Raw genomic sequence first — 46829 nt, forward strand, 5'->3', positions numbered from 1 at the left:
TGTAACGGTGCACCCAATCGCGCAGGGTCTGCCGGTCCATGCCGCAGGTTGCGGCCGCGTCCGTGCGCGACTGCCCTTCCAGTACCAAGGCAAGAGCCAGCATGCGTCGCGCTGCGTTCGCGTCCCGACTGCGAGCTGCAGCCTGCCTCAGGGCATCCGCCGACAAGTCCTGCCGCGTGATCACCACCGCCATCGCAAGCCTCCCGAATCGAACCCCCGGGAGACAGCGAATCACGCCCGCCGCAAACCGCGGATCACATGCGAGTCAGTGACCATGGCGGTTGGTATTACACTGTACAAGGCGCTCGGCGGCGGCTGGACGGACCAAACCCTTCTCGCCGCCGCCCCTGGCTGAAGGAGTCCTCGGAGGATGACCACCGCCGCAACCCTGCCGCGCCGCCCGAACGAGGCCAAGCGGCGGTTCGCGCTGGTGGAGGCGGCCGAATCCATCTTCCTGGCCCAGGGCTATGGCGCCACCAGCATGGACGACGTCGCCCAGTCCGTCGGCATGTCGAAGAAGACCCTCTACCAACTCTTCCCTTCCAAGGAGGCGCTGTTCGAGGCGGTGGTCGAACATTTCTGCGCCCCGAAGCAGGCCGAGCCCGAGCCGGCTGTCCCCGGCGACCGCGCCGCCCTCGAGCGGCTGCTCGGCGACATCGCCCGGCACATCCTCTCCCTCCGCAGCGTCGCCCTCTTCCGCGTCATCGCCTCGGAGGTGAAGCGCGCCCCGGAACTCGCCGCCGCGGTGGAGCGCAGCCGCGGCCGCAAGACCGGCGCCCTGGAGCGCTGGCTGGCCGCGCAGGCCGCCACCGGCTGGCTCCGCATCGCCAGTCCGGAGGAGGCGGCCGGCATGCTGATCGGCATGGTGATCGGCGAGCCACATATCCTGATGCTGCTCGGCCAGCGCCCGCCTCCCGAGGAGGCGGAAATTGCGGCGCGGGTGCGCCTCGCCGTCTCCCTCTTCCTCGACGGCGCCGCCTGACGGCGCAGCCTGCCTGGCGACCGACATCCTGCCGCTTGTCATGGCGAATATCCGCATCGGCCAGCCGCTGTCGCTGGTATGATGCCGGCCCATGCCCGCGCCCCTCGTCATCTGCCTTGGCCACCTCGTTGCCGACCATAGCTTCTGGGTCGAGGACGTCCCCCAGCCCCCGGCGAAGCAGGTCGCCCGCCGCTACGGGCTCGGCGTCGGCGGCCTTGCCGCCAATGCCGCCATCGCCGTCGCCCGTCTCGGCGGCCGCGTCCGCTTCTGGGGCCGTGTCGGCGATGACCGCAACGGCGCCCCGCTCGCCGAGGAACTCGCCGGCTTCGGTGTCGATACCAGCGCCATCCGCATCGTCCCCGGCGCTCGCACCCCTGTCTCCGCCGTACTGCTCGACCCGGTGGGCGAGCGGGTGGTCATCGCCTTCCGCGGCGAGGGCCTAGACCTCGACCCCGACATCCTGCCGATGGAAACCCTCGGCGAAGCCCGGTCCCTGCTCTGCGACCCGCGCTGGCCCCGCGCGGCCGAGGCCGCCCTCCGCGCCGCCCGCCGCCTCGGCGTCCCGAGCGTGCTTGATGCCGAGAAGAGCGAGGCCCGCCTCCTCGCCACGCTGGTCCCGCTGGTGGACCATGCCATCTTCTCACAGCCCGGCCTGCAGATCTTCGCCCCGGGCGTGTCGCCCGCCGAGGGCCTGCACCGGGCGCTTGCCGCCGGCGCGAAGCTCGCCGCCGTCACCCGCGGCGAGCACGGCACCCTCTGGTTGACCGCGGGGATGGAGGCGCCGATCGAAACCCCAGCCTTTCCTGTCGAGGCGACCAACACCGCCGGGGCCGGCGATGTCTTCCACGGCGCCTATGCGCTCGCCATTGCCGAAGGCATGTCCCTGCTGGACGCCATGCGCTTCGCCTCCGCCGCCGGTGCGTTGCGCGCGCAGGACGGCGAGACCCCAGACCGCGTCCAGGTAGAAGAATTACTGGCGAGTTCGAAAAGCTAATTCTTGGACGAAAGCGCCCCGAACACCCGGCGAAATTGACTTGCACCCGGTGTCCACCGGCGCGACGCTATCGAAGCTCGGTCGAAAGCATGATCCGGAGATACATCCATGCGTCTCTCCTCATCCTTGGCGAAGTCAGCAAAGTCGCAGGCGGACAACTTCGTGTCCTTCAAATCCAAAGGACTGGAGCAGGAGTGGGAGACATTACGTCAAAAGAATCTCGGTCTATATGGCCTGATTGAGAACGTCGCCTATTTTACCAAAGAGAAAATGAAAAAGGGCGTGGTGATCACCATGATCTACCGCACCGAGCAGCAGCAAAAAGCTCTGTACTCGGCTCGGAAAACACCGCCGAAAACTTCCTACCATATGGATTGGAAGGCCGTCGATCTGAGATCCAAGACTTTCACCGCGGACGAAATCGAGGATATTTGCAATTACCTCAACAAGCACTACAACGGATTTAATAAATGCGTTTTAAAGAGCGGTAAGATATGTACTGCGCTCTATCACAAAATAGAAAACAACGGCTTCCATTTCCATGTTCAGTATAACGGTCCCGTCGTCGGCAGACCATTCCAGTACGATTCCCTTCCTTCCCCGCTCAAGTACAACCCTTCGGATGCTGACAAAGTGGCTTTCGAAGCGGTCGCTTAGGGCCGCCTCATCAACCGATCGCCACGGGCTTCCGAAGGCGATGCCGCCTGTCAGTCGAGGTTGGCGTTGAGCGGCACCACCACGTCGGCCCACCGCGCCGGATCCTGTCGCAGCATCGCCCCAAAGGCCACACCATCCGCCCCGACGACGGGGTGACGCCCGCCGCCCTGCCCGTCGAAGGACTCGTCACCCGGCCGCTCGACTTGGTCATCCCCTTCTGCTGGGGCGTCGTCACGCCGGAGACGCAGCCGGTCTCGGCGTTGCTGGAGCAGCTGATCAACCAACTCGAAGCGATACCGAGGGAGGCGCTGCCCCCCTCGAACTCCCTCCGCCAAGGGCCGAAAGGCCCCGGGACTCCTTGAGTCAGCCGTGGAGGGCCGTAGGGACTTCCTGGCCGAAATAGGCCAGCTCCAGGCGATGCGGCAGGTCGGGCTCCGCCGCCGAGGCTTCCAGCACCAAACGTCCCTGCGCCATCGCCACCACCCGGTCGGAGACGGCCAGCGCCTTCTCGATCAGCTGCTCCACGAGCAGCACCGCCGTGCCGCGCTCCTTCAGCGCCCGCACCACGCCGAGCACCCGGTCCACCAACACCGGCGACAGCCCGGCCGAAGGCTCGTCCAGCATCAGCAACCTTGGCCGCTGCACCAGCCCCTGCGCGACCGCCAGCATCTGCTGCTGCCCGCCGCTGAGCGCCCCGCCCTTGTCCTGCCGCTTCGCCGCGATCTCGGGGAAGTACTCCAGCGCCTCCTCCACCCGCCGCATTCGCTCGCTGCGCGGCACGTCGTACCCGGCCAGCAGCAGATTGTCGGTGACGGAGATCTGGGTGAAGACCCGGTGTCCCTCGATCACATGCACCAAGCCCTGCCGCACCGCCGCGCGCGGATCGGCCCCCGTCAGCTCCACGCCCCCGAACCGCACCCGCCCCGCACTCGGCGGCAGCAGCCCAGAGATGGCGCGCAGCAGCGTCGTCTTCCCCGCCCCGTTCGGCCCGAGCAGCGACACCACCTCGCCCGCGCCGATCCGCAGGTCGATGCCGTGCAGCACCGCGATCTTCCCATAGCCGGAGCAGAGGCCGCCCACCTCCAGCAGCGGCTCATGCCCCAAGGTATGCACTGACCACCTCCTTGTGGACGCGGATTTCCGCCGGCGTCCCCGCCGCCAGCACCCGCCCGAGATTGAGCACCGTCACCCGGTCGCAGATATCGAAGATCAGGTCCGCATGATGCTCGACGAGCAGCACCCCCACCCCCTGCCGACTGATGGCGCGGATCAGGCTGCCGAGCCGCTTGATCTCCTCGACAGACAGGCCTGCCGCCGGCTCGTCCAGCATCAGGAATTCCGGCCGCAGCATCAGCGCCCGGGCGATCTCCATGAAGCGCAGCTCGCTATGCTGCAACCGGTCCGCCCGCGCCTCGGCGAGCCCCCCGAGCCCGACCGCGTCCAGCGCCAGCCGCGCCCGGTCCGCCATCGCACGCTCCTCCGCCCGCTGCCGCGGCAGCGAGAGCAACGCCTCGACGAAGCCGGCCCGCCCCTCGACCGTCGCGCCGATCATGACATTCTCGAGGACGGTCGCCTCGCCGATCATGCGCGGCGTCTGGAAGGTCCGGGCGATGCCCCTGCCCGCCCGCCCTGCGGGTCTTCCCGCCGGCAGCTCCGCACCGGCCAGCGTCATCCCTCCCTCCTGCGGTCGGTAATAGCCGGAGATGACGTTGAGCGTCGTCGTCTTGCCGCTGCCATTCGGCCCGATCAGCCCGTGCACTTCGCCCTGTCGCAGATCGAGGTCGATGCCGTCGATCGCCCTGACCCCGCCGAAAGCCAGCACGATGCCCTTGAGCGAGAGCACCGCCCGCTCCCCCCGCTCCCCGATCAGCGTGCGCAGCCCCGCCTCCCTCGGCCGGATCGCCCGGTCCTCCGGCAAGGCACGCCGTCCGCTCCGATCCAGCAGCGCCGCGATCCCGCCCGGGATCGCCAGCACGATCACCAGCAGCAGCGCCGCATAGAGGAAGGTCGACCAGGCCGCGAGCGGCGCCGCCACCTCCGGCAGCAAGGTCAGCAATATGGTCCCGAGCAGCGGCCCGAGGATCGACCCACGCCCACCGATCAGGACGGCGATGAAGAACAGCAGCGACAGGTCGAAGGTGAAGGCATCCGGCGTGATATAGGTCTGCAGCGTGGCGAAGAGCCCGCCCGCAAACGCCGCCAAGGCGCCGGCCAGCAGGAAGACCATCGCCAGTAGCTTCGGCTTGGCGATGCCGCTCGCCTCCGCCGCCACCTCCGAATCCCGGATGGCAACCAGCGCCCGCCCGAACCGGCTCCGCGCCAGGTTCGCCGTCGCCCAGGTACACACCACCGCCACGCCCAGGCAGAAATAGTAGAACCCCCAGGCCGTATCCATCGGCGCCGGCAGGCTCGGGCCGGGGATGCCGATGCCACCCCCCGTCACATCCTGCCAGGCGAGGGTGATCTGCGTGACGATGGTGGCGAAGCCGAGTGTCGTCATGGCGAAGTAGAAAGTCCGGAGCCGCAGCGCCGGCAACCCGACGATGACGCCCGCCACCGCCCCCGCCGCCGCCGCGATGCCGAGCGCTGCGAAAGCCGGCAGCGGCTCCATCACCGTCCCCGCCGTGAGCACGCTGGCGGTGTAGGCCCCGATCGCCAGCAGCGCGACATAGCCGATCGCCAACTGCCCGGCGAAGCCGACGATCAGGTTGAGCCCCGCGACCAGCACCCAGTAGATGCAGGCCCGCGTTGCGATCAGCGCCCAGTACTCGTTTCCCGTCAGCGGCAGCAGCAGGGCGAGCGCCAGCAGCGCGAGGAAAGGCCAGAGCTTTGCCATCCTCACACCCTCCGCGCCGCCGGCGCCCCGAACATCCCCTGCGGCCGCGCCAGCAGCACGATGATGAAGAGGGTGAAGACCGCCACCGAGGAGAAGATGCCCCCCACCATGAAGTTCGCCGCCTGCTGGAACAGCCCGAGCAGCAACCCGCCGATGACCGCCCCCCGGTTGTTCCCGAGCCCCCCGAGCGCGACGGGGATGAACCCGTAGAAGTTCAGCAACGGCCCATTGGCGAAGAAGGCCAGCAGCAGCTGCCCGCCGGCGAAGCCCGCCAGCGCCCCCACCGCGCCGGCCAGCGCATAGCTCGCCATCCGCAGGTTCCGCTCCGGCAGCCCCAAGGCACGCGCCGCGAAATTATCCTCGGCGATGGCGACGAAGGCCCGCCCCACCAGCGTGTACCGGTAGAGATATTCGAGCCCGAGGATGGTCGCCGCGCAGGCCACCACCGGAAGCCAGTATTTCTCGTCCCAGACCCCCGTTCCGATCCCGGCTAGCCTGGGGAAGGGCTGCGGCTCCGTGCTCCATTCCAGCGCCGTCGCATGCTGGATCAGAAGTGCCACGGCGAGCGTCGAGAGCACGTAGAGATGCTGGTCGAGGCTCTTCAGCACCGGCCGCACCGCAACCACCTCCGTCACCACCCCGAGCAGCGCACAGCATGCGAGCGTCGCCAGCAGCCCGACCGGCATCGGCAGCCCCAGCCGCAGGATGAAGAGCGAGCCGAGCACGCCCCCCAGCATCCCGAGCTGCCCCGCGGTGAAGCTCATCACCCGCGAGGTCGAGAACATGGTGTTGTAGGTGATGCCGATCAGCGCATAGACCGCGCCGACCGCCAGGCCCGAGGCCAGGATCGAGGCGAGCATGCGGCTCAGCCGTAGCCCGGCGCGAGCGCGAAGGTACCGTTCTTCCCCGTCGAGGCCGCCGACATCACCACATCGGAGACGGGGTAGCCGTTATGGTCCTGCGCCGTGAAGCTATACTCGCCGAAATAGCCTGGATATTGCTTCAGCGAATTCCAATGCCCGATGATCGACTGGTTCGCCGTCGCCCCCGTCGCCTCCACCGCCTTCGCCACCAGCTCGACCGCATCGATGCCGCAGGCCACCCACCAGAGCAGCGTATCATGCAGGTTCACCTTGCCCTGCATCCGCTGCATCAGCTCCTCGTTGCGCGGCGGCAGCTTGCCGGAGGCGTCGTAGCTGCAGCTCTTGTAGCCGATGGCGTAGACCTTCTCCCAGTTGGCCGGCTTGTCGATCAGCGTCCCGATCTCGCCCGAAGCCAGCGACGGATGCCCGATGAAGGGCACGTCCCAGCCCATCGCCGCCCGCGTGTTCAGCAGCCGCGCGATCATCCCCGTGGAGACGCTCCAGATGACGATCGCCTGCGCCCCCGCATTCCGCGCCCGCAGCATGTCGGGTGTCATGTCCGGCTGAGTCGCGTCGATATTCGCCTTGGTGACGACCTCCGCGCCGTCCTTCTGGAAGGCCGCCGCCGAGGCATTCGCCGCCGTCACGCCATAGCCCGTCGTGTCGCCGATGACGGCGACCTTCTTCGCCTTGGCGATGTTCAGCGTGTAGCCGCGCACCGCATCGTCCCACTGCGTGTTGGAAGGTGCGATGCGGAAGGCATTCGGGTATTTCGCCGGGTCGATCAGGCTGTCCACCACGCAGGGATGGATGTTCGGCATCTTCGCCCGCGCCATGATCGCGGTGACGGCCAGCGACTCGCCGGAGTTCGTCGGCCCCCAGATCGCATGCACGCGGAGCTGGCTGATCATCTCCTGCGTCGCATTCACTGCCTTGGTCGGGTCGCCCTGGGTGTCGCGGGTAATGATCTCGACCTTGCGCCCCTTGACCCCGCCCGCGGCGTTGATCGCCTCCGCGGCATACATCACGCCGCGATTGAAGCCGATGGCCGGCGCCGAGCTCGGCCCCGTCATGGCGGCGAGCCAGCCAATCTTGATCGGCTCGTTCTGCGCGATGGCCGGCATCGCCAAGCCGGTCGCGGCGGCAGCCAGGCCTAGGCCTCGGCGAGTGATGGGCATGGATGTCTCTCCCTTATGCTTCTTCGTTCACAGCGCGATGCGCACCGGCGCCCCGCGCGTCACCCGTGCAAGCAAGGCCGGATCCGGCTCCACCCCCAGCCCCGGCCCGCGCGGCACCGCGACCGTCCCGTCCCGGCAACGCACCCAGGGGTCGAAGGGGTTCGGCTCCATCTCGAGCCACAGCACCTCAACCATCGGCCGCTCCATGAGCGCCGCCGCGACATGGATGGTGGCGACGAGCCCCGGTCCGAAATAGGGGCTGTGCGGCATGACGGTAACGCCATGCGCCTCGCAGAGCGCGATGACCTTCCGCATCTCGCCGATGCCTCCGACCTTCGTCACGCTCGGCTGCGCATAATCTATGGCCCCGGCCTCGATCAGCGCCTTGAAGCCGAACAGCCCCGCCGTGTTCTCACCGGCCGACAACGGAATCCCGTACTGCCTGAGGCTCGCCAGCCCCGCCGCATCCTCCGGCGGCCAGACCGGCTCCTCCAGCCAGAACAGCCCATCGCCAGCCAGCGACCGCGCCATCTCGCGCGCCACCGGCGGCGTCCAGGCGCAGTTCACATCGAGCATGATCGCGGCCCCCGGAGCCGCGCGCCTGGCCGCCACCACCGCCTCCCGCGTCACCTCATGCAGCTTGATGTGCCGGTAGCCCCGCGCCGCCGACTCCGCCGTGTTGCGCGCGACGAGATCGAGGTCGCCGCCATAGGAAAGCAGGCTCGCATAGGCCGGCAGCCGCTCGGGCGCCGCCCCGCCCAGCAGCCGCCACACCGGCTGCCCGCAGCGCTTGCCCATGATGTCCCAGAGCGCGATCTCGATGCCCGAGAAGGCATAGACGAAGGCGCCATTGCGCCCCAGCAGATGCGTCCCGTGCAGCACACGCCGCGAAAGACCGTTGATGTCGCCCGAGTCCTGCCCCAGCACCAGCGGTGCGACGATTGTCTCCAGCGCCGCCCTCGTGGTCGGAATGGCGGCATGGCCGAAGGCCTCGCCCCAGCCGACCAACCCGTCCTCCGTCTCGACGCGGACGAGCAGCACCTCCATCCGGTCCCAGAGTTGCCCGGCGAAGCGCCCATGCGGCCCGCCCATGGTGAAGGGCATGGACAGGACCGAGCATTCGACCGCCGTGATGCGCATGAGCCTGGATGTTCCCCCGGCCCTCTCGCCGGGGCCGCTCCCGCATCCTGCGGCGCCCCGCGGCGGAGTTCAACCGGGACCCCGGCGATTAGCGCCCCTTGAACACGGGCTTGCGCTTCTCGGCGAAGGCCAGCTGCGCCTCCCGCGTATCCTCCGTCCCGGCCAGCGCCACGGTCTGCGACTGCTCGAAGCGATAGCCGTCTTGCAGCGGCAATTCCTCCGTGACCTGGAAGGACCGCTTGGCCGCCCGCACGGCGAGCGGCACCTTCGCAGCGATCTCCCGCGCGATGCCCATTGCCGTCCCCATCAGCGCATCGTCAGGCACGCAGGCCGAGACGACGTTCATCCGCAGCAGTTCCGGCCCGGTGATGCGCCGCGCCGTCATGATCATCAGCCGCGCATCGCTCTCGCCGAAATGCCGCCGCACATGCCGCACCCCGCCGGCCAGCCCCACATCCACCTCGGTCATGGAGAGGAAGGCGCCCTCCCCCGCTACGAGGATATCCGCCGAGAGCGCCAGCACGCAGCCTGCCCCGATCGCCGCGCCGTTGATGGCCGCGATCACCGGCACGCCACATTCCATGACGCAGTCGAAGGCCGCGCGCACGTTGCGGTTGTGCCGCGGATAGGCCCCGGGCCTGCCGGAAAGCCCCGGCCGCTCCTTCAGATCCGCCCCGGCCGAGAACGCGCGCCCCTCGCCTGTCAGCACGATGGCCCGCACCTCCGCCATGTCGTGCAGCGCATCGAAGATGTCGGCGATCTCCTCGCGGAAGCGCGCATTCTGCGCATTCACCGGCGGCCGCCGCATGGTGACGGTGGCGACATGCTCCGCGATCTCTACGCTGAAGCACTCCAACCCATCGAAGCTCATCCCTGCACCTTTCCAGCAAATTCGATCAGCGCCCGCGCCACCGCCTCCGGCTGCTCCGGCAGCAGCGCATGCCCTGCCCCCTCGACGACGACCATCCCGACCCGCGGCCCCAACGCCTCGCGCAGCCTCGCCTCGCTCGGCACCGGCGCGATCGCATCCTCCGCCGCCGCGACGTAAAGCACCGGCACCCGCTCCGCGACACGCTTCCAGCCCGCATCCGTCGCCGCCGTCGCCGCCCGCTGCATCCGCGCGACCGGCGCATGCCAACCATCGAGCCACACTCGCGCGTCATGCCCCGGCGCGAAATAGCCCCGTTGCAGATGCCCCAGCCGCTCCGCCTCGCCCAGCCGCGGGTCGAAGCTGCCATCGATCGAAGCGCGCACCGCCGGATTGAGCACCGTGTCGATGGACGCGGCCAGCAACGCCACGCCTCGCACCGCCGGCGCCCGCACCACCGCCACCGCCCGCGCCACCCAATTGCCGAAGGCATGCCCCGCGACCACCGCCGGCCCATCCACGCCCGCCGCCGCCAGCGCCGCCGCCGCGTCCTCGGCGAGGTCGTAGAGCGTCAGCCCCTCCATCGGCCCCTCCGAGCCGCCGATGCCCCGCGGCTCCGCCCGCACCACCCGGAACCCGGCGGCGGCGACCGGCGGCGCCACGGCATCGAAATCCTCAGCCCCCCGCCCGAGCGAGGGCAGCAGCAGCACAGCCGGCCCCCTGCCCTCGGCCTGCCAGGCGATCCGCGCCGCGCCACGCGCCGCCAGCCCCCGCTCCATCGCGCCCTCCTCGCTTCCCCCGCAGCATCCGCTCGGGCATGCTCCCCGGCAAGCGAGGGAGGAACCACATGGCAGAGGACGCGCCGGCCCGCTTCGACCCGCTGCCTCCCGGCATTGCCCCCATCGTCCCGACGCCCGGCTACCCAAGCACCTTCACCCATACGCCGAGCCAGCCCCTCATCCGCCGTCCGCCCGGCCGCGGCGAGATCACCGGCCCGCTCGCCCTCCACCGCAAGCTGCCCTGCGGCGAGGCCAACCTCGCCGAGCCCATCCCCGGCCGCCCCGCCGTCGGCCAACTCATCCACATCGCCGGCCAGGTCCTTGACGAGGACGGCCGCCCCATCCCCGACGCCGTGGTTGAGCTCTGGCAGGCCAATGCCGCCGGCCGCTACGCCCATGCCAGCGACACGCGCTCCGCCCCGCTCGACCCGAACTTCATCGGTCAGGGCCGCGTCCGGACGGATGCGGAAGGACGCTACGGCTTCTTCACCATGCGCCCCGGCGCCTATCCCGTGCCCGGCGAGGCGGTGTGGTGGCGCCCGCCCCACCTCCATTTCTGCGTCCTCGGCCCCGCCAGCCTCTCCCGCCTAGTGACGCAGATGTTCTTCCCCGGCGACCCGCTGAACCCGCTCGACCACATCTTCATGGCCGTCCCTGACGCCGCCGCCCGCGAGCGCCTCATCGCCCGCCCGCTGCCGCCATCGGAAATCGGCTCCGGCTGGCTCGGCTACCGCCACGACATCCTGCTCCGCGGCCGCCGCGCGACGCCCGTGCTGGCATGACGCCGCTCTCCTCCCACACCGTCGGCCCCTTCTTCCCCGAAGCCTTCATCCGCGAGGGCGACAACGATCTCACCCGCACCACGACCGACGCGCCGCCCTCCCGACGCGGCACCCCCATCCGCCTGAATGGCCGCGTGCTGCGCGAGGGCGGGCTCCCCTGCATCAATGCCATCCTCGAAGCCTGGCAGGCCGATGCCGCCGGCCGCTTCCACCACCCCGCTGACCCGGAGGAAGCGCAGGCCGACCCCGAGTTCCTCGGCTGGGGCCGCGCCCGCACGGATGCCGAGGGCCGCTACGAGTTCCACACCCTCCTGCCCGGCGCCTTCCTCGACCGCGCCCCGCATGTGAACCTGCTGGTGATGGCCTCCGGCCTCATGCAGCCGGTGGCGACGACGCTCTTCTTCCCGGAATTCGCCGCCGCCAACGCGACGGACCCAGTACTCGCCCTTGTTCCGCCGTCGCGCCGCCCCCGCCTCTTCGCCACGCCCGACAATGCCGGCGGCTACCGCTTCGACATCCGCCTCCGCGGTAGTGCGGACGAGGAGACGCCCTTCTTCGAGGATTAAGCCGGCATCAGCTCCCGCCCGGCTCATCTTCCGTCGGAATCTCGCAGCGATTGTGGATATGCGTCGCCGCCACCGCCGCATGCCCCATCCCGACCACGATCTGGTCGAGCCCCCGCACGATGTCGCCGGCCGCATAGAGCCCCCGCACCGTGGTCTGGCAATGCTCGTCGACCAGCAATGCGCCCGATTCATCCCGCTCGGCACCGAGGCCCAGCGCCAGCTCCGACCGGTAGTGCAGCCCGAGCGCCGAATACAGCACCTCGAACCGATGCTCCGCCCCACCGCCCCGCAGTGCCGCGATCCGCCCGTCTCGGATGTCGAGCCCTGTCACCGGCTCCTCCACCAGCCGGATGCGGTGCCGCGCCACCACCTCTCGCTGTGCTTTATCCAGCGCCAGCGGCCGGCCGAGCGTCAGCAGCGTCACATCCCCGGAATAGGTGCGGGCGATGAAGGCCGCCTCGCCCAACCCATGCGCGCCATGGCCGATGACGGCGATGCGCTGCCCGCGCGATTCATGCCCGTCGCAAATCGGGCAGTAGCGCACCAGGCCGCGCCGCACCGCATCCGGCAGGTCGGGCAGGTCCGGCTCCACATCCAGCGCCCCCGTCGCCAGCAGCACGCGCCGCGCCTCGACCGTCCGGTCGCCGCCGCCCGCCGCCTCCAGCACCGCGGCGAAGCCCCCCGCCTGCCGCCGCAGCCCCGTCACCCGCGCCATCTCCGGCCTGATGCCGTACCGCGCCAGATGCTCACGTTGCAGGTCGAGGATATCCGTCCCCGGAATTCCCCCCGCGAAGAACGGAATGTTGTGGCTGGCCGGAATCCAGGCGGCCCGCGGCTCCCCCGCATCCGCCACCAGCACATGCCGTCCGAAGCGCGCGAGATAAAGCGCCGCCGTCAGCCCGGCCGGCCCACCCCCGATGACGAGGCAATCCACCTGTTCCACTCGCAATTCCTCACGCCTCGTGGCAGCGCAACGCGCTTCACGGCGGAAGTTCCGGATGGTTGCGCAGCACGGGCGAACGCAGCCCCGTCGCCCGAGTTAGGACGATGAATCGAAGGAGCCACAGCCCATGCCGGACAACCCGCCGGACGACCTACCGGACCCCACCGGCGGCCCGCAGCTGCGGACCATCGCCATGCCGCGCGACGCCAATGCCTCGGGCGACATCTTCGGCGGCTGGACCCTGTCGCAGATGGACCTCGCCGGCGCCGGCTATGCGGCGGAGCGCGCCCAGGGCCGCGTCGCCACGGTCGCCATCGAGGCGATGCGCTTCCTCCGCCCCATCCTGGTCGGCGATGAGGTGAGCTGCTACTGCACCCCCCTCCGATGCGGCGAGACCTCGGTCACCGTCAAGGTCGAGACCTGGGCGCGGGGCCGCGGCCACGGCCGCCGCCCGGAGAAGGTCACCGAAGGCGTCTTCACCTTCGTCGCCATGGACGAGCACGGCCATCCGAGCCCGCTGCCGCCCGAATCCCAAGGAGCCACGCCATGACGCTGTTCACCATCGAGGTCGCCGGCCGCCCCCTTCTCGTCTTCCCCGAGAAGAGCACCGAGGCCGCCGAGGAACTCGCCACCAACTCCATCGGCCCGGACCTGCAGGATTTCGAGGAGGATGGCGAGCCGCTCTGGGACGGCGAGGAGCCCCTGACCGTCCGCGCCGCCAATGACCAGGAATCCGCCCTCTGGGACCAGGGCCTGGCCGAGGCGAAGTCCTCCGGAGACTCCGCCGACTTCGACCCCGACAGCTACGCCGTCCTCCTCGTCGAGGTCGATGCGGAGGACGGCGATGAGGAGGACGAGGCCTGATGGCCCGTCAGTCCGTCGCCGACCTCATCGCCGACACGCTGCGCAAGGTCGGCGTCCGCCGCATCTACGGCCTGGTCGGCGACTCGCTGAACGGACTGACGGACAGCCTCCGCCGCAAGGGGGAGATCGACTGGGTGCATGTCCGCCACGAGGAGACGGCCGCCTTCGCCGCCGGCGCCGAGGCGCACCTGACCGGCCAGCTTGCCGTCTGCGCCGGTAGCTGCGGCCCCGGCAACCTGCACCTCATCAACGGGCTCTATGACTGCCACCGCAACCGCGTCCCGGTCCTCGCCATCGCCGCGCATATCCCGACCGGCGAGATCGGCAGCGGATACTTCCAGGAGACGGACCCGCGCCATCTCTTCGCCGAATGCAGCCACTATGTCAGCCCGGTGGCGACCGTCTCGCAGATCGGCCGCGTCCTCGACACCGCCATCCGCGAGGCGATCGGCAAGCGCGGCGTCGCCGTCATCGTCATCCCCGGCGATGTCGCGCTGGAGGACGCGGAGGAATCCTCCCCCTCCCGCTGGATCGCGCCCGCGCCTGCCATCGTCCAGCCCGACCCCGGCGGGGTCGCTTCGCTGGCCGAGTTGCTGAACGGCGCCGGCCGCATCACCATGCTCTGCGGCGGCGGCTGCGCCGGCGCGCATGACGAGGTGGTCGCGCTGGCCGATGCGCTGAAGGCGCCGGTCGTCCACGCGCTGCGCGGCAAGGAGTTCGTCGAGTACGACAACCCCTTCGATGTCGGCATGACCGGGCTGATCGGCTTCTCCTCCGGCTACCACGCCATGATGGAGTGCGACACGCTGCTGATGCTGGGGACCGACTTCCCCTACCGCCAGTTCTTCCCGACCGAGGCCAAGGTCGCCCAGGTCGATATCCGCCCGGAGAATCTCGGCCGCCGCACCCGCCTCGACCTCGGCCTGGTCGGCGACGTGAAGCAGACCATCGCCGCCCTGCTTCCCCGGCTCACGCCACGCGAGGATCGCCGCTTCCTCGACCGCGCCCTCGCCCATTACCGCGACGCCCGCAAGGGCCTCGACGAGCTGGCCGTCGGCCATCCCGGCCGCAAGCCGATCCACCCGCAATACCTGGCCCGCGTGCTCGACGAGGTCGCCGCCGAGGACGCCATCTTCACCTGCGACGTCGGCACGCCGACGGTCTGGGCCGCCCGCTACCTCACCATGAACGGCAGGCGCCGCCTGGTCGGCTCCTTCTGGCACGGCTCCATGGCGAATGCCCTGCCGCAGGCGATCGGCGCGCAATCCGCCTATCCCGGTCGGCAGGTGATCTCCCTCTCCGGCGATGGCGGCTTCGCCATGCTGATGGGTGACCTGCTGACGCTGAACCAGCTCGACCTGCCGGCGAAGATCGTCATCGTCAACAACGGCACGCTCGGCTTCGTCGAGCTGGAGATGAAGGCCGGCGGCTTCCTCGACGCCGGCACGGAGCTGAAGAACCCCGACTTCGCCGCCATGGCCCGCGCCACCGGCATGCACGCAGTGCGCGTCGAGGACCCCGCCGATCTGCGCGGCGCCTTGCAGGAGGCCCTCGCCCATCCCGGTCCCGCCGTGGTGGACGTCGTCACCAACCGCATGGAGCTGAGCCTGCCACCCAAGACCACCTTCGAGCAGGCGAAGGGCTTCGGCATCTACTTGGCGAAGGCCGTCATCAGCGGCCGCGGCAGCGAGGTGGTGGAGCTGGCCCGCACCAATCTGCTGCGCTGAACGCAGGCCGGGGGGACACCCGCCCCCCGGCTTCCGCCTCAGTTGCGCCGGGCCGCCTCCGCCGAGCTGAGGATGAAGGCGCGGATCTGCAGCACCTGCGCCTCGTCCAGCCGCCCCGCGAAGCGCGGCATCCCGCTCCCGAGGAAGGCCCCTTCGAGCACCACCTTCGGCAGCTCCTCCAGCAGCTCCCGGTGCGCATAGCCGAGATTGGGCACGTTGCCGCCGTTGTTGACGCCCGGCGCCCCGTGGCAGCCGGCGCAGTTGGCGACATAGAGTCCCGCCCCCGCTTGCGCATCCTCGGCCTTGTAGGCGATGCCGCTGACCAGCGGCCGCCGCTCCGCCTGCACCACCGCCGGCATCGGCGCCGTGCCGCCGACGCGGAAGGTGTAGACCCGCCCCGGCGTCACCCGGTCCGTCGCCCGCTGCACGATGCCATAGACGCCGCCCCAGCCGACCGCGATCGAGACATACTGCTCGCCATCGATCTCGTAGGTGGACGGTGCCGCGACCACGCCGGAGCTCACCGGCACCTCCCAGAGCTTCCGCCCGTTGCGTGCGTCATAGGCGATGAAGCGCCCATCCGCCGTGCCCTGGAAGACGAGGTCGCCCGCCGTCGTCAGCGTGCCGCCATTCCACGGCCCGCTGTAATCGACGCCCCAGGCCTCCTGCTGCCGCACCGGGTCCCAGGCGACCAGCCGCCCGAAGGCCTTCGCCTTCGGATCGACGGCATTGAGGTAGAAGCCAAGGTTCCACCCCGACGCGCTCTGGAAGCGCATCGGCGAGTTCGCATTCATCCGCCAGCCCTGGTCGGGCGAAAGGGTGAGCGGCACGCCATGCACCGGCATGTAGACCAAGCCGGTCATCGGGTTGAAGGACATCGGGTGCCAGTTGCGCGCGCCATAGGCGGTCGGGATCGCCTCGAAGGGCTGGTCCACGCTCCGTGCCGCCGGGTTCTCGATCGGCCGCCCCTCGTTGTCGTAGCCCGTCGCCCAATTCACCGCGGTGAAGTTGCGCGCCGAGATGAACTCGCCCGTCTGCCGGTCGATGACGAAGAAGAAGCCGTTCTTCGGCGCATGCATGACGACCTTGCGCCGCCGCCCGTCGATCTCGAGCTCGGCGAGGATCATCGGCTGGGTCGAGGTGAAGTCCCAGTGGTCGCCCGGCGTCTCCTGGTAATGCCAGACATACTGGCCCGTCTCCGGGTTCAGCGCGACGATGGAGCCGAGATAGAGGTTGTCGCCGCCTGCCGGGCTGCGCAGGTGGCGGTTCCAGGGCGAGCCGTTGCCGGTGCCCACATACATCAGGTTCAGCTCGGGATCGTAGGTCATGGTGTCCCACATCGTCCCGCCGCCGCCGGCCTCCCACCAGCGCCCGGCCGGGTCCCAGGTGCGCATGGCCCGCGCCATGCTCTCATCCTCCGGCGGCTTCGAGGGGTCGCCAGGCACCGAGAACCAGCGCCACTTCTGCTCGCCCGTCGCCGCGTCATAGGCGGTCAGGTAGCCCCGCACGCCATATTCCGCGCCGCCATTGCCGATGACGACCTTACCCGCGAAGACTCGCGGCGCACCGGTGATGGTATAGGCCCGGCTGCGGTCGATGATCGTGTCCCGCTCCCAGAGCTTCTGCCCCGTCGCCGCATCCAGTGCGAAGAGCCGCCCGTCGTAGGAGGCGACATAGACCTTGCCCTGATAGACCGCGACGCCACGGTTCACGACATCGCAGCACCCCCGCTCGCCATGCTCCCGCGGCACCTCCGGGTCGAAAGTCCAGAGCGGCTGCCCGGTCTTCGCATCGACCGCATGGACGATGCTCCAGGACCCGGTGACATACATCACCCCGCCGACGACCAGCGGCGTTGCCTGCACCCCCCGCCGGGAGCCGAGGTCGTAGGACCAGGCCAGCCCCAGCCGCCCCACCGTGTCGCTGTTCACCGCGCGCAGCGGGCTGAACCGGTTCTCGGAATAGTTCAGCCCATAGCTCGGCCAGTCCCGCCCTGTTGCGGCATTGGCGATGATGCTCCGCTGGTCGACGGCGCCCGTCGCGGCGCGGATGCGCTCCGGCGTCAGGCCTTGCGCGCCGGCCGTACCGGCGACGGCGCCGGCCAGCAGCGCCGCGAGGGCGGTGCGGTGCAGGGGCATGGACAATCTCCCTTCCTGTCCGAACCTCGTGGTCCGGTTGGGAGAAAGCCTAAGCACTCGTATACGCCAGGCGCAACCGGCGCGTGTGTCGCTTCACCCCGCCACCGGCCGCCGCGCCAGCAGCCGGAAGGCCGCATAGGCCAGCACCAGCAGCGCGACGAAGCCCGCCGCCGCATGCAGCGGCGCCGCCGCCACCCCCGTCACGTCCTGCACCCATCCCGCCGCCGGCGGCAGCCCCGCATGGCCGACATAGAGCCAGGTATAGAAGAGCCCCATGCCGACGGCCCGGTTCTCCGGCCGCAGCGCCTGGGCGGGCAGCGCCATGATCACCCCGACCGGCAACCCCATCGCCAGCCCCGCCACGAGCAGCGGCGTGACACCCATCCCCGCCCCCAGCGCCATAAGGCAAGCGGCCCAGCCGAGGCACCCCGCCAGCATCAGCACCGCCGGCGAGACCCCGCGCTGCGCCAGCATCCCTCCCGCCTGCACCGAGGCGACGGAGAGCCAAGTCGCCAGCCCCACCACCAGCCCCGCCTGCCCCGGCGGCAGCCCGCCCTGGACGAGGAAGGTCGGCGCGAATCCGATCGTCACCGCGAGGCTGCCATTCAGCCCGCCCCACATCGCCCCGGCGAGGCAGACCAGCCCCACCTCCCGCCCCGAGATTCGCCCGCGCGCCCCGGCCGGCGCCGCCGCCCCGTCATTCGGATGCGCCCTGTAGCCGATGCGCAACAGCAGCAGCGCCACCAGCGCCAGCACCCCCGTCGCCGCGAAGGCCAGGGCCCATCCTGCGGCGGCCGCCAGCACCCCGAGCCCCAGCTGCGCCAGGCCGATGCCGATCGGGAAGGAGTTCACGAAGATCGCCATGGCGAGCACGATCTCCCGCTGCCCGGCGAACCAGTCCGTCACCATCTTCGCCATCAGCACGTTGAGCAGCACCGCGCCCATGCCGGCCAGCACCCGTCCCGCCGCCAGCCCGGCGAAGCCCGTCGCCAGGCTGGCCACCAGCCCGCCGAGCGCCATCAGCACCAGCCCCGCCACCACTACCCTCGTGTCGCCGAAGCGCCGCCCGAGCGCCCCGCCCGGCAGCGCCAGCACCAGCCCCGGCAGGAAGTAGAGTCCGATCAGCGCCCCGAGATCGGCGCCGGTGAGCCCCAGCTCCTCCACCAGCAAGGGCGAGACGGAGGCGACCGACTGGAACTGGAAGCCGAGGCTGGTCCGCGCCGCCGTCAGCACCAGCAGCGCCCGCCACTTCGCCTCCATGCGCCCCTCCCGCGGACCTGTCCGTCAGGTATAGATGAAGTCCTGCACCCCCAGGTAGCGCCCGAATTGCTCGAGGGTGATGGTGCCCCGATGCTCCCCCGGCGCCCCGCCCAGCGTGCCGTAATGGATGACGAGGTCGCCATCCTCCTCCAGCTGCATGGTCACCGTCCGCGGCGATACGCCGGTGAACTTGATGCGGTCCTCGCCCTGGCGGAAATCGCCGATGACATCGCCGATCCCGTCGCTGTCGCCCGGCACAATGCCGTCCGGCGTCCCGGTGAAGCGGAAGATGTCGGCCCCGGCGCCGCCGAGCAGGAAGTCGTTGCCGATGCCCCCGCAGACTACGTCGTTCCCGGCGCCGCCCTGCAGCACGTCGGCACCCGCGCCGCCATAGAGGCTGTCGTTGCCGTCATTGCCGAACAGGCTGTCGCTGCCGCCCTCGCCGAAGACCATGTCCGCCAGGCCGGCGCCGGCGATCGTCTCGGATGCATTGGTGCCATGGTAATGGGTCACGACCGGTATTCCCCCCTGCGATCCCTCATCGCCGGTATACGATACGCGATCGTCAGGTCGGCCGCTCTTCACTCTGGGTTGATTTACCGCCGAATCAGCAAACGCGCACGGTCCTGTGGCGCATCGCATCGGGGTGGAAGGGCTGGCGGAGGGGATGGGATTCGAACCCACGATAGAGGTTGACCCCCTATAACGGTTTAGCAAACCGTCGCCTTCAGCCACTCGGCCACCCCTCCGCAGGTGCAGCACGGCTCACGACGTATGCAGGCCGCTTCATACCGAAGCCCCCCCACCCCGTCAAACCCCACATCACGGGCCCAACATCACGGGCGATGATGTTCCGCCTCCCGCACCAGTGCTTGACCCGCACCCGCCCCCGCATCACGGTGCGCCGCGGGAGACGATAGGGGGCTTGATGGCAGGGTCGCGCCTGCAACGGGCGGCGTTCGGCGTGGCGGTGACGGGGGCCTATGGGCTGATCCTGGCGCCGGTGCTCGCCGTCATCGTCATCAGCGTCTTCGCCCAGGAGATCGTCTCCTTCCCGCCCACGGGCTTCAGCCTCGCCTGGTACGCCAATGCCTGGGAGAAGCGCGAATTCGCCCGCGGCTTCGCCACTTCCCTGCAACTGGCGCTGGCCGCCACCGCCATCGGCGTCCCCCTCGGCACGGCGGCGGCCCTGGCCCTCGCCCGCGCCCGGCTCGGCGGCCTCCGCGGCGCGCTGAACACGCTGCTGCTCGGGCCCCTCGCCGTCCCCGGCGTCGTCGCCGGCACCGCCCTCTACCTCTTCTACGTCCGCGCCGAATTCTGGGTCGATGACGACATCAAGGGCACGCTCCCGGGCCTCGTCGCCGCCCATGTCCTGCTGACCATCCCTTGGACGGTCCGCCTCGTCCTCGCCTCTCTCCAGGGCCTCGACCGCGCGGCGGAGGAGGCGGCGGCCAATCTCGGCGCCCGCCCCTTTACCGTCTTCCGCCGCATCACCCTGCCGATGCTCCGCCCGGGCGTCGTCGCCGCCTGCCTCTTCAGCTTCATCCAGAGCTTCGAGAACCTCGAATTGACGCTGCTCCTGGTCGGCCCCGGCCGCACCACCCTCCCCGTCGCCATGCTGAACTACCTCGAATTCCGCGTGGACCCGACGCTCGCCGCCGTCGCCACCGTGCAGATCGCGCTCGTCGGCGCGCTGATGCTGATCACCGACCGCTTCGTCTCGCTGAGCCGCGTCGTCTGAGCATGGGCACCCTCACCCTCGACGCCATCAGCCGCCGTTACGCCACCACCATCGCCGTCGAGCGCGTCGACCTGGACGTCGCGCAGGGCGAGTTCGTCGCCCTCCTCGGCCCCTCCGGCTGCGGCAAGACGACGACCTTGCGGATGGTCGCCGGCTTCGTCCCGCCGAGCAGCGGTCGCATCCTCATCGCCGGCCGCGACGTGACGAAGGCCCCGCCGCATGGCCGCGACACGGGCATGGTTTTCCAGTCCTACGCCCTCTTCCCGCACATGACGGTCGGCGAGAATGTCGCCTTCGGCCTCGAGATGCGGAAGGTCGCCCGCGCCGAGCGCGACGCGCGGGTGCGCGAAGCCCTCCGCCTCGCCCGCCTCGACGGCCTGGCGGACCGCCTCCCCCGCCAGCTCTCCGGCGGCCAGCAGCAGCGCGTGGCCCTCGCCCGCGCCCTCGTCGTCAACCCAGCCGTCTTCCTGCTCGACGAGCCGCTTTCCAACCTCGACGCCAAGCTCCGCGCCGAGGTCCGCATCGAGATCCGCGCCCTGCAGCAGCGCCTCGGCCTGACGACCCTCTTCGTCACCCATGACCAGGAGGAGGCGCTGACCATGGCCGACCGGCTGGTGGTGATGGAGCGTGGCCGCGTCCGCCAGATCGGCACCGCGGAGGCGCTCTACGAACGCCCGGCCGATGCCTTCGTCGCCGGCTTCATCGGCCGCTGCAACCTGCTTCGCGGCACGCCGGAGGCCCCTGGCCAATTCCGCACCGCCACCGGCGCCCTGCTCCCCCGCCTGCCGCTTGCGGCCCCGGCCGGCAGCGTCCTCGCCCTCCGCCCCGAGCGCATCACGGTCGCGACCGAAGGCACCGGCCTCCCCGCCCGCCTCATGGCCGTCACCTATCTCGGCGCCCAGACCGAGTACCATCTCGACCTCGCCGGCACCCGGCTGCTGGCCATCGCGCCCACGCCGGCCGAAGGCGACCCGCGCCGCGCGCTCGCCCCCGGCGATGCCGTCCTCGCCCATTGGGACCCCGCCGAGGCCCGCCTGCTCCCCGCCGAACCCGGCGACCTCCCCGACGACGCCACCTGAACCCGGAGACCGCCCCGATGCGCCTCACACGCCGCAGCACCCTCGCCGCCGCCCTCACCGCCGGCCTCCCCGGCTTCGCCGATGCCCAGCCCTCCGGCCAGGTCGTCGTCGGCACCTGGGGCGGCGACTACGGCGACCTGCTCGCCTCCAACATCGACAAGCCGATCCTCGCCCCCAAGGGCATCGAGGTGGTGCAGGATGTCGGCCCGCAGGACCCGCGCAAAACCAAGCTGATCGCCGAGCGCGCCTCGCGCCGCGGCAGCATGGATGTCTGCTGCCTCTCGGATGTCGACATGTTCACCCTCGCCCAGCAGGGCGTCTTCGAGCCGATCGAGGAGGGCCGCATCCCCAACCTCGCCCGCGCCATCCCCTCGCTGAAGCGCCCCTATTCGGCGCCGCACATCTATTCGGCGAAGGTCATCCTTTACAACCCGGCCAAGGTGACGACGCCCCCCCAGTCCTATGCCGACCTGTGGGACCCGAAATACCGCGGCCGCGTCGGCCTGGTGGACATCCTCCACTTGCAGAACATGGAAGCCGCGTCGCTGGTCGCCGGCGGCACCGTGCACGACTACGAGCCCGGCAAGAAGAAGCTGATGGAGCTCCGCAGCCTCGACGCGAAGGTCTACCCTTCCAACGAGGCACTCGCCGCCGCGCTGAAGTCGGAGGAGGTCTGGCTGACCATCATGTGGCTCGCCCGCGGCTTCATGTGGAAGAAGTCCGGCATCCCCGTCGAGCACGCCGTCCCGAGCGAGGGCGCCACCAGCATCTGCTTCGAGATGTCGGTGCCGAAGAACGCCCGCAACCGCGCCGGCGCCATGGCCTATCTCGACGCCGCCCTCGACGCCCGCGCCCAGACCGCCTTCGCCGACCGCATGGGCTACGCGCCCACCGTGACCGACGCCCAGCTCCCCCCCGAGCTCGCCCGCCAGATCAGCCTCACCCCCGAGCAGCAAGCGAAGCTCCGCACGCCCGACTACGAATACATCGCCAAGAACCAGGTCGCCCTCATCGACTTCTGGAACAAGGAGTTCAAGCGGTAGGGGAGCGATGGCCGCCCTCCTCCTCCCCGCGACGCTCCTGGTGCTCGGCCTGCTGGTCGCGCCCATGGCGATGCTCTTCCGCATCAGCCTGAACCGCTACGACGCGGCACAGATGATGCAGGAGGCGCTGACCGCGGAGAACTACCTCCGCGCCCTCGCCGACCCCTATTACCGCGAGGTGCTGGGGACGACGCTCGGCGTCGCCTTCACCAGCACCCTGCTTGCCCTGCTGATCGGCTTCCCCGCCGCCTACTGGCTCGCCCGCATGGAGAGCCGCTGGAAGAGCCTCGCTACCATCCTGACGCTCTTCCCCCTGCTCGTCGGCAACGTCGTCCGTGCCGCCGGCTGGATGGCCCTCCTCGGCCGCGACGGCGCCATCAATGCCGGCCTCATCGGCATGGGCCTTATCGCCGAGCCCTGGCCGATGCTCTACACCACCGGTGCCGTCATCGCCGGCATCCTCGCCGTGGTCGCCCCCTACATGATCCTGACCCTCGCCGCGGTGATCGAGGGCATCCCCCGTGGCGTCGAGGAGGCGGCGGCCAATCTCGGCGCCAGCCCGATGACCGCCTTCCGCCGCGTCGTCCTTCCGCTCGCCCTGCCCGGCGTCGCCGCCGGCTGCGTCCTCGTCTTCATCCTCTGCATGAACGCCTATGCGACGCCCGTCCTGCTCGGAGGCCCGCAGTTCAAGATGATGGCGCCCGCCGTCTACGACCAGTTCGTGCGCGGGACCAACTGGCCTTTCGGTGCCGCCCTCGCCTTCCTCCTCCTCATCGTCACCCTCGCGCTCACCATCATCGGCAGCACGATCCTCGCCAGCCGCTCGCGTTCGCGTTGAGCGCGAAAAACCATCCCGGTTACTCCCTTGTGGATATTGCGAGACCGGCCACGCAACCGGGCCGGGAAAGCCTGTCCTTGGCCGCCACCATGGCGCCTTCGGATAGTTTATAATATTGATTTTGCAGTGTTTTTCTAGACTTTGTACGGAACGTGCCGCATCCGGCGGCACCGTTCCACGTTCTCCCCCGCAGGCCGCGGACAAGGCGGCCACGCAGTTAATGAATCGGGGATGAACATCATGGCCAATAGCGGCAACAGCAATCCCGGTAACTTCGCCAACGACCGCGAGAAGGCCTCGCGCGCCGGCCAGGCCGGCGGCAGCAACCAGAGCGCCGAGAACAACCCGGGCAACTTCGCCAACGACCGCCAGAAGGCCTCCGAGGCCGGCCGCATCGGTGGCCAGCACCAGGGCAAGGAGAACAACCCCGCCAATTTCGCCAATAACCGCGAGAAGGCCTCCGAGGCCGGCCGCATCGGTGGCCAGCACCAGGGCAAGGAAAACAACCCCGCCAATTTCGCCAATGACCGCGAGAAGGCCGCCGAGGCCGGTCGCGCCGGCGGCCAGGCCAGCCATGGCGGCGGCGGCAACAGCGGCGGCTCGGGCAGTGGCAGCGGCAATGGTGGCAACTTCGCCCAGGACCGCGAGAAGGCCAGCGAGGCCGGCAAGAAGGGCGGCCAGAACAGCCATGGCGGCCGCAGCTGAGCGGATCGCCTGACTGATACAGGGATGGGGGGCCGGTAGCGATGCCGGCCCCTTTTCTCTTCCCGGATACGCATAGCCTGCTAAGCTTCCCCCAATCACGGAGGAAGCCCGATGGGACCGTTGAAGGGCCTGCGCGTCCTGGAATTCGCCGGCATTGGCCCCGGCCCTTTCTGCGCGATGGTGCTCGCCGATCTCGGCGCCGAGGTCATCCGCCTCGAGCGCAAGGGCGCCCCGCCCCCACCGCCCGAGGATTTCGTCCTCCGCGGCCGCCGCACCATCGCCCTCGACCTGAAATCCCCCGCCGCCATCGACGCCGCGCTCCGCCTGGTGGAATCGGCCGACGCCCTGATCGAAGGCTTCCGCCCCGGCGTGATGGAGCGCCTCGGCCTCGGGCCCGACACCTGCCTCGCCCGCAACCCCCGCCTCGCCTATGGCCGCATGACCGGCTGGGGCCAGGAGGGCCCGCTCGCCCAGTCCGCCGGCCATGACATCGACTACATCGCCCTCACCGGCGCGCTGCACGCCATCGGCCGCCCCGGCGAGCGCCCCGTCCCGCCGCTGAACCTCGTCGGCGACTATGGCGGCGGCGGCATGCTTCTGGCCCTCGGCCTCCTCGCCGCCATGCTGGAGGCGAAGTCCAGCGGCCGCGGCCAAGTGGTCGACGCCGCCATGGTCGACGGCGCCGCCCTGCTGATGGCCCCGATCTACGCGGCGAAGGCCCGCGGCCGCTGGTCGCAGCAGCGCGGCACCAACATGCTCGACGGCGCCGCCCCCTGGTACGACACCTATGAATGCGCCGATGGCCGCAGCATCGCCGTCGGCCCCATCGAGCCGCAATTCTTCGCCCTCATGTGCGAGAAGCTCGGCCTCGACGCCAGCCGCTTCCCCGACCGCATGTCGCCCTCGGCCTGGCCCGCGCTGAAGGGCGAGTTGATCGCCATCTTCCGCAGCCGCACCCGCGACGACTGGGCCGCGCTCTTCGAGGGGACGGATGCCTGCATCGCCCCCGTCCTCGACATGGACGAAGCGCCGCGCCATCCCCACAACCAGGCCCGCCGAACCTTCCTCGCCCGCGACGGCGTGGTGCAGCCCGCCCCCGCTCCCCGCTTCAGCCGCACCCCGGCTGAGCCCGGCGCGCCCGCCCGCGCCGTGCCCGACGAGATCCTCACCGATTGCGGCTTTACCGCCGACGACATCGCCGCCCTCCGCGCCGCCAACGCCATCTGATCCAGGGAAGAGACAAGGCCATGGACACCAACCCCGCCCTGCCCGGCCGCAGCCTCGCCGGCCCCCGCACCGTCTACAACTCCGACCACGAGATGTTCCGCGACCAGGTGCGCCGCTTCTTCGAGAAACACATCGTTCCCTTCCATCGCCAGTGGGAGCGCGACGGCATCGTCCCCCGCTCCGTCTGGCTCGAGGCTGGCTCCGCCGGCCTGCTCTGCCCCATGCTGTCGGAGGAGTACGGCGGCGCCGGCGCCGATTTCGGCTACAGCGCCATCATCATCGAGGAGATCGCGCGCACCAACTGCACCGGCCCCGGCTTCCCGCTGCATTCCGACATCGTCGTCCCCTACATCGCCGACCTTGCGACTGAGCAGCGCAAGCGCGACTGGCTGCCGGGGATGGCGCGCGGCGAGATCATCGGCGCCATCGCCATGACCGAACCCGGCATGGGCAGCGACCTCAAGGCGATGCGCACCACGGCGCGGCGCGAGGGCGACGAATACGTCATCAGCGGCTCCAAGACCTTCATCAGCAACGGCCAGCTCGCCGACCTCGTCATCGTCTGCGCCAAGACCGACCCTTCGGCCGGCCGCAAGGGCATCAGCCTGATCTGCGTCCCCGCCGACGCCCCCGGCTTCACCAAGGGCCGCAACCTCGAGAAGATCGGCCTGCACGCGCAGGACACCTCGGAGCTCTTCTTCGAGGATGTCCGCGTCCCCGTGGCCAACCTGCTCGGCGAGGAGAACAAGGGCTTCAACTACCTCATCCGCAACCTCCCCCAGGAGCGCCTTGTCATCGCCGTCCGCGCCGCGATGGGCATGGAGGTGATGCTGGAGAAGACCGTCGCCTACACCAAGGAGCGCCAGGCATTCGGCCAGCCGGTCATCGACTTCCAGCACAACCGCTTCAAGCTGGCCGACGCCAAGGCGCAGGCGACGATGTTCCGCGTCTTCGCCGACCACTGCCTCGCCCTCCACCTCCGCGGCGAACTCACCGTCGAGCTGGCGGCAACCGCCAAGCTGCTCGGCGCCGAGATGCAGAACCGTCTGTTCGACGACTTCCTCCAGCTCCATGGCGGCTACGGCTACATGGCGGAGTACGAGATCGGCCGCGCCTGGGCCGATGCCCGCATCGGCCGCATCTATGGCGGCAGCAGCGAGATCATGCGCGAAATCATCGGCCGCACGCTGTAGGATCGCCGGGCCCTGCCGCTCGACCCGGCGGGGCCCCAACAACAAGACCACCCGGGACGAACCATCCATGCCGCTCGCCACCCGCCGAGCCCTGCTCGGCGCTGCTCTCGCTACGCCCGCTCTCGCCCCATCCCTGTCCAGGGCGCAGACACGCTTCCCCGAGCGCCCCATCACCCTCCTCGTCCCCTTCCCCGCCGGCGGCGCGACGGATGTGCAGATGCGCGCCCTCGCCGAGGCCGCCAGCCGCGCCTTCGGCCAGACCGTGGTGACGGAGAACCGCCCCGGCGCCGGCAGCACCCTCGGCCCCGCCGCCGTGGCGCGCGCCAAGCCCGACGGCTACCTCGTCTCGCAGATGACCCTGCCCGCGCTCCGCCTGCCCTTCATGCAGCGCATGGCCTATGACCCGCGCCGCGACTTCACCCCGATCATCCACCTGACCGGCTACACCTTCGGCATCGTCGTCCGCGGCGACAGCCCGTGGAAGACCTGGCAGGAGGTCGTGGCCGATGCCCGCCGCAACCCCGGCCGCCACCGCTGGGGCAATACCGGCGCCAATGGCACGCCACACCTGGCGATGGTCGACCTCGCCGAGCGCGAGAAGCTTGAGGTCGTCCACGTCCCCTTCCGCGGCGAGGCCGATGCGGTGCCGGCCCTGCTCGGCGGCCATATCGAGGCGACCGCCGCCGGCACGGGCCTCTACGAGTTGATCAAGGAAGGCAGGGTCCGCCTGCTGAACGTCTGGACGCCCGAACGCCGCCCCGGCTTCCCCGAGGTGCCGACGCTGCTCGAGCTCGGCTACCAGGGCATGGTCATCACCTCGCCCTATGGCCTCGTCGCCCCCGCCGGCCTCGACCCCGAGATTCTCGCGGCCCTGCATGAGGGCTTCCGCCGCGCCCTGCACGATCCGGCGCATCTCGCCGTGCTCGCCCGGCTCGACCAGCCGCTGCAATACCTGAACAGCGCCGACTACGCCCGCAACATGGCGGAGACGATCGACATGGAGGAGGCGCGGGTGAAGCGCCTCGGCCTCAGCACGGGCTGATGCACGCCGAGGGCGGCCGCGTCAGCCTGCCGCCGTCAGGTAGCGCTCCTTCAGGATCCGCCGCAGCAGCTTCCCCGCCTCGCTGCGCGGCAGTTCCTCGACGAACTCATAGCTCTTCGGCCGCTTCACGCCCGACAGCCGCTCCCGGCACCAGGCATCCAGCACCGCCGGCTCCACGGCCTCGCGCGGCACGATCACCGCATGCACCTGCTCGCCCATCTCCTCATGCGGCACGCCGACGACGGCCACCTCGCCCACCGCCGGATGCTGCGCCAGCGCCGCCTCGATCTCCGCTGGATAGATATTGACCCCACCCGAGAGGATCAGATCCGCCCGCCGATTGGAGAGGAACAGGAACCCCTCCTCATCCACCCAGCCCAGGTCGCCGAGCGTCGCCCAGCCCCGCTCGTCGTAGCAGGCCTCCGTCTTCTCCGGCGCGTTGTGATAGGCGAAGCGCGGCCCGCCCTCGAAGCGGATCGTCCCCGTCTCCCCCGGCGGCAGCTCCCGCCCATCCTCGCCCGTGATGTGGACGCGCACGCCATTCACCGGCCGCCCTACCGAGCCGGGCTTGCGCAACCAGGTCTCGCTGTCGATCACCGTCGTCCCGATCCCTTCGGAGCCCGCGTAGTATTCGTAGAGGACCGGCCCCCACCACTCGATCATCGCCCGCTTCACCGAGACCGGGCAGGGCGCCGCCGCATGGATGGCGCAGCGATGCGATGACAGGTCGTGCGCGCCCTTCACCTCCTCCGGCAGCGCCAGCAGCCGCACGAACATCGTCGGCACCCACTGGCTATGCGTGACGCGATACCGCTCGATCATGGCGAGGCACTGCGCCGCATCGAATTTCCGCAGGATGATCGCCGTCCCGCCCTCCAGCAGCGTCCGGCTGACATAGCCGAAGGGCGCCGCGTGATAGAGCGGTGCCGGTGAGAGATAGACCACGCTCTCGTCGAAGCCGTAGAGCGACTTCCACGTCATGTCCCACATCGGCGCGTCGCGCTGCTCATAGGGCAGCATCGGCCTGCGAATGCCCTTCGGCAGCCCCGTCGTCCCCGATGAGTACAGGAACTCCCGCCCCAGCGGCCGCTCCGGCAGCGCCGCCGCCGCATCCTCGCGCGCCAGCGCCGCCTCGTAGCTCTCGTAGCCCGCGATGCCGTCGCCCAGCGCATAGCGCGGCCGCCCGCCGATCGCGCCCTCGGCGACGAGCGCCGCCGCCAGCCCCTCCAGCTCCGGGCTGGCGACGACGAGCTTCGCGCCGCTGTCGTTCAGCACATAGGCCACCTCATGCGGCCGCAGATGAATGGAGAGCGGCGTGATGTAGAGCCCCGCCAGCCGTGCCGCCTCGGCGAGTTCGAGGAATTCCGGCCGGTTGTCGAGCAGCACCGCGATGCCATCGCCCGGCTGCAGCCCGATCCGCAGCAGCCAATGCGCCGCCCGCCGCGCCCGCGCATGGAGGCCGCCATAGCTGATCGTGACGCCGGTATCGGGAAAGATCGCGGCCAGCTTCTCCGCTTGGCGTTCCGCCCAATAGGCCAGTTGCGGCATCCGTTCCTCCTGCTGGGCGAAGGGTGGCGGCCTCATTACCTGCCGTCAACCACGCGCGATTTCGCTCGACGCATCCCGCTCCCGCTGTACCATCGCCGCGTGCCGCGCCATGCCGCGGCACCGGATTGGGAGGAACAGGATGATCCAGATCAGCCGCCGTGCCCTTTTGGGCGCGGCCGCCGCGACGCTCGCCGCGCCCGCGCTCGTCACCACCGCCATCACCGAAGCCCGCGCCGCCGCACCCTTCCGCAACGACCTGCCGCCCGCCTGGTACCGCTTCAAGCTCGGCGGCTACGAACTCACCATCATCTCCGACGGCAGGCTGCCGCTCGGCAAGCCGGAGCCCGCCTTCCCGGCCTCGCCGCCCGAGGAGATCCGCAACCTGCTGACCGGCAGTTTCCTCGACCCCGCTTCGGCGACGCTCGAGCAGAACGCGCTGGTGCTGAACACCGGCCGCCAGCTCATCCTCTTCGACACCGGCATGGGCGAGAGCATGGGCGCCGCGAGCCAGATGTTCGGCCCGACCACCGGCAAGCTGCTGGCGAACATGAAGGCCGCCGGCATCGACCCCGCGCAGATCGACATGGTGGTGCTCACGCATGCGCATTGCGACCATTGCTGGGCGCTGGTCGATGCGCAGGGCCGCCGCAACTTCCCCAACGCGCAGGTCGCGGTGAGCGAGACCGACCTGCGCTTCTGGACCGACGACGCCAACAAGAAGGGCCCCGACTTCATGGTGCCCTTCATCGACGGCGCCAAGAAGAACCTGTCGGCCTATCGCGACCGCATGGTGATGGTGCAGGACGGCAAGGAGGTCACGCCCGGCGTCACCGCCTTCGCCACGCCCGGCCACACCATGGGCCACATGGTCTATTTCATCTCCGACGGCAACAAGACCGTCGTCAACACCGGCGACCTCGCGCACCACCAGGTGCTGCTGCTGAAGAAGCCGCTCTGGGAATTCGCCTTCGACACCGACCCCAAGCTTTCGGCCCAGTCGCGGTTCAAGATGCTGACGCGCCTTGCCGCGGACAAGCACCCGGTCATCTCCTACCACTTTCCCTGGCCCGGCCTCGGCCATGTGGCGAAGGCCGGCGAGAGCTTCGAGTGGTATGCGGAGCCGATGAACCTGACCTCGCTGTAGGGCACACGCATGCCGCTGGCCGAACTCCGCGAAGCCGACGCGCCGCCCGCCATCGCGGCGCTCTACGATCGGCTGCGCACGGCCAGCGGCGTCCCCCTCGTCAACTTCATCCACCGCCATCTGGCGACGCTCGACGGCGTGCTGCCCTGGCTCTGGCACGCCATCCGCCCGCCCCTGGAGGATGGCAGCCTCGCCGGCGCCCGAAGCCGCCTCGCCGCCGCCATCCCCCTCCCACCCCTCGACCCCGCCCCTTCGGACCCTGCCATCCTCGCCCTGGTCGAGACCTACAACCGCGGCAACCTCACCAACCTGATCCTGCTCACCGCCCTCCGCCGCGCCCTGGCCAACGACCCACCGCATCCCGCCCCGCCGCCGCCGCGCCTGGCCCCGGAGCCGATGCTCCCCGCCCCGCCGCCCCTCCCCCGCCTCGACGCCCTGCCACCCGAGACCGCCGCCCAGGTCACTGCGCTGGCCGCCCGCCACGGCGCCGGCGTGGTGCCGAGCCTCTACCTCCACCTCGCCCACTGGCCCGATTTCCTCGCAACCCTCCCCGCCCGCGCCGGCGCCCTGCTCGACCCGGCGGCCATCGCGGCCGCCCGCGCCACCACCCTCCGCCTCGCCGAAGCCGAGGCCGACGCCATCCGCCCCCTGCTCGCCATCGAGGAGCCCCTCCCCGACCCCCACGCCCTCCCCCCGATCGAGACCTTCACCCGTCAGGTCATCCCCGACATGGTCCCGATCGGCCTCGGCCTCCGCCGCCTGCTGGCCTCCGGCGCCCCGCCGGGCTAAGCCCTGCCGATGCCCACCCGCCGCACGCTGCTCGCCGCCACCCTCGCCACCGCCGCCCCGCCGGCCGGCGCCCAGACCCTGGTGCAATCCCTCAACGCATTGGCCGCCCGCGCCAATGCCGGCACCATCGGCATCGTCACTGGCGGCATCGACGGCACCTATGCCCGCATCGCCGCCGACCTCGCCGCCGTCCTCGACGACGGCGACGCGCTCCGCATCCTCCCGATCCTCGGCCGCGGCTCGCTGCAGAACATCAGCGACATCCTGGTCCTGCGCGGCGTCGATCTCGGCATCGTCCAGTCGGACGTGCTCGCCTATGCCCGCAGCCGCCGCCTGCTCCCCGGCCTCGACTCCCTGGTTCAGTACGTCACCAAGCTCTACGACGAGGAGGTCCACATCCTCGCCGCCCCCGGCATCGCCAGCCTTGAGGACCTCGCCAACAAGCCCGTCAACATCGACCTGCAAGGCAGCGGCACCGCGATGACCGCCAGCCTGCTCTTCGAGGGCATCCCCATCGAGCCCCGCCACGCCCCGCAGGACGTGGCGCTGGAGCAGCTCCGCCGCGGCGAGATCGCCGCCCTCGCCTATGTCACCGGCAAGCCCGCCCGCCTCTTCGCCGGCCTCCCCGCCGGCACGCCCCTCCGCTTCCTCCCCATTCAGATGACGCCCCGCCTGCTGGAAACCTACCTCCCGGGCTCCCTCACCCCCGCCGACTACCCCGCCTTGATCGCGGACGGCCCGGTCGAGACCATCGCCGTCGGCGCCGTCATGGCCTGCTACGCCTGGACGCCTGGCACCGAGCGCCACCGCAAGCTCGCCCGCTTCGCCACCGCCTTCGAGGCGAAATTCCCCGCCTTCCTCCGCCCCCCGCGCCACCCCAAATGGCGCGAGGTGGACCTCGCCGCCCGCCTCCCCGGCTGGACCCGCTTCCGCGCATGACGCCGCAGGACGACGACGACGAGGACGACGCCCCACCCGGCCTCGCCCCCGGCACGCCCTTCTACATGACCCCCGCCGGCCACGCCGCCCTCCAGGCCGAACTCCACCGCCTCTGGACCGAGGAGCGCCCCAAGGTCGTCGAGGTCGTCTCCTGGGCTGCGGGTTTGGGCGACCGCTCCGAGAATGCCGACTACCAATACGGCAAGCGCCGCCTGCGCGAGATTGACCGCCGCGTCCGCTTCCTCCGCAAGCGCCTCGAGCGCGTCCAGGTCGTGGACCCCGCTACCCAGCCCCGCCGCGACCGCGTCTTCTTCGGCGCGACCGTCACCTATGCCCGCGAGGACGACCGCGAGGTCACGGTGACGATCGTCGGCATCGACGAGGCCGACACCGCGCAGCACCGCATCTCCTGGGTCTCCCCCGTGGCCCGTGCCCTGCTCGGCGCCGGCATCGGCGACCTGGTCCGCCTCCGCACCCCGCAGGGCGTCGAATCCCTCGAGATCGTCTCCATCGCTTATCCGGAACGTTGATCGAACCGAAACGCCACCGCCGGCGTTGGCCCCGCATGACCGAACAGGCCCGCCGGCCCACCCCGCCCGGCTTCCCCGCCCATGGCGCCAACGAGCTGCCCGCCGTCACGGTGGACACCGCCAACGCCACCCTCCGCACCCCCGATGGCTTCCTCGGCGACCGCGCCAGCAGCACCGCCTTCCGTGCCATCCTCGCCGACTGGCGGGAGCGCCTGAAGGCCGTGGACAAGGAGGATCCCTTCGGCGACGCCGCCCCCGATCAGATCGGCCGCCGCCAGCTCGACAAGCTCCTCGCCGAGGGCGACCCGGAGCTCGCCGGCCTGATCCACGGCGTCGTCGAGGAATTCGCCCAGTCCTTCGCCACCGTCGTCAAGCGCCTGCTCAAGCTGAAGGACTGGCAGGGCACCGAGCGCATCGTCATCGGCGGCGGCATGCGCGGCAGCCGCGTCGGGGAGCTGGCCATCGGCCGCGCCGCCATGCTGCTGAAGGGCGACGAGATCACCATTGACCTCACCCCCATCCGCCACGACCCCGACGAGGCCGGCCTGATCGGCGCGACGCAGCTCGCCCCGCCCTGGATCTTCCTCGGCCATGACGCGCTGCTCGCCATCGACATCGGCGGCTCCAACATTCGCGTCGGCCTCGTCCGCCCGCACCTGAAGAAGGCTTCCGACCTCTCCGCCGCCTGCCTCTGGGACAGCGCCATCTGGCGCCACCGCGACGACAAGCCCGGCCGCGATGCCGCGATCGACCGCCTCATCGAGATGCTGCGGGAGATGCTGCACAAGGCCGAGAAGCGCGGCCTCGCCGTCGCCCCCTTCATCGGCATCGGCTGCCCCGGCCATGTCGAGGAGGATGGCAGCATCGCCCATGGCGCCCAGAACCTCCCCGGCGATTGGGAGAGCGACCGCTTCAACCTCCCCGCCCGCCTCCACGCCGCCCTCCCCGAGATCGGCGGCCATGCCACGGTGATCGTCATGCACAACGACGCCGTGGTGCAGGGCCTCAGCCAGGTCCCCTGGATGGGCGACGTGAAGCATTGGGGCGTGCTCACCATCGGCACCGGCCTCGGCAACGCCCGCTTCACCAACCGCAGGTCCTGAGCCTACAGGACCTGGACCAGCCAGCCGGACAGGTAGCCGGCTGTCTGAGCCTTGTTCAGGTCGACGCTTTGCATGTTCGTGTTGTAGACGGGCAAGGCGTCGAGCGGCATCTCCAGCAGGCCATACCAAGGGTCCAGTATGACGGCGCCGCCTCTCGACAGGCCCACGCAGACGACGAAATGCCCGCCATTGCCGACCCATTGCGACTTTGCATCCCGCGCGGCCCACTGAACGTGGAAGATGATGGGCTTGCGCTCCGACGCGGCGGCGATCTTCGCCTTCCACTCCCCGACGGCATACTGCGCCGAATTCACCTTCAGCCCGTTGTCCTCGAGAATGTCGGCCAGCTGGCTGACATAGGTCCCGGCGCCCGCGATCATGTCGAACAGGGTCGCGCCGTGTTTGACCGCAAGGCTGCGCATGAAGGCCTCGCCGCCCGCCCCGGTGCTTTGCGACGCCGAGCACACCACCATGTAGCAGCAGGCCGGGCCGCAGGATTGGCCCCATTCCTGGCCCCACAGCACACGCGCCACGCCGCCTGAATCGGTTGCGACATACTGCCCGATGGTCCTCGCCATGAAACGCTCCCGGTGCTGCAGGGTCGAAGGCGGCCACCACTGCGTCACGTTACGGAACCGCCAGTCCAGCGCGGTGCGAGCAACAATGTTCAAACTGCCGGGTTCTCCGTACTGCCCGGGTGAGGCATGAAGACCAGGGCGCAAGCATTCGTCCGGCGAAGCACCATCCTCCGGTTCCGAAGGGCTCCCGTCCCGCCTGGACAACCCCGTTGCCCCGCCCGATCCTGCGCCGCAGCATCAAGGGGACAAGCACCCGCATGGCCGAATTCCTGGCCCATCTCGACGCCATCTCCCGCCGCATCGAGACCCCCTGCGGCGAGGGCCGCATGGCCTGGCGTCTCTGGGGCGAGGCCTCAAGCCCGCCCCTCGTCCTGCTGCATGGCGGCTCCGGCTCCTGGCGCCACTGGGCCCGCAACATCGAGCCCCTGGCCCGCGAGCGCCTGGTGATCTGCCCCGACCTCCCCGGCCTCGGCGACAGCGCCATGCCGCCGCCGTCCGAGAGCCCCGCCCCCGTCGCCGCCATCCTCCTCGCCGGCCTCGCCGACATTCTCGGCCCCCGCCACTACGACCTCTGCGGCTTTTCCTTCGGCGCCCTGCTCGCCGGCCACCTCGCAGCCCAGGCCGATGCGCGCCTCCGCAGCGTCACCCTGGTCGGCGCCGGCGCCCTCGGCCTCCCCCGCCAGATCACCCCGCTGCGCAAGGTCCGCAGCGAGACCGGCGAGGCCCGCCTCGCCGCCCACCGCCACAACCTGGCAACGCTGATGTTCGCCGACCCCTCCCGCATCGACGCCCTGGCCCTCGAAATCCAGGAAGCCAACACGACGGCCGCCCGCTTCCGCAGCCGCGGCTTCGCCAGCACGACGAGCCTGAAGGACGCCATCGCCGGGGCCCGCGCTCCCGTCGCCCTGCTCTATGGCGAGCGCGACGCCATCGCCTTCCCCGAGATCGACCGCCGCTTCGCCGCCCTGCGTGAGGTGCAGCCCGAAGCCTGGACCGGCCTCATTCCCGGCGCCGGCCACTGGGTCGCCTATGAGGCGGCGGCCAGCTTCAACGCCATGCTGGCCGACATGCTGGCCCGCCGCCTCCCCGGCGTCTGACCCGCCCGGCTCACGCCTCCACCCCCTCCTGAACCACTGGCCGCGGCGCGAAGCGGATGCTCGCCCGCAACCCATTCGGCTCGAACTTCAGCACCACCCGCGCCCCGGGGCCGAGGTCATGCGCCAGCGCGCGCTCCAGCAGCCGCGTGCCGAAGCCCCGCCGCGCCGGCGCCCCCTCCACCGGCGGCCCGCCCATCTCGCGCCAGTCGATCACCGCCGCCGCCCCCGCGGGGTCGGCCCGGCATAGCACTTCGATCCGCCCCTCCGGCACCGAGAGGGCGCCATGCTTCACCGCATTCACCGCCAGCTCATGCAGCCCCATGATCAGCGCCTGCACCTGCCCGGGCGGCAGCTGCGGCATCGGCGCCCCGGGCGGCACCTCCAGCACGAAGCGCGATTTCCCCTCGCCCTTCCCCTCACCCAGCCAGGGCGCCAGCCCGCTCCGCACCACCACATCGAGCGCCGCCCCCTCCCAGGCCACCGCCGTCAGCAGGTCATGCGCGCGGGCGAGGGATTGCAGCCGCGCCGTGAAGGCCGGCACGAATTGCGCCGCATCGCTCCCCGCCCCGCCTCGCGCCGTCTGCAAGGCCAGCGACTGCACCGTGGCGAGCGCATTCTTCGCCCGGTGGTTCAGCTCGGCGACGACCAGCCGCAGCCGCCGCTCGCTATCCACCAGCGATGCGGTGGCGGCCCGCCGCCGCCGCGCCTCGGCCAGCAGCGCCTCCGCGAGCCGGTCGGCCTCCGGCAGCCCGAGCGGCTCCGCGCGGGCCGGCAGCTCCGCCTCATCCGGCGCCGCCGCCCGGCGCAGCAGCGCCGTCACCGGCCGCAGCACGCCGAGCGCGATGCGCCGCGCGAGGACGATCCCGAGCCCGAGCACCGCCAGCTCGCCCGCCAGCAGGGCCACCATCGTCTCCAGGGCCGGACGGGTCAGCGTCTCCCGCGGCACGGCGACAGCGACCCCCCAGCCATAGGGCTCGGGCAGGCGGGCGATGGCGGTGATCACCCGGTCGCCATCCGGGCTGATCGCATCCATCACCGCCTCGGCCGCGCCGGAACTCCAGCGCTCCAGCAGCGCCGCCGTCATCGCCTGGCCGACGAAGCGCTCCGGCTCCGGGATGCGCGCCACCCGCACCCCGGCGCGGTCCGCCACGGCAATGATCCAGTCGACGCCCGGCTGCTGCCGCCGGATCAGCGCATCGAAGGCATCGAGCGGCGGGTTGAGCGAGAGGACCAGCCCCGACGCCCCGCCCGAATGCGGCACCGGCACATCGATCGCCACCACCGGCCGGCCGACGACCTGGCCGAAGAACAGGTCGGATGTCGAGGGCCTCCCGGTCTCCAGCGCGCGACGGTGGTTCGCCTGGTTGGCCCGCGCTGGCAGGGGTGCCCCGCGCGGCGCCGCGGTGTTCATCAGCTGCTGCCCATCGGCCCGGAGCAGCAGGATGCTGGCCCCCGGCGCCTGGCGTGCGACCATCGCCTCGGCCTGGGTGCGGAAGGTGTCGAGGTCGCCCCCCGCCAGGGCCGGCGAGCCGGCCAGCACCTCGAGCGCGAGGGTCCGGCCGCGCAGCTCGCCCTCGATGGCCAGGGCCAACCCCCGCGCGACATGCAGCGCCTCCCCGCTCGCATGCTCCCTGGCATTTCGGTAGCCGATGCCGACCAGCGCGAGATTGAGCAGGACGAGCGGCAGCGCCACCGCGAGGACCAGCGTGGCGAGGCGTATCCCGAGCGTCGGCCGGCGCAGCAGGCGTCCCAAAACAGGCTGACCGGCTGCCACGAATTCTCCCCGTCCCCGGAACGCGACCCATGGGCCCGCCGGCCACCCCACGCCCGGCCGCCAACCCGGGCGCCGTCCAGCATTACGGGTCGGAAGCCCGTAACGGAAGCCAAAACCCTTCACCCGGCATGAAAGCCAGCCGCGTTTGGCCACGCTGTGGCTGAAGGGCTCCAGGCGGCCGAAGCGACGGCGCGGTAAGGCCGCCAGCCGCAGCACCGCCGGGGCCTTCGCCCCATTCCTCGCCCCGCCGTCGACGCGGCCCGCCCCTGAGCCGACGCCCCGTGCACCCGCTACCTGAGCCTGCTCGCGCCGACTGATCGCTAAGCTGGTTAGCGATCTCGCTCACTCATTGCGCCCGGCCGCCCTCGCCGCCACCATCGCCGCAATCGGGGAAACAGCCGCCATGCCCATCGCCCGCCGCCAGATGGCCACCCTCGCCGCCTCGTTGCTTGCCGCCCCCGCCCTTGCCCCCGATGCCCTGGCGCAATGGGCACCGTCGCGGCAGGTCCGCCTGATCGTCCCCTTCTCCCCCGGCGGCGGCGCCGACACCACCGCCCGCCTCTTCGCGCCCGCCTTCACCGCCTTCCTCGGCCAGCCCGCCGTGGTCGAGAACCGTACCGGCGCCGGCGGCACCATCGGTGCGGCGGAGGTCGCCCGCGCCGCACCCGACGGCACCACCCTGTTGGTCGATGCCGCCAACCAGGCCGTCAACCAGGCGCTCTTCCGAGGCCTGCCCTTCGACTACGTCACCGGCTTCACGCCCATCAGCCGCGTCACCGTCTATCCGCTGCTGCTCGTGGTCCGCCCCGAAAGCCCCTACCGCAGCTTCGAGGCCCTGCTCGCCAAGGCGCGCGCCGAGCCGGGCCGCCTCACCTACAGCTCCTCCGGCAACGGCATCTCCAACCACATCGCAACGGCGGTGCTGGCCGACCGGGCGAAAGTCGAGTTCAGCCACGTTCCCTACCGCGGCGGCGGCCCGGCGCTGGCGGCGGTGCTCGCCGGCGACGTCGATTTCGGCTTCGCCACGGTCGCCAGCGCCGCCGCCCTGGCGCAGGAGGGCCGCCTCCGCCCCCTGGCCGCCTCCTCCGCCTCCCGCATCCCGACCCTGCCGGAGATCCCGACCGTCGCCCAGCTCGGCTTCCCCGGCTACGACCAGACCGAGTGGAACGGCCTCTACGGCCCCGCCGGCCTGCCACCCGCCATCGCCGAGCGGCTGTACGAGGCCTGCCAGGCCGCGCTGCGCGACCCCAAGGTGACGGAGCGCCTGACCGCCCTCGGGGCGCTGGCGCTCGGCAACAGCCCCGCCGAATTCGCCGATTTCCTGAAGCGCGAACGCTCCGCCATGGCCAGGCTCGTGCTCGAGGCCAACATCACCGCCGATTAGGCTTGCATCGTTACGTCTGGCATTTTATAGGATAAAAATCACAAGCAAACGCGCGCCCGGCTGCCTGAAGCCGACAGCCCGGCCACACCTGCACGACCGTGCCAGCCGGCCACGCCTCCCGGGTCTGCCGCACCGCCTAAATTCCTCAACTCCTAAATTCCGCCCCCAACCCACTGATCTGCAACGACCCGGCTTGAAGATTTGAGGCGGGTCACCGCCAGGAGCCCAGGAGTTGCTCAACGCCTGCGGGAAACGCCGGCGCACTTCCGCGTTATGGCAACGGGCGGGTGCGCAACCCCCGCCCCCACCAAAAGGAAAAGGGAAACGACCGATGGCGAACCAACAGGGCTCCAGCGGCGGCGGCAAGGGCAATCCCGGCAATTTCGCCAATGACCGCGAGAAGGCACGCGAGGCCGGCCACATGGGCGGCATGAGCCAGGGCAAGGAGAACAACCCCGGCAATTTCGCCAATAACCGCGAGAAGGCGGCCGAGGCGGGCCGCAAGGGCGGCCAGAACAGCCATGGCGGCCGCTCCCCGAGCTGAGGCCGCCACCGCGCCGGGGCCCACGCCCCGGCGCTACTCCGCCGCGACCGCCCGCGGCCCGAATTCCGGCGCCACCCGCGTCATGAACATCCGGATCGACTCGTTCGCCACCTCCGCCGGCATCGGCCCGAGCCGGAAGGAGCAGATCACCCCGCCGACACCCATGCGGTCGATCTCCGCCATCTTTGCCGCAACCGTCGCCGGCGAGCCATGGATCAGCGCGCTCTCCACCTGCGCCCGGGGGGGCGGCACCCGCTCCTCCACCATGCGGATTCCCTGCTCGGCATAGACCCGCTCGCGCATCACCCGCCGCTGCTCCTGCATCGCCTCGAAGGCGGGGATGCCGATGCGCTCGGCCTCGGCATCCGTCTCGGCGACAACGACGTTGCGCCAAACCCAGCTCTCGTCGAGGCAGCGGGCGACATGCGCCTCGTCATGCCCCGCCCTGGCGAGCGCCGCCCGATAGGCAGCGAGCCGCTGCCGCGTCACCTCGAGCGACTGGACATTCATCATGAAGGGCAAGCCGCGCTCGGCGAGATGCAGCGCCCCCTCCTCCGAGGAGGCCGCCCGCAGCACCACGGGATGCGGCCGGGTGAAGCATTCCGGCCGCAGCCTTGGTGCCTGGATGTCCCAGAACTGCCCCTTGTGGCGGACGCCCGTCTTGTTGGTCCAGGCCTCCAGCATGATCGCCTCGGCCTCGGCATAGCGCGCCCCCGCCTCGCGCCAGTCGATGCCGTAGCCCTGGTACTCGTAGACATTGTAGGCCGTGCCGCGCCCGAGCCCGACGACCAGCCGCCCCTCGCCCAGGTTGTCGAGCAGCGCGATCTGCTCGGCCAGCCGCATCGGGTGATGCAGCGAGACCTGCGCCACGGCGAACCCCACCTTCACCCGCTTCGTCGCCGCCAGCACCGCGGCGGCGAAGGTGGTCGGGTCGACATAGGCGCAATTGCCGTCGAAATGGTGCTCGGCGAGCCAGATTACCTCGACGCCTAGCTCGTCGCAGAGCTTCGCCTCCTCCAGGCATTCGCGGATGACGCGGGAATCGCTCTCCGGTTCGCGGCTCTCGGTGAAGAGGAAATTGCTGAATCGCAGCATGGCGGGCTCCGTCGGCTCGGTGCCAGCCTAATCGCCTCAGGCTGCGGCGCAACGCCGCCCCTGCAGGGACGTTAAGCCTCGCCAACAAAACGTAACCGCGCTGGCGAAGTCGCCGGGTCCGGTCCATATGGGCTGAGCCGCGCGGAGTAGCCTCGTCCATGAAGATCAACGTCGAGATCGATTGCACGCCCGAGGAGGCCCGCACCTTCCTTGGCCTGCCCGATCTGCGGCCGATGCAGGATGCGGTGCTGGCGAAGATGCAGCAGCAGATGCTGGACGCCGTCGATGCCCTCTCGCCCGAGGCGCTGCTGCGGACCTGGATGCCGCTGGCCCCTCAGACGCCCGAGCAGATGCGCGACGCCATGGCCGGCCTCTTTCGCCTGTTCACACCGATGGCGGGCGGCAAGGGACCCGGCAGCCAGGGCTGACCGCGCCGCGTGACAGCCCCGACCCTCCGGGCCGAGCCGGCGCTCCGGCCCGGCCGCCGCCGCATCCCTCGTGCGCAGCGCTCCTGGCGGCGGCTGCGGCCGGAGCTGGTCGGCTCGGTGCTGCTGCATCTCGCCTTCCTCGCCCTCGTCGTCCTCGCGGCGATCACGCGCGAGCGGCCGCCCGAGCCTCTGCCGCCGCCCTCCTTCGAGGTGGAATACCAATCCGGCGCCCCGGGCCGCCCCGGCGACGAGCAGGGCGAAGCCCGGCCGGAGCAGGAAGCGCCGCCCCCCGCACCCGTGAGCCCGCCCTCCATCCCGCAGCCGGCCCAGCCGCCGCCGACGCCCGAGGCCACCGCTCCGCCCGCGCCACCCCTGCCGCTGCCGCCGGCCCCGCCGCCGCCCGCCCCGCCCCGTACCCAGCTCGCCGAGCCCGCCCCGGCCCCGCCGCCACCCCCGCCGGCCGCGGCCGAGGCCCTGCCGACGCCACCCCCGCCCATCCCCCTGCCGCGCGAGGTGCCGCGCCCGAGCCCGCCGCCCCCCGCCCCGCCGCAGACCGCCACCCGCCCGGCCGCGCCGGCGCAGCGGCTGCCCGGCGTTTGGATGCCGGAGGCGCGGAACCTCGCGCCCGCCACGCCCTCGGCGCCGCCCGGCGCGCCGCGCTCGCGGCTCGACCTGTCACCCGGCCCGCTGGCGACCCTCGGCCGCAACTCGACCGAGTCCGAGGCGGATGTGCGCGGCGCCCAGGTCGGGCCGGACTGGCGCAACGCCTTCCGCCGCTGGGTCGATGAGAACAAGCGCTACCCGGCCAGCGCCGTCGAAGCGGGCCATCAGGGCCGCAGCCGGGTGCAGGTGATCGCCGAGCCGAACGGCAAGGTGCGCTCGGTGCGGCTGATCGGCCCTTCGGGCTCGGTCTGGCTCGATGCGGGCCTTGTGTCGATGTTCCGCGGCGCCACGCTGCCCGCCTTCCCGCCCGGGGCCGACCCCAACGGCGTGACCATCGACTTCACGATGCACTACATCCTGGTGCGCTAACGGTCCTCGCCGAGCCAGACCGCCTCCTGCCGTCGCACGGCAGCCCGCAGGTAGTCATCCGCCAGCCCGGTGGCGGGGCTGGGATGCATTGCCCCGAGGACCGGCACGACCTGCGCCAGCACCCAGCGTTCCATGGCGGCATCGCGGGCCTGCAGCGCCCGCAGCGCCGCCCGCATCACCGCACCGCTCGATTCATAGGCCCCGGATGCCACCATCGTATCGACAAACTGGACCTGCTCCGGTGGCAGGGCGACACATCGTTTCACGGCTTGCGGCACGGCACGGTTCTCCCCGGAACCGAGGCTAGGCCCAAAGATTTCGGCATGTCACCGCCTTTCCGAGCATTCGACTGGACTTTGCCTCTGCTGCGTCGCAGCATCCGGCCAAAATCAAGGAATACGCCTATGACCGTGGTCACCCCCCCTCCGGGCCGCGAGCTGCTGGCTCGCGGCGCCGAAACCATGTCGCGCATTGTCGACCAGGCCCGGACCCTCGCCGATGTGGCGACGCGGCAGGCGGCGCAGCTCGCCCCCACCACCCTGCCGCCGGCTCCGCCGCCGCTGCCCGCCAACCCGGCCGCGCTGCTCGCCGCGGCTACAGATTACGCGGTGGATGCGACCCAGCGTGGCATCCTCTACCTCGATGCCCTGCGCCAGGCGGGCAACACTTTCTACGAGCATGAGGCGGAGGGCTGCCCGCCCGTCCTCTTCTTCCCCTGGGACATGGTGGTGGACGGCCGCACCCTGCCGCGACCCTGCAACTACGCCCTGGTCCGCATCCGCCGCCCCGAGGGCGCCGCGCCACAGGACCCGAAGCTGCGGCCCTTCGTCATCATCGACCCTCGCGCCGGCCATGGCGCCGGCATCGGCGGCTTCAAGTCGGACAGCCAGGTGGGCGTGGCGCTGCGCCGCGGCCACCCGGTTTACTTCGTCGTCTTCTTCCGCGACCCGGAGCCGGGCCAGACCATCCTCGACATCACCCATGCCGAGGGCATCTTCCTGCGCGAGGTGGCGAAGCTCCACCCGGAGGCGCCGAAGCCCGTCGTCATCGGCAACTGCCAGGGCGGCTGGGCGGTGATGATGCTCGGCGCCTCCCAGCCCGACCTCACCGGCGCCATCGTGCTGAACGGCGCGCCGCTCTCCTACTGGGCGGGCGAGCGCGGGCGGAACCCGATGCGCTATCTGGGAGGCCTCGCCGGTGGCTCCTGGCCGGCGGCGCTGATGGCCGATCTCGGCAACGGCAAGTTCGACGGCGCCAACCTTGTGCTCAATTTCGAGAGCCTGTCGCCGGCCAACACCTGGTTCAAGAAGTACTACAACCTCTACGCCAATGTGGACCGCGAGACGCCGCGCTTCCTCGAATTCGAGCGTTGGTGGGGCGGCTACTTCCTGATGAACCGCGACGAGATCCGCTGGATCGTCGAGAACCTGTTCATCGGCGACAAGTTCGCCCGCGGCGAGATCAGCGCCGGTGGCGGCGCCACCTTCAACATGCGCGCGGTGCGCAGCCCGGTGATCGTCTTCGCCTCGGCCGGCGACAACATCACCCCGCCCGGCCAGGCGCTGCGCTGGATCGCCGACGTGTACCGCGACGAGCAGGAGATCAAGACGCTCGGCCAGACCATCGTCTACCTGATGCACGAAGATATCGGCCATCTCGGCATCTTCGTCTCGGGCGCTATCGCATTGAAGGAGCATACCGAGATCGCCGAGACGTTGCAGTTGATCGACAGCGTCGCCCCCGGCCTCTACGAGATGCTGATCACCACGGAAGGCGGCAACGGCGGCTGGCAGGTCGAGCTCAAGGAGCGGACCATGGCCGATATCCGCGCCCGCAGCGGCGAGGCCAAGAACGAGGCCTTCCCCGCCGTCGCCCGGATCTCGGCGTTGAACCAGTCGGTCTACGACCTCTTCGCCGCGCCCTTCATCCGCCAGCTCAGCACCGAGCGGACGGCCGAGCTGCGCCGGCAGTTGCACCCGATGCGGCTGCGGCGCACGCTCTTCAGCGACCGCAACCCGGCGATGGCCGCCGTCGCGCCGCTCGCCGAGCAGGTGCGGGCGGACCGGCGGCCGGTGGCGCCCACCAACCCCTTCCTCGCCTGGGAGCGGCTCTGGGCCGATGGCGTGGAGCGGAGCTTCGACCTCTACCGCGACATCCGCGACGGCTGGACCGAGTATGCCTTCCACGCCCTCTACGGTGCGCTCGGCACCTGGGGCGTCGCCCAGGCCGAGCCGCCCGAGGCCCCGCCGCCGGCGACCGAGGCCACCGTGCCCGAACTGCGGGAGGCCCTGGCCCAAATCGCCGAGGGCGGTTATGCGGCGGCGGTCATCCGCATGATGATCCTGCTGGCCCGCGCCCGGGGCGGCGTGCGGCGCTCCCGCCTGGCACGCTCCAATGCCTTGCTGACGACGGAGCAGCCCTTCGCCGCCATGACGCCCGAGGAGCGGCAGGCGATGATCCGCCGGCAGACGGTGATCGCCAGCATCGCGCCGGCCGAGGCACTGGCGACCCTCACGCGGCTGCTGCCGGGGCAGGAGGAGCGCGCGCGGGCGCTGGCCGCGGTGGAGGCGGTGGCCGGGCCGGAGTCAGAGCTCGGCGAGGCGGCCGAGGCGATGCTGGCGCAGCTTCGGGCCACGCTCGCCATGCCGGTCCGCGCCGCGGTGCCGGTCGGTTACGAGGCCGCGGCAATGCCGGATTAGGGTTCTCAGCCCCTGGCGCCGGGCCTAGGCTTCCTTCCAAGCATAAGCAGGAAGGAAGCGGGCCATGGCAGAGGATCTGGTTATCCGCGGCGGCACCATCGTCGATGGTACCGGTGCGCCGGGTTACGTCGCTGACCTCGCGATCAGCGGAGGGCGGATCAGCGCCATCGGCCCCGACCTCCCGCGCGGGCGGGAGGAGATCGACGCCGCCGGCCAGCTGGTGACGCCGGGCTTCGTCGACATCCACACCCATTACGATGGCCAGGCGGTGTGGGACAGCCATCTGGCGCCCTCGGCCATCCATGGCGTGACGACGGCGGTGATGGGCAATTGCGGTGTCGGCTTTGCGCCCGTCCATCCCGGCCAGGAGATGCAGCTCATCGAGCTGATGGAGGGCGTGGAGGACATCCCGGCCCCCGTCCTTTCCCAGGGGCTCGACTTCACCTGGGAGAGCTTCTCCGAGTACCTCGCCGTGCTCGACGGCAAGCCGCGCGACATCGACATCTGCGCGCTCGTCCCGCATGCCGCCGTCCGCGTCTATGTCATGGGCGAGCGGGCGCTGGCGCTGGAGCCGGCGAACCAGGCCGACATCGCCGCCATGCGGCAGATCGTGGCCGAGGCGGTGCAGGCCGGCGCCTTCGGCTTCTCGACCAGCCGCACCATCAGCCACAAGACGCTGAAGGGCGACCCGACCCCGACCTTGCGCGCCCAGGAGGACGAGCTGACCGGCATCGCCATGGGGCTGAAGGAGATCGGCGCCGGCTTCCTCGAAGTGGTCTCCGACTTCAACCTGCCGGATGCCGCCACCGAATTCGCCATGCTCCGCCGCGTCGCCGAGGCCTGCGGACGGCCGATGGTCTTCTCGCTCACTCAGCGGCATGACCGGACCGAGGTGTGGAAGGAGTTGCTGGCACTGTCCAACAAGGCGGCGGCCGAGGGCGTGAGCATGCGCCCGGTCTTCCCGCCCCGGCCGATCGGCATCCTGATGGGCCTGCTCGGCAGCCAGAACCCGTTCAGCGGCGCACCTAGCTACAAGGCGATCGCCCACCTGCCGGTACCGGAGCGCGTCGCCGCCATGCACGACCCGGAGCTGCGCGCGCGCATCCTCGGCGAGGACCGCATCAGCGGCAGCAATTTCCCGCTGATCACCCGGCTCTCCTTCGAGCGGATGTTTCCCTTCGGCGACCCGCCGGACTACGCCCCGCCGCGCGAGAGCAGCGTCGCCGCCGAGGCTGTGCGGCAGGGCCGCAGCGCGGAGGAGGTCGCCTATGACATGCTGCTGGCCGATGAGGGGCAGAATTTCCTGTTCTGCCCGCTGACCAACTATGCCGACTACACGCTCGACGCCTCGGCGGAGCTGCTGCGGCACCCGAACACCATTGTCGGCCTGTCGGATGGCGGGGCGCATGTCGGCTTCATCTCCGATGGCAGCTTCCCGACCTTCCTGCTCAGCTACTGGGGCAAGCAGCGCGGCCTGCCGGTCGAGGAGCTGATCCGGCGCCAGACCAGCGACACGGCGCGGGCGGTGGGGCTTGCCGACCGCGGCGTGCTGCGCACTGGCATGCGGGCCGACATCAACGTCATCGACCTCGATGCGCTCGCGCTCGACCGGCCGGGGATGCTCTACGACCTGCCGGCCGGCGGGCGGCGGCTGATGCAGCGGGCCCGCGGCTACGAGGCCACGATCGTCGCCGGCGCCGTCACTTACCGCCGGGGCGAAGCCACCGGCGCGCTGCCCGGCAAGCTCGTGCGCTGCGCGGCCTGAGATGGCGGATATCGAGCGCTTCGCCCCGCCGAGGAACGGGCGGCCCTTCCCGCCCCTCTCGGTCGCGGTGCGGCATGGGCGGACGCTCTATGTCTCCGGCATCGGTCCCTATGCGCCGGACGGCAGCCTCGTGTCCAGCGACTTCGCGGCGCAGTTTGCCGAGGTGATGAAGTCGCTGCATGCCGTCCTGGCCGAGGCGGGGACGGACATCACCCATGTCATCAAGACCAATGTCCTGCTGACGCGGGCCGGCGATGTGCGGGAGATGAACCGGCTCTATGCTGCCGCCTTCCCGCCCGCGCATCTGCCGGCGCGGACGACGAGCGTTGTCGCCGCGCTGCCGGTGCCGGACTTCTTGCTCGAGATCGAATGCGTGGTGGCGCTCGGCTGATGCGCGCCGTCTGGTACGAGCGGACAGGCCCATTGCGCGAGGTGCTGCAGCACGGCGAGCGACCGCTCCCCGAGCCGGCGCCGGGCGAGGTGCGGGTGCGGCTCGAGGCCTCGGGCGTCAATCCGGCGGATATCTACCGCCGCGCCGGCACCTCCTACGCCAATGAGTGGCCGCTCATCATCCCGCACAGCGACGGCGCGGGCGTGGTGGAGGCGCTCGGCGAGGGCGCGCCGGCCGAGCTGATGGGGCAGCGGGTCTGATGGTGTGGACGCCCCCCGACGGCATCAATGTGCCAAGGTGAAGGTGTCAAGCTATCACCAGGGGAGGCGTCCATGGGGCAGGCTAACACAATCGGGCTGGATATAGCGAAGCGGGTATTTCAAGCACACGGGGCGGATGCGACCGGGCGGGTGGTGTTCCGCAAGCGCCTGATGCGGGCCAAGGTGCTCGAGTTCTTCGCGGCGCAGCCATCCTGTCTGGTCGCCCTGGAAGCTTGTGGCGGGGCGCATTATTGGGCGCGCGCGCTTGGCAAGCTGGGCCACAC

48 protein-coding genes, 1 tRNA gene and 1 pseudogene are annotated in these 46829 nt (G+C 70.7%); 31 read left to right on the top strand and 19 right to left on the bottom strand.

Features of this window, described 5'->3' with window-relative positions; all coding sequences use genetic code 11:
- A partial coding sequence (locus EP26_RS20450) for a helix-turn-helix domain-containing protein (RefSeq protein ID WP_043341388.1) occupies nucleotides 1–193 on the bottom strand: 193 nt, incomplete at its 3' end.
- 177 nt (nucleotides 194–370) lie between these two features.
- Here EP26_RS20450 and EP26_RS20455 point away from each other — a divergent pair.
- The 3 genes from EP26_RS20455 (at nucleotide 371) to EP26_RS35025 (ending at nucleotide 2633) form a co-directional block, all read left to right on the top strand.
- A complete protein-coding gene (locus EP26_RS20455; protein WP_052389433.1) occupies nucleotides 371–982 on the top strand; it encodes a TetR/AcrR family transcriptional regulator in 612 nt (203 codons plus the stop codon).
- Nucleotides 983–1073: 91 nt separating this feature from the next.
- On the top strand, nucleotides 1074–1976 hold the full coding sequence (locus EP26_RS20460; protein ID WP_052389434.1) for a PfkB family carbohydrate kinase: 903 nt from the start codon (nucleotides 1074–1076) through the stop codon (nucleotides 1974–1976).
- Nucleotides 1977–2084: 108 nt separating this feature from the next.
- Nucleotides 2085–2633, top strand: coding sequence for a hypothetical protein (locus tag EP26_RS35025; protein ID WP_157033643.1), 549 nt, complete (start codon nucleotides 2085–2087; stop codon nucleotides 2631–2633).
- Nucleotides 2634–2683: 50 nt separating this feature from the next.
- Here EP26_RS35025 and EP26_RS36320 read toward each other — a convergent pair whose 3' ends face one another.
- The 8 genes from EP26_RS36320 to EP26_RS20500 form a co-directional block, all read right to left on the bottom strand.
- On the bottom strand, nucleotides 2684–2917 hold the full coding sequence (locus tag EP26_RS36320; protein WP_169747435.1) for a hypothetical protein: 234 nt from the start codon (nucleotides 2915–2917) through the stop codon (nucleotides 2684–2686).
- 79 nt (nucleotides 2918–2996) lie between these two features.
- Nucleotides 2997–3746 carry an ABC transporter ATP-binding protein gene (locus tag EP26_RS20470; protein ID WP_052389435.1) on the bottom strand — a complete coding sequence of 250 codons (750 nt, stop codon included), beginning with the start codon at nucleotides 3744–3746 and terminating at the stop codon, nucleotides 2997–2999.
- A complete protein-coding gene (locus tag EP26_RS20475; protein ID WP_052389436.1) occupies nucleotides 3727–5469 on the bottom strand; it encodes a branched-chain amino acid ABC transporter ATP-binding protein/permease in 1743 nt (580 codons plus the stop codon). The genes EP26_RS20470 and EP26_RS20475 overlap by 20 nt, the downstream gene beginning before the upstream one ends.
- 2 nt (nucleotides 5470–5471) lie before the next feature.
- Nucleotides 5472–6329: a branched-chain amino acid ABC transporter permease gene (locus EP26_RS20480; RefSeq protein WP_043341391.1), complete on the bottom strand. Its 858-nt coding sequence runs from the start codon at nucleotides 6327–6329 to the stop codon at nucleotides 5472–5474.
- Between the two features lie 5 nt (nucleotides 6330–6334).
- A complete protein-coding gene (locus tag EP26_RS20485) occupies nucleotides 6335–7510 on the bottom strand; it encodes an ABC transporter substrate-binding protein (RefSeq protein ID WP_211259495.1) in 1176 nt (391 codons plus the stop codon).
- Between the two features lie 27 nt (nucleotides 7511–7537).
- On the bottom strand, nucleotides 7538–8650 hold the full coding sequence (locus EP26_RS20490) for a mandelate racemase/muconate lactonizing enzyme family protein (RefSeq protein ID WP_043341393.1): 1113 nt from the start codon (nucleotides 8648–8650) through the stop codon (nucleotides 7538–7540).
- Between the two features lie 88 nt (nucleotides 8651–8738).
- Nucleotides 8739–9521: an enoyl-CoA hydratase/isomerase family protein gene (locus EP26_RS20495; RefSeq protein ID WP_043341395.1), complete on the bottom strand. Its 783-nt coding sequence runs from the start codon at nucleotides 9519–9521 to the stop codon at nucleotides 8739–8741.
- A complete protein-coding gene (locus EP26_RS20500) occupies nucleotides 9518–10297 on the bottom strand; it encodes an alpha/beta fold hydrolase (RefSeq protein ID WP_043341397.1) in 780 nt (259 codons plus the stop codon). The genes EP26_RS20495 and EP26_RS20500 overlap by 4 nt, the downstream gene beginning before the upstream one ends.
- Nucleotides 10298–10365: 68 nt before the next feature.
- Between EP26_RS20500 and EP26_RS20505 the strand changes: the two genes are divergently transcribed.
- Both EP26_RS20505 and pcaG read left to right on the top strand, forming a co-directional pair.
- On the top strand, nucleotides 10366–11079 hold the full coding sequence (locus EP26_RS20505) for a dioxygenase family protein (protein WP_084112691.1): 714 nt from the start codon (nucleotides 10366–10368) through the stop codon (nucleotides 11077–11079).
- Nucleotides 11076–11645: a protocatechuate 3,4-dioxygenase subunit alpha gene (gene pcaG, locus EP26_RS20510; RefSeq protein ID WP_043341398.1), complete on the top strand. Its 570-nt coding sequence runs from the start codon at nucleotides 11076–11078 to the stop codon at nucleotides 11643–11645. Before EP26_RS20505 ends, pcaG begins: the two co-directional genes overlap by 4 nt.
- Nucleotides 11646–11652: 7 nt before the next feature.
- On the opposite strand, the gene EP26_RS20515 is transcribed toward pcaG, so the two are convergent.
- Nucleotides 11653–12588 carry an NAD(P)/FAD-dependent oxidoreductase gene (locus EP26_RS20515; RefSeq protein WP_211259496.1) on the bottom strand — a complete coding sequence of 312 codons (936 nt, stop codon included), beginning with the start codon at nucleotides 12586–12588 and terminating at the stop codon, nucleotides 11653–11655.
- A 127-nt stretch (nucleotides 12589–12715) separates the two neighbouring features.
- Between EP26_RS20515 and EP26_RS20520 the strand changes: the two genes are divergently transcribed.
- From EP26_RS20520 to poxB, 3 genes are read left to right on the top strand one after another with little or no spacing between them, the layout of a single operon-like run.
- Complete coding sequence (locus EP26_RS20520) at nucleotides 12716–13138, top strand: acyl-CoA thioesterase (RefSeq protein WP_043341401.1); 423 nt, start codon at nucleotides 12716–12718, stop codon at nucleotides 13136–13138.
- Complete coding sequence (locus EP26_RS32180) at nucleotides 13135–13452, top strand: hypothetical protein (protein WP_052389438.1); 318 nt, start codon at nucleotides 13135–13137, stop codon at nucleotides 13450–13452. Before EP26_RS20520 ends, EP26_RS32180 begins: the two co-directional genes overlap by 4 nt.
- Nucleotides 13452–15179, top strand: a complete 1728-nt coding sequence (gene poxB, locus EP26_RS20530; RefSeq protein ID WP_043341403.1) for a ubiquinone-dependent pyruvate dehydrogenase — start codon at nucleotides 13452–13454, stop codon at nucleotides 15177–15179. Before EP26_RS32180 ends, poxB begins: the two co-directional genes overlap by 1 nt.
- A gap of 38 nt (nucleotides 15180–15217) precedes the next feature.
- On the opposite strand, the gene EP26_RS20535 is transcribed toward poxB, so the two are convergent.
- The 4 genes from EP26_RS20535 to EP26_RS20550 form a co-directional block, all read right to left on the bottom strand.
- Nucleotides 15218–17317: a PQQ-dependent dehydrogenase, methanol/ethanol family gene (locus tag EP26_RS20535; RefSeq protein WP_052389439.1), complete on the bottom strand. Its 2100-nt coding sequence runs from the start codon at nucleotides 17315–17317 to the stop codon at nucleotides 15218–15220.
- Nucleotides 17318–17410: 93 nt separating this feature from the next.
- A complete protein-coding gene (locus EP26_RS36855) occupies nucleotides 17411–18577 on the bottom strand; it encodes an MFS transporter (protein WP_043341407.1) in 1167 nt (388 codons plus the stop codon).
- 24 nt (nucleotides 18578–18601) lie between these two features.
- On the bottom strand, nucleotides 18602–19090 hold the full coding sequence (locus EP26_RS38200; protein WP_043341409.1) for a M10 family metallopeptidase C-terminal domain-containing protein: 489 nt from the start codon (nucleotides 19088–19090) through the stop codon (nucleotides 18602–18604).
- 143 nt (nucleotides 19091–19233) lie between these two features.
- Nucleotides 19234–19326 (bottom strand) — tRNA-Ser (locus tag EP26_RS20550).
- A 179-nt stretch (nucleotides 19327–19505) separates the two neighbouring features.
- Between EP26_RS20550 and EP26_RS20555 the strand changes: the two genes are divergently transcribed.
- From EP26_RS20555 to EP26_RS20590, 8 genes are all read left to right on the top strand, one after another.
- A complete protein-coding gene (locus EP26_RS20555; RefSeq protein WP_043341410.1) occupies nucleotides 19506–20318 on the top strand; it encodes an ABC transporter permease in 813 nt (270 codons plus the stop codon).
- Nucleotides 20319–20320: 2 nt separating this feature from the next.
- Nucleotides 20321–21397, top strand: a complete 1077-nt coding sequence (locus EP26_RS20560) for an ABC transporter ATP-binding protein (protein ID WP_043341412.1) — start codon at nucleotides 20321–20323, stop codon at nucleotides 21395–21397.
- 17 nt (nucleotides 21398–21414) lie between these two features.
- Nucleotides 21415–22440: an ABC transporter substrate-binding protein gene (locus EP26_RS20565; protein ID WP_043341413.1), complete on the top strand. Its 1026-nt coding sequence runs from the start codon at nucleotides 21415–21417 to the stop codon at nucleotides 22438–22440.
- Between the two features lie 7 nt (nucleotides 22441–22447).
- Complete coding sequence (locus EP26_RS20570; RefSeq protein ID WP_043341414.1) at nucleotides 22448–23278, top strand: ABC transporter permease; 831 nt, start codon at nucleotides 22448–22450, stop codon at nucleotides 23276–23278.
- A gap of 240 nt (nucleotides 23279–23518) precedes the next feature.
- Nucleotides 23519–23983 carry a con-10 family general stress protein gene (locus tag EP26_RS20575; RefSeq protein ID WP_043341457.1) on the top strand — a complete coding sequence of 155 codons (465 nt, stop codon included), beginning with the start codon at nucleotides 23519–23521 and terminating at the stop codon, nucleotides 23981–23983.
- Nucleotides 23984–24094: 111 nt separating this feature from the next.
- A complete protein-coding gene (locus tag EP26_RS20580; protein WP_043341415.1) occupies nucleotides 24095–25210 on the top strand; it encodes a CaiB/BaiF CoA transferase family protein in 1116 nt (371 codons plus the stop codon).
- A gap of 20 nt (nucleotides 25211–25230) precedes the next feature.
- A complete protein-coding gene (locus EP26_RS20585; protein ID WP_052389440.1) occupies nucleotides 25231–26403 on the top strand; it encodes an acyl-CoA dehydrogenase family protein in 1173 nt (390 codons plus the stop codon).
- A 67-nt stretch (nucleotides 26404–26470) separates the two neighbouring features.
- Complete coding sequence (locus tag EP26_RS20590) at nucleotides 26471–27445, top strand: tripartite tricarboxylate transporter substrate binding protein (protein WP_043341416.1); 975 nt, start codon at nucleotides 26471–26473, stop codon at nucleotides 27443–27445.
- A 21-nt stretch (nucleotides 27446–27466) separates the two neighbouring features.
- On the opposite strand, the gene EP26_RS20595 is transcribed toward EP26_RS20590, so the two are convergent.
- Nucleotides 27467–28993 carry an AMP-binding protein gene (locus EP26_RS20595; protein ID WP_043341417.1) on the bottom strand — a complete coding sequence of 509 codons (1527 nt, stop codon included), beginning with the start codon at nucleotides 28991–28993 and terminating at the stop codon, nucleotides 27467–27469.
- A 139-nt stretch (nucleotides 28994–29132) separates the two neighbouring features.
- Between EP26_RS20595 and EP26_RS20600 the strand changes: the two genes are divergently transcribed.
- Genes EP26_RS20600 through EP26_RS20620 form a run of 5 tightly spaced genes read left to right on the top strand, consistent with a single transcriptional unit; the run spans nucleotide 29133 to nucleotide 33498 of the window.
- Nucleotides 29133–30137, top strand: a complete 1005-nt coding sequence (locus EP26_RS20600; RefSeq protein ID WP_043341418.1) for an MBL fold metallo-hydrolase — start codon at nucleotides 29133–29135, stop codon at nucleotides 30135–30137.
- Nucleotides 30138–30146: 9 nt separating this feature from the next.
- Nucleotides 30147–30926 (top strand): hypothetical protein, encoded by a 780-nt coding sequence (locus EP26_RS20605; RefSeq protein ID WP_043341419.1) that lies wholly within the window; start codon nucleotides 30147–30149, stop codon nucleotides 30924–30926.
- 9 nt (nucleotides 30927–30935) lie between these two features.
- The gene (locus EP26_RS20610; protein WP_084112693.1) at nucleotides 30936–31865 is read left to right on the top strand and encodes a TAXI family TRAP transporter solute-binding subunit; all 930 of its coding nucleotides are present in this window, start codon (nucleotides 30936–30938) and stop codon (nucleotides 31863–31865) included.
- Nucleotides 31862–32395, top strand: coding sequence for a transcription elongation factor GreB (gene greB / locus EP26_RS20615; RefSeq protein WP_043341423.1), 534 nt, complete (start codon nucleotides 31862–31864; stop codon nucleotides 32393–32395). The genes EP26_RS20610 and greB overlap by 4 nt, the downstream gene beginning before the upstream one ends.
- 35 nt (nucleotides 32396–32430) lie before the next feature.
- Entirely contained in the window at nucleotides 32431–33498 is a 1068-nt protein-coding gene (locus EP26_RS20620; protein ID WP_052389441.1) for a glucokinase, read from the top strand.
- 2 nt (nucleotides 33499–33500) lie between these two features.
- Here EP26_RS20620 and EP26_RS20625 read toward each other — a convergent pair whose 3' ends face one another.
- On the bottom strand, nucleotides 33501–34076 hold the full coding sequence (locus EP26_RS20625) for a cysteine peptidase family C39 domain-containing protein (RefSeq protein WP_043341425.1): 576 nt from the start codon (nucleotides 34074–34076) through the stop codon (nucleotides 33501–33503).
- Between the two features lie 209 nt (nucleotides 34077–34285).
- On the opposite strand from EP26_RS20625, the gene EP26_RS20630 reads away from it, so the two are divergent.
- A complete protein-coding gene (locus tag EP26_RS20630) occupies nucleotides 34286–35173 on the top strand; it encodes an alpha/beta fold hydrolase (protein WP_052389442.1) in 888 nt (295 codons plus the stop codon).
- A 10-nt stretch (nucleotides 35174–35183) separates the two neighbouring features.
- Here EP26_RS20630 and EP26_RS20635 read toward each other — a convergent pair whose 3' ends face one another.
- A complete protein-coding gene (locus EP26_RS20635) occupies nucleotides 35184–36947 on the bottom strand; it encodes a sensor histidine kinase (protein ID WP_157033645.1) in 1764 nt (587 codons plus the stop codon).
- A 403-nt stretch (nucleotides 36948–37350) separates the two neighbouring features.
- Here EP26_RS20635 and EP26_RS20640 point away from each other — a divergent pair, with 403 nt between their 5' ends.
- On the top strand, nucleotides 37351–38331 hold the full coding sequence (locus tag EP26_RS20640) for a Bug family tripartite tricarboxylate transporter substrate binding protein (protein WP_052389443.1): 981 nt from the start codon (nucleotides 37351–37353) through the stop codon (nucleotides 38329–38331).
- 331 nt (nucleotides 38332–38662) lie between these two features.
- Nucleotides 38663–38875: a con-10 family general stress protein gene (locus tag EP26_RS20645; RefSeq protein ID WP_043341428.1), complete on the top strand. Its 213-nt coding sequence runs from the start codon at nucleotides 38663–38665 to the stop codon at nucleotides 38873–38875.
- A 33-nt stretch (nucleotides 38876–38908) separates the two neighbouring features.
- Here the strand turns inward: EP26_RS20645 and EP26_RS20650 are convergent, their stop codons facing one another.
- Nucleotides 38909–39970 carry an LLM class flavin-dependent oxidoreductase gene (locus tag EP26_RS20650; RefSeq protein ID WP_043341431.1) on the bottom strand — a complete coding sequence of 354 codons (1062 nt, stop codon included), beginning with the start codon at nucleotides 39968–39970 and terminating at the stop codon, nucleotides 38909–38911.
- A gap of 158 nt (nucleotides 39971–40128) precedes the next feature.
- On the opposite strand from EP26_RS20650, the gene EP26_RS20655 reads away from it, so the two are divergent.
- Nucleotides 40129–40398: a DUF6489 family protein gene (locus tag EP26_RS20655; RefSeq protein ID WP_043341432.1), complete on the top strand. Its 270-nt coding sequence runs from the start codon at nucleotides 40129–40131 to the stop codon at nucleotides 40396–40398.
- A gap of 9 nt (nucleotides 40399–40407) precedes the next feature.
- Nucleotides 40408–41430, top strand: coding sequence for a TonB family protein (locus tag EP26_RS38205; protein WP_043341435.1), 1023 nt, complete (start codon nucleotides 40408–40410; stop codon nucleotides 41428–41430).
- Here the strand turns inward: EP26_RS38205 and EP26_RS20665 are convergent.
- Nucleotides 41427–41708: a ribbon-helix-helix domain-containing protein gene (locus tag EP26_RS20665; RefSeq protein ID WP_043341437.1), complete on the bottom strand. Its 282-nt coding sequence runs from the start codon at nucleotides 41706–41708 to the stop codon at nucleotides 41427–41429. The genes EP26_RS38205 and EP26_RS20665 overlap by 4 nt on opposite strands.
- 126 nt (nucleotides 41709–41834) lie before the next feature.
- Here EP26_RS20665 and EP26_RS20670 point away from each other — a divergent pair, with 126 nt between their 5' ends.
- The 5 genes and pseudogenes from EP26_RS20670 to EP26_RS33350 form a co-directional block, all read left to right on the top strand.
- The gene (locus EP26_RS20670) at nucleotides 41835–44129 is read left to right on the top strand and encodes a DUF3141 domain-containing protein (RefSeq protein ID WP_052389444.1); all 2295 of its coding nucleotides are present in this window, start codon (nucleotides 41835–41837) and stop codon (nucleotides 44127–44129) included.
- Nucleotides 44130–44193: 64 nt separating this feature from the next.
- The gene (locus tag EP26_RS20675; RefSeq protein ID WP_043341438.1) at nucleotides 44194–45894 is read left to right on the top strand and encodes an N-acyl-D-amino-acid deacylase family protein; all 1701 of its coding nucleotides are present in this window, start codon (nucleotides 44194–44196) and stop codon (nucleotides 45892–45894) included.
- 1 nt (nucleotide 45895) lies between these two features.
- Entirely contained in the window at nucleotides 45896–46285 is a 390-nt protein-coding gene (locus tag EP26_RS20680) for a RidA family protein (RefSeq protein WP_043341440.1), read from the top strand.
- Nucleotides 46285–46545 (top strand): alcohol dehydrogenase catalytic domain-containing protein, encoded by a 261-nt coding sequence (locus EP26_RS20685; RefSeq protein ID WP_043341442.1) that lies wholly within the window; start codon nucleotides 46285–46287, stop codon nucleotides 46543–46545. Before EP26_RS20680 ends, EP26_RS20685 begins: the two co-directional genes overlap by 1 nt.
- A 72-nt stretch (nucleotides 46546–46617) precedes the next feature.
- Nucleotides 46618–46829: pseudogene (locus tag EP26_RS33350) on the top strand (IS110 family transposase); the annotation flags it as partial.

This window comes from Belnapia moabensis DSM 16746 (genome assembly GCF_000745835.1).
Classification (GTDB): Bacteria; Pseudomonadota; Alphaproteobacteria; order Acetobacterales; family Acetobacteraceae; genus Belnapia; species Belnapia moabensis.

What these genes read in the sequence shown, in the direction of transcription:
- EP26_RS20455 (WP_052389433.1), top strand. Translation starts at nt 371, where the DNA reads ATGACCACCGCCGCAACCCTGCCGCGCCGCCCGAACGAGGCCAAGCGG.
- EP26_RS20460 (WP_052389434.1), top strand. Translation starts at nt 1,074, where the DNA reads ATGCCCGCGCCCCTCGTCATCTGCCTTGGCCACCTCGTTGCCGACCAT.
- EP26_RS35025 (WP_157033643.1), top strand. Translation starts at nt 2,085, where the DNA reads ATGCGTCTCTCCTCATCCTTGGCGAAGTCAGCAAAGTCGCAGGCGGAC.
- EP26_RS20475 (WP_052389436.1), bottom strand. Translation starts at nt 5,469, where the DNA reads ATGGCAAAGCTCTGGCCTTTCCTCGCGCTGCTGGCGCTCGCCCTGCTG.
- EP26_RS20480 (WP_043341391.1), bottom strand. Translation starts at nt 6,329, where the DNA reads ATGCTCGCCTCGATCCTGGCCTCGGGCCTGGCGGTCGGCGCGGTCTAT.
- EP26_RS20485 (WP_211259495.1), bottom strand. Translation starts at nt 7,510, where the DNA reads ATGCCCATCACTCGCCGAGGCCTAGGCCTGGCTGCCGCCGCGACCGGC.
- EP26_RS20490 (WP_043341393.1), bottom strand. Translation starts at nt 8,650, where the DNA reads ATGCGCATCACGGCGGTCGAATGCTCGGTCCTGTCCATGCCCTTCACC.
- EP26_RS20495 (WP_043341395.1), bottom strand. Translation starts at nt 9,521, where the DNA reads ATGAGCTTCGATGGGTTGGAGTGCTTCAGCGTAGAGATCGCGGAGCAT.
- EP26_RS20500 (WP_043341397.1), bottom strand. Translation starts at nt 10,297, where the DNA reads ATGGAGCGGGGGCTGGCGGCGCGTGGCGCGGCGCGGATCGCCTGGCAG.
- EP26_RS20505 (WP_084112691.1), top strand. Translation starts at nt 10,366, where the DNA reads ATGGCAGAGGACGCGCCGGCCCGCTTCGACCCGCTGCCTCCCGGCATT.
- pcaG (WP_043341398.1), top strand. Translation starts at nt 11,076, where the DNA reads ATGACGCCGCTCTCCTCCCACACCGTCGGCCCCTTCTTCCCCGAAGCC.
- EP26_RS20520 (WP_043341401.1), top strand. Translation starts at nt 12,716, where the DNA reads ATGCCGGACAACCCGCCGGACGACCTACCGGACCCCACCGGCGGCCCG.
- EP26_RS32180 (WP_052389438.1), top strand. Translation starts at nt 13,135, where the DNA reads ATGACGCTGTTCACCATCGAGGTCGCCGGCCGCCCCCTTCTCGTCTTC.
- poxB (WP_043341403.1), top strand. Translation starts at nt 13,452, where the DNA reads ATGGCCCGTCAGTCCGTCGCCGACCTCATCGCCGACACGCTGCGCAAG.
- EP26_RS20535 (WP_052389439.1), bottom strand. Translation starts at nt 17,317, where the DNA reads ATGCCCCTGCACCGCACCGCCCTCGCGGCGCTGCTGGCCGGCGCCGTC.
- EP26_RS36855 (WP_043341407.1), bottom strand. Translation starts at nt 18,577, where the DNA reads ATGGAGGCGAAGTGGCGGGCGCTGCTGGTGCTGACGGCGGCGCGGACC.
- EP26_RS20555 (WP_043341410.1), top strand. Translation starts at nt 19,506, where the DNA reads ATGGCAGGGTCGCGCCTGCAACGGGCGGCGTTCGGCGTGGCGGTGACG.
- EP26_RS20560 (WP_043341412.1), top strand. Translation starts at nt 20,321, where the DNA reads ATGGGCACCCTCACCCTCGACGCCATCAGCCGCCGTTACGCCACCACC.
- EP26_RS20565 (WP_043341413.1), top strand. Translation starts at nt 21,415, where the DNA reads ATGCGCCTCACACGCCGCAGCACCCTCGCCGCCGCCCTCACCGCCGGC.
- EP26_RS20570 (WP_043341414.1), top strand. Translation starts at nt 22,448, where the DNA reads ATGGCCGCCCTCCTCCTCCCCGCGACGCTCCTGGTGCTCGGCCTGCTG.
- EP26_RS20575 (WP_043341457.1), top strand. Translation starts at nt 23,519, where the DNA reads ATGGCCAATAGCGGCAACAGCAATCCCGGTAACTTCGCCAACGACCGC.
- EP26_RS20580 (WP_043341415.1), top strand. Translation starts at nt 24,095, where the DNA reads ATGGGACCGTTGAAGGGCCTGCGCGTCCTGGAATTCGCCGGCATTGGC.
- EP26_RS20585 (WP_052389440.1), top strand. Translation starts at nt 25,231, where the DNA reads ATGGACACCAACCCCGCCCTGCCCGGCCGCAGCCTCGCCGGCCCCCGC.
- EP26_RS20590 (WP_043341416.1), top strand. Translation starts at nt 26,471, where the DNA reads ATGCCGCTCGCCACCCGCCGAGCCCTGCTCGGCGCTGCTCTCGCTACG.
- EP26_RS20595 (WP_043341417.1), bottom strand. Translation starts at nt 28,993, where the DNA reads ATGCCGCAACTGGCCTATTGGGCGGAACGCCAAGCGGAGAAGCTGGCC.
- EP26_RS20600 (WP_043341418.1), top strand. Translation starts at nt 29,133, where the DNA reads ATGATCCAGATCAGCCGCCGTGCCCTTTTGGGCGCGGCCGCCGCGACG.
- EP26_RS20605 (WP_043341419.1), top strand. Translation starts at nt 30,147, where the DNA reads ATGCCGCTGGCCGAACTCCGCGAAGCCGACGCGCCGCCCGCCATCGCG.
- EP26_RS20610 (WP_084112693.1), top strand. Translation starts at nt 30,936, where the DNA reads ATGCCCACCCGCCGCACGCTGCTCGCCGCCACCCTCGCCACCGCCGCC.
- greB (WP_043341423.1), top strand. Translation starts at nt 31,862, where the DNA reads ATGACGCCGCAGGACGACGACGACGAGGACGACGCCCCACCCGGCCTC.
- EP26_RS20620 (WP_052389441.1), top strand. Translation starts at nt 32,431, where the DNA reads ATGACCGAACAGGCCCGCCGGCCCACCCCGCCCGGCTTCCCCGCCCAT.
- EP26_RS20625 (WP_043341425.1), bottom strand. Translation starts at nt 34,076, where the DNA reads ATGGCGAGGACCATCGGGCAGTATGTCGCAACCGATTCAGGCGGCGTG.
- EP26_RS20640 (WP_052389443.1), top strand. Translation starts at nt 37,351, where the DNA reads ATGCCCATCGCCCGCCGCCAGATGGCCACCCTCGCCGCCTCGTTGCTT.
- EP26_RS20645 (WP_043341428.1), top strand. Translation starts at nt 38,663, where the DNA reads ATGGCGAACCAACAGGGCTCCAGCGGCGGCGGCAAGGGCAATCCCGGC.
- EP26_RS20650 (WP_043341431.1), bottom strand. Translation starts at nt 39,970, where the DNA reads ATGCTGCGATTCAGCAATTTCCTCTTCACCGAGAGCCGCGAACCGGAG.
- EP26_RS20655 (WP_043341432.1), top strand. Translation starts at nt 40,129, where the DNA reads ATGAAGATCAACGTCGAGATCGATTGCACGCCCGAGGAGGCCCGCACC.
- EP26_RS20670 (WP_052389444.1), top strand. Translation starts at nt 41,835, where the DNA reads ATGACCGTGGTCACCCCCCCTCCGGGCCGCGAGCTGCTGGCTCGCGGC.
- EP26_RS20675 (WP_043341438.1), top strand. Translation starts at nt 44,194, where the DNA reads ATGGCAGAGGATCTGGTTATCCGCGGCGGCACCATCGTCGATGGTACC.
- EP26_RS20680 (WP_043341440.1), top strand. Translation starts at nt 45,896, where the DNA reads ATGGCGGATATCGAGCGCTTCGCCCCGCCGAGGAACGGGCGGCCCTTC.
- EP26_RS20685 (WP_043341442.1), top strand. Translation starts at nt 46,285, where the DNA reads ATGCGCGCCGTCTGGTACGAGCGGACAGGCCCATTGCGCGAGGTGCTG.